The organism is Bacillus cereus group sp. BfR-BA-01524, assembly GCF_022662595.1.
In the GTDB taxonomy this organism is placed as follows: domain Bacteria; phylum Bacillota; class Bacilli; order Bacillales; family Bacillaceae_G; genus Bacillus_A; species Bacillus_A thuringiensis_S.
The window spans coordinates 1-45,523 of sequence record NZ_JAKUDW010000043.1; the positions used below are offsets into that span (position 1 = coordinate 1).

A 45,523-nucleotide genomic window follows, 5' to 3' on the forward strand; every position below is an offset into this window, starting at 1 on the left:
TCTTTATCACCATCCGGTTTTGGTTTTTCTGGTTCTTTATCACCATCTGGTTTTGGTTTTTCCGGCTCTTTATCACCATCCGGTTTTGGTTTTTCTAGTTCCTTATCACCACCTGGTGTTTTCCCCGTATCCACCAAACTATCCGGTAAATTTTTACTCGGCTCCACCACAGGCCCCCCCATATTAGTTGGCAGTTCCGGCTTTTGTGGCGCTGGTGCATCTGATAATTTGATTTGTGGATCTTTCTTTTCTACCGACACATCATCTGGCTTATACGTCACTGGTGTAATCGGTGATTTATTATTTCCGATTAAATCTGCTAAATTAATGTTTGGTTTTTCTCCAGGTTTGTCATCTTTTTTTGCAGGATCAGCAACTAAATTTGGGAACATAGACTGTAAATTACTTCCTGTAATACGGTCATCTTTTTTCTCTTCTGTATTACTTGCTAGTTTTACCGTTTCTCTTCCTGCTGTACTAAAGCCTTTGTCATAAACAAGATATCCTGACGTTCCAAATAAAGCCACCGACATTACTGATATAGCAACTTTTTTTCCTAGATTGTTGTTGTTTTCTTCCATGTTTCTTCCCCTTTTCACATCTTTATTGAATCCAGCCGTTTGTTTTCATCTCTGTTAGTTTTTCTTGTGCTGCTCTTACTTCAGTTTCATTTTCATTTGCTTGTACCGTTTTTCTTAAGAAACGACTCGCTTCTTCATATTTTTTTTGTTTAATTTTAAACATCCCGAATGCAAAATTCACATGCGGATCTTCATCATTTTGTGAATATGCTTCCGTGAAAAATTTCTCGGCTTCATTTCCTTGTCCCACTTTGTCGTATAAAATCCCTATATTCACAAGCGTATTTGTGTCACGAGTCCCGTTGTTAACAACTCTATTGTAAGCCTCTAACGCTTGTTGATACGATGCATTACTTTTTCCGCCATCTCGTGTTTCATAAAATTGACCAGCTTCATAATATACAATTCCTAATTGATTTAGTAACTCTATATTTTTCATATCTTTTTGGATTGCAGCTTGTAATACTTGCGATGCTTGTTGATAATTCACTTCTTTTTTTGCACTATCAATTAAATTTGTTTTATTCCAAAGTACATATAAATTCGAAAGTTCAATTGCATATATAGCATTCTTTGAATCTTGCATAATGGCTTCTTTAAAGAAAGATTCTGCTTTATCTAATTGCACAGTTGCAGTTGCTAGTTGTCCTTTTAAATATGAAACAATTGCCTTATCTTCATTTGTTTTCGTACTCATTTTGACAATAACATCTTCTGCTTTTTCAAATTCTTTCATTTTCATATGACTTACAGCTAAATCTCGCATCGCATCTTTTTTATATGGTTCAATTCCTTTTGCATTATTCGCTAATGCTTGTTCGAAATTCGGAACTGCTTCTTGATATTTTCCTATACGGAAATTCGCTGAAGCTAATAGATATGCCGCTTCATTATTTTCTTTATCTATTTCTCTATCTTTTATTAATTTTGTAAGGTAGTCGATTGCAATTTTATTTTTCCCTTCAGCAATGTAAATCGTTGCTAGCTGAAGATGAGCTTCATCTTTTCCTTTCACTGCGATCGCATGACCAACAGCTTCTTCTGCTTTTATATATTTTTTATCATGATAGGCTTGGCGTGCTTGTCCCATAAATTTTTGGTATTTAGCATTTGTTGTATAAAAGTAAAATAGTGTTGAACCACCTATAACAACTACTACAATTGAGCCAATAATCAAAACCCGTTTTTTATTCTTGTTCCACCATATTGAGAAGGCGGACGGTTCTTTTTGTTCATGCGTTAATGTAAGAGGTTGATTCGATGCTTTTGCATTTAAAATTTCATCATCTATATCATATTCAACTTGTTTTTTTGTTTGTTTACGACTCTGTAAAATGCTATTTGGAACTGTGATTGTAGCTGCTATTTCTGGTATTGTTGGCTCTTTTTCTTCTTTTATCTCTTTAATAATGCTTTCAATTTCCTTTTTTAACGCATGATCAATGTTTGGAAATTGTACGATTCGTGAATAGACGAAACAAGCATATTCTTTATTATTTTCTCGCTCCAATTCAGTAGCTAGTTCCACATAACTTTGCAGCACCTTTTTTTGATTTATTTCAGATTCTTGATTCTCTAGTAGTTGAATAATATATGCGAGTTCTTGTTTTAGAGCTGTTGATGGATTGAGTGAATTAAAAATTGTTTTATATTCATATAATGCCGCTTGTTTAAATCCTCTCTCTTCTAATAATCTTGCAATTTCCAAACATTTCGATACAAAAAGAGAGTGTTCTTCTTCTGACTGCCTTTTCGCATCAATTTTTACTATTTCTCTTGCACTATGAAATACATCGTACCATTGTGCAAAGCTTGGACATTCTGCGAAAGTGTTACTATTCCATGCTTGATTAAATAACTGTGCGATTTCCCCATTCCATTGATTATGCAATTCTTGCTGAAGTAACGTATATCTTTCACATTCCGTCTGCATTTCTTCCGTTTTAAAGTAACTGGCATCCGTCCATTTGTTATTTCGAATTTCCTCACTACACCAACTTAATACTTCACCTAATAAAATGGCGCCAGCAAAACGGTCGGCTTCTTTTTGCCATATCCCGTTTTCCAAATACACTGGTGCATAACCCGCTGAACCTGCTGGCAATAATGAAGGTCTTTTACTTTTTGGTCCATACATTTGCTCAACATCAACAAGTTCAATATAATGTTGGCCTTCAATTGGATTTTCACTTAAAAAAGGTATGAGTACATTACTGGATGATAGATCATTATGAGCAACCTCATTTTCCTCCATCATTTTAAGTGTTGTAAGAAATGCTTCTGCAATAAAGAAACATTGTTCTTTTGATAACACTCGTTGTTCTTGTAAAATATCAGCCCAAGTTGGCCCTTCAATCCAAGGCATTACAATACTATTAGCAAGATCTTCTGATTTTTCGATAGCAGATATATGTTCTTCTGTAGTAACGATATAGCGTGAGCATACTTTAAGACCAGCTAAGGAGGAAAGTGGCTTTAAAAATGCTAGTTGATGTTTTTCATCACGATAGCGCTCTTTAAAAACTTTTAACGCAATTCGTTCCACACCATTTTCATGTTGTAATTGATAAACTGTTCCTTGTCTTCCCTCTTGCCCATATGGCATTTCAATCCCAATAACTGCTGGATGTTTCTCAAAACGATAAACATCTTTATTAAAAATAATTTTTTCTCCTACTTCTGGTCGGAATCCCATTTTATCCCCTTACTCTCATATGACAATTTTTAAAGAAAAGACCAGGAACAATAGCTCCTGGTCTTTTGCAATTGTTCTATTATTAATATGCGTTATCTGTGTTACGGAATTTATCAGAAATACGTTTTAATTCTGATGAAATACCTTCTAAAATTGGAATGTATTGTTGCATCGCTTGTTTAGATTGAGCAAATTCGCCTCGGAACTTCGCTTGTGTTGCCCCAGCCCATTGTCCTTCTAAACTATTAATGTCGCCTTCAAGTCTATTAATTTGGTTTTGAGCTTCCCCAGCTGCATTTGTAAAGTTACTAGCAATTCGCTCAAGTTCTTCTGGTGTAATTTTAATTTCTGCCATTGTATATATTTCCCCTTTCAATTCTTAAATGATACAACAATTAGATTATAAACTATATTCGAACAATTTTAAAAGGGGTAAATTACAAAAAAATTCTATTTTCTTGTAATTTAACCCTTTTTTAATATTATTTAACCTTTAATTCTGACCATTTCACAATAATTTTATTTGTCATTTTGTAAAGTAAATGTGGTGGTGTATATGCACATTTTATTTTCATTGGCTTTCTACGTATACAATATCCATCCCCACTTGATAATTCTCGATCCATCTCAGTATGTGGAAGCTTTATATTAAAGAAATAGACATCACTATTTTGAGTCGTACCTAATAAATAACCAAAACTTCTCTTTCTAATTTCTGTAAACCATTTTTCATGAGAATAGCTATTTACACTAGACGTTGTAGCGGCCACAACAAAATGAATCCCTTTATTTTTACAATTTTGAACTATTTGTTCCATTTTATTTTTCGAATCAAAGTCGTTAGATAATATCGCTAACATTTGATCAATATCATCAATTGCAATAATTATTTTCTTATATGGCATTTCCACTTCTTCTTTTGAATCTAAAGATGGCATAACTACTTTTCTATTATTTATTACTTCTAGCAGATCATCTAACATTTCTTTTAATTGTATACCATCTGTAAACCTCTTCTCTACATGAGGCAAATCTCCAAGAGCTAAAATACCTGTAGGTCTTTCACCAAAATCTACTAAGTATAATTCGACTTCATCCGGAGAATATTGATAAGCAGTAGAGAACAGAAGTGTTTGTAATAATGATGTTTTCCCACCTTCTATTCTTCCACCGATAAATATATGATTCATTTCGTCCAATGAAAAACTTTGTAAACGAATATCGTCTGTTTCAACTCCTGCAGAAATTTGAGCTGGTTTTAATCGCTCAACTAAATCTTCTACAAATATTTCTTTAGGAACCATTGGAATCTCTCTTGCTTTTTCACCATTCCATTCACTGCTCATTGTTTGAATAATCGTTTTTAACTGCTGTGAATATTCTAATTCACTTTCACCAATAAACGGCAATGCTGCTTGGAACAATTCAGGCGGTTGTCCTTTCATTAACCCACGACCAGCAGGAACTTCGATTAATGGGAAATTAGGTCTACCAACTAAACTATGATATTCAGTTCTATCTTGCAATTCCAATGTAATTGCCATCGGTATATTATTACGAACACGATCAAACATATCAATAGTTTGATTAAGCGAGAAATAGAAGTACACGCCGTATGTGCTTGATTCTCGTAATAACATTTCTAATATTTCATTCTCTTTTTCGAATTCATTTTTAAATCTTATATAACCATCTACCATTACAACAATAGCAGGAACTTTCTTTCCGACCATTCGATTATACATAGAAAATGACTTTGCACCGATGTTAGAAAAACTCTCTTTTCTTTCTGTAATTTCTTTCTTCAAAAAACCAAATAAACGTTTCATTTTTTCATATTCGTCCTCTTGTACAATCCCGCCTACATGAGGTAAATCTCTAAAATCTAAAAACATACGTCCAAAATCAATAATATAAAAATTCACTTCAGCTGGTGTATGAGATACTGCTAGGGACATAATGATCGTTTGTAACATCGTTGTTTTTCCTGTTCCTGGCATACCATATATATTTAAATGGCCTTCTTGTAAATCGAGCTTTAAAGGATACTGCGCTTGATTTCCGACATCATCAATTAATCCAACCGTAATTTGTAAATTTTCTTTCTCCTTATTCCATACATCAGCAGTCCAATTTTCCATTTCATAAAACTCTTTTAATAATAATTTTTCTGGTAAAGGTGCCAACCACGGCCCTGGCAATGCTTTAATATTTTCTTTCTCCGATACGTTCTGTATATAGTGAATAAACGCTTGTAATTGCTTTGGACTATTTGTCATTGGTTTTGGGCGCTTTTTCACTTTTATTCTTTCACCCGAAAGCTTAACTTCTGTAAAATCAACAACAGCAAGAACTTTCTCTTCATCTGGATTATAAGGTGCTCCACTCCATGCAGATTGGAACAATTCCAATATTTCATTACTTCCAACCTGTAAATAACCTCTTCCCGGTACATTAATTTTAGAGGCATCTGGAATTTTTAACATTTCACGACTATCGGCGTCATCTTGTACACGTAAACAAATTCGAAAACGTGAGTTACTCCAAATCTTATCATTTACAACCCCTGAAGGTTTTTGTGTAGCTAATAATAAGTGAACTCCTAATGTCCTTCCTATTGCAGCAACACTAATTAGTTCGTCCATAAATTCTGGTTGTTCCTTTTTCATTTGAGCAAACTCATCAATGACAATAAATAAATGTGGCAAAGGTTCTTTTTCACGCCAGCTTGTTTCATAATATTCATCTAAATGTTGAACATTTCCAGCCTGAATAAACAATTTTTGTCTTCTCTCTAATTCCGCCTTTAATGATATTCTTGCACGCTCAATTAAGTTCGGATCTTCTAAGTTTGTAATAGATGCGATAATATGTGGTAATCCTGCAAACGTGTTTGACATTCCGCCACCCTTATAATCGATAAGCATAAATGCCATCTCATGAGGATGATAGGTAGCCGCTAACGCTGCTATAATAGACTGGATCACTTCACTTTTCCCTGAACCTGTTGTACCAGCCATTAAACCATGCGGACCATGTCCTTTCTTCTCAATTTTATCGTGAATATTTAGAAACACAGGTTTACTTCCTTCTCTTACACCTATTGGAACCGGCAATGAATTTGGATATCGATTTTTATTCCATCTCTCTAGCACCTGTAACTCTTCCATTTTTTTCACTTGGAACAAATCTAAAAAAGTTAATACTTTCGGTATGTTAGCCGCTGTAGAACTTTTCATTCGAATAGGAGCAATACTTCGCGCACCTGATTCGCATCGTTCAAATGAAAGTCGGTCTACTTTAAAACTAGCACGCGTTGTCCCGCTATTTTCAGCTGAGCTTGAAAATGTTTCTACTAACTCACCATTTTCTCCGTTTAAGCTAATAACAAGATCACATTCCATCGGCAATCGTTCTCTCTGTTCTGCAAATATAAATGTAGATGCTCCGACACTTTCCCCTTCTCTAAGTAACATTGGAAGTATAGGATCATCTTCTAAAAATTCTCTCGCGGATAAGAAAAAAACATACATTGGGATTAAAGGTATTTTCGCATCTACCTGTGCAGAGGAATTATAAATTCTACGCATATTAAGTGGTGTGAACAACGCTTCAGCTAATTTCTGCGCTTCTTGTTGATTCTCAGATAAAAAACGCATGCTTCTCTGCTCATCCCACACATGAGGAATCCACCTCATCCAATCCCATTCTTTCTTCTCCTTCTCATGATAGAAGGCTGCTATTTTCACTTCATTTGGAGCGTGATGTGTCATAATTTGCGTCGTTACAATTCGAGTGAAGTTCAATCGATCTTCTTTATTGCCAACCACACCAATTACATCATTTTTTTTCAATGATATTGAAATATGCCCATTAGGGATTGTATTAAAATCTCTTTTCACATTTTGTGCTTCTGTGATTAATGGATTTTCCTCATAACCTTGCTGTTCAGGCACTTTCAATTCAACATAAAATGGTCTCTCACCTGTTCCAATACGGATATCTAAAAAGTCTGGGCTTTCAGGTGTTCGCTCCCATAAATTACTTTCTCGATTTTCAATTCTTTGTACACTCTTTAGTGGACTTGGATTTTGTGTTATTAAATATTTCGCTTGTTCAACCTTTAACGTATCTAACTCCACTCGATGCTTTTGAATTTGCTCCAAATATCTTTGTTGTAACTGCTCCACCATTTGCCTATGTTCTTTCTTTTTACGGAAATGCCCCATCGTTGTAATTGCATACGATCCTAACATTGGGATACTCGAAACCATCATAAGTGGCATATAACTTGCATTCATCTTCATAAATTTCATCATCACAAAATACAATATCAATGTTAAAATTGTCATCATCGCTGGTAATAACATTGTTTCAATAGAAAATTTAGGTTCTTCTGGTATATTTGGCGGATCATGAATAATAACATCCCCTGTTGGTATATCTACTTTCACACGCGGAGAGCGCTGAAAATATGGTGATTTTTGCACAAAGCATTTCTCCTTCCCCATTCAAAACTATTACTCAATGATTTTCCATACATAATCTTCTTCACTAGAAGATATACCTTGTTTAACAGGTTCATTATTAACTTCTTCTGCCGGTAACATTTCAAAAGAAGGGATAATCGCCCCTTTTTTATTTAGCATTACATATTGTCCATCCCAAACATCATTATCTCTCAAAGTCTCGTCATTTCGAATAGAATGCCACTCTTCTTTATCCTTTGTCACTCTAATTTCGTAAATTTCACTTAATGTTTCATCTATTTTTTCGTGATGTAAAATTGCTTCAATAATTTGTATTACTTTCACATCATTTGGGATCGCAATATCTATTTCTTCATTTGATTGTTTTATGTACGTCACAATAATCTCTTCCACGTATATTCACCTTTCCGTTGTATTCTTACCAAGAAATATCTAAAAACGAAATATCATCGCTCGTCGGTGAGCACTGTGCCCTCTCGATTTTTTGTAAGACTTCCTCAAAGTTATACTGCATAAGCGACATAAGTCCATCTGAATGAATTACAATTCTAGTTACTTCTTCTCTAGATAACTTCTTTGAAAAAATATCCAATTCACCACCAATAATACCATGATGTGTAGACCATCTTTTCCCTACACTTCTCTCAAAATTCAATTCATTTAAGCACTTTTTCTGATTTTGGAACAATTGTACAAAAGAATCGCCATGTGTAACTATTGTTACATCTACTTCGTCTTGATTTGGAATGAGCTCTATTTTCCCAGCAATGAACATAGCTTCACTACCTTTTCTCCTCTTTTCTTCCAATACATCGAGAAGTAACCATGGTGTTTCTTCTGGCAATTGAAATACCCTCACTTCCTCTGCTGCTTCTTCTTTCCACTTTTCCAACTCTTCATTTAATAGAATAGAAATATTCTTTTCCTGCAATGTTTCAAATAAATTTAATAATTTCATACCAAGAAATTTCGCAGCGATTTCACCATGAAAAGACATTCCTACACCATCACATAATGCAAAGGTAATACTAGTCCCATTATCTTGAAATATAAGAAAATCTTGTCCACTCTCATTTAAGTCTTGCGTTTCTTTAGCTCTTACGTAACTATATCGATATGTAAAATTTTCACCTTTCTTCTCTTGTAATACTGTTTCTTTTTCTTGCGACAGGATATACTTCACTATTTTTCTCCCTCCTATCGAACCGGCGTTGCAGCAGACATTTGAAATCCAAGTGATACTAAATCTGCATTTGTACCTGGAAACATCATCACTGCACCATCCCCAATATGAAAACCATACTCAGTCATCATCTCACGATAACTTTGAGGGATAGGAGAGGAAAGTCGTTGCAACTTTGCACCATATTCATCCGTAATTTCTGTATGTGGCATAATCCCTTCCCACTTCTTTATACTAGTAATTTGTTCTTGCATAATTTCATCCGAAATAAAGATATTTTCAATTAGTACATTTCCATCAGGTACAGACATATTCATAATTCTTCGCACAATTAATTCTGGATCTTCGCCAGTTGAAGCACCGTCTGTCATATGACAAACAACAGGAGCTGGCCCGTCTTGTAAATTCGGTAATTCCTTTTGCAATAACTTCTCCACTACAGAGAAAGCCTTTGCTGTATCAGTTAAGCGATGCGTTTGAATTTTTTCTAGTGGACGTAGTCTTGCTACTTCATCTATTGTTTTCACCCCACCCAAAAGATCAAAAACTTGATCGCTATAAGCTAAAATAGATAACTTATATCTTGGAAGCAATCGACTACCTTTTGTCGAACGAAATACCATTTGGCGAATCGCTAAAGAAAGAGCATCTGTTACAATGTCAATTCTCCTTTTTTCTTCTCCCTCTACATCCATCATTTGATTCATTGATGCGCTTACATCAAGAAGATAGATTATATAAGCTGGTGTTTGTTGTGTTGCTTGAGTTTGATATAACATGTTTCATACCCTTCCATACATTATTATATGAACTTTTTTTATATTCACATTTCATTATAACTTATGAATTTTCTTTTTCTCAATTTATTATAAAATGTTCTCGATATAATTTACATATTTTCACACAAAAAGACATTTTTCTTCTCTTTAACTTATGTTTAAATATACAAAACCCTTCTATATTCATAGAAGGGTTTTAATATTATGGTATAAGACGAGTACAATCTCTCGGAAAAGCACTCGCCTCTCGTACATTTGTTAATTCTAATAGTTTATATACAATCCTTTCTAACCCAATTCCGAAACCTCCATGCGGGGGACAACCGTATCGGAATGTATTTAAATAAGATTGAAATTTCTCTGGGTGTAATCCTTTTTCTTTAAACGAAGCGAGTAACATTTCATAATCATGAATTCGCTGTGCCCCTGACGTTATTTCTAACCCTTTATATAATAAGTCGAATGAATCAGTAATAGCTGGATTCTCTTTATTTTGCATCGTATACATCGGTCTCGCTTCTTTCGGATAATGTGTAATGAAAACAAATTCACTATTATATGTTTCCTTTACATATTTCCCTAGTAACTTTTCACCTTCTGTATCTAAATCCCCTACAGGAGATTCTTTACGATACTTACTTTTCAAAATTTCTTGTGCTTCTAACAATGTAATTTTAGGTATTTCAGTAATAACAGGTACTTCTATTTGTAATAGTTGTAGTTCTATTTCACATTTTTTCGCTACTTGTTGAAATATATATCGTAAAACATCCGTTTCTAGTTGCATCACTTCATAAAAATCATGAATAAATCCAAGTTCTACGTCTAACGAGATATATTCATTCAAATGACGGGAAGAGTTATGATGTTCCGCTCTATATACAGGTGCAATTTCAAAAACTCGTTCTAGTCCACCCGCTACCATCATTTGTTTGTAGAACTGTGGTGATTGTGCTAAATAAGCTTCTTTTTGGAAGTATGGAAGCTTAAAAACATTTGCTCCTCCTTCTGCCCCTTGTGAAACAATTTTCGGAGTAAATATACGTGTGAAATCGTTCTCTATTAGAAATTCACTAAAGCTCTGAACGAGTGTAGATTTCACTTTAAAAATCGCTGCAGTTCGCTCATGCCTTAATGATATTACCCGCTCATTAAGTAGTTGATCTAAGCCAACTTGTAACTTCTTTTTATTTATTTCAAATGGAAGTGGCTCTGCACCGTTTATTACTTTCACTTCATGAGCAAGTACTTCAACACCCAATTCCGTTTTCGACGTCTCGACTATCTCACCGATTACATGGACAACACTTTCTACATCAACTTTATATCCGGCCAATTCATTTTCTAATACACATTGAATTACTCCTGTTCTGTCCCGTAATAATAAAAAACTAACATTTCCAAGGTGCCGAATTTTTTTTACCCATCCTTGAAGTAATACAACCTTTCCACTTTGCTTTGTACATTCTTTTGTGAGTGAACGCTTCATTATTGAATCCATTATTTTTCCCTCCAGTAATTTTATATTTATTTACGTTATTGTTGTCACCGTCATCATCCACGGTCACTCACCCCCTTTCAAAGAATACAAAAATCCGCCCCTATAAATAGGGACGGATTTTTTTCCGCGGTACCACCCAAATTGTCATACTGACCATCTTAGCCCTGATAACGGTAGGTACCGTTTGCTTTTACTAATAATCACGTTCAAAGCAACGCTCACAGGTGTCTTTCCATCATGCGGTATCGCAACCTTCCCAGCAACCGGCTGCTCTCTGTAGACCTTTGCACCATGTACTTTTCCTGATCATCACTTTTTATATTTACAGAGTATTTTAACTTTTCACCCTATAAAATGCAAGCACTTTTAAATATATTTTGATTTTTCACATCCAGTTTTGTACAATCTCCTCTAAAGCCATTCCACGTGAACCTTTCAGTAAAACAACATCTTTTTTCGTTATAACTTTCAATACTTCCTCTGCTATTTTGGCTTTATTATCAAATGACTTTATTTTTCCTGTATGATAGTTCTTTCTTGCTTCTTCCGCTACAATTTTGGCTAACTCTCCATACGTAAATACATATTGAATGCTCTCCTCATTTAACATTTCACCAATTTCTCTATGATATGTTTCAGCTTTCTTGCCTAACTCCAACATATCCCCAATCACTATAATTTTTTTCTTATAGGCATTTAATTTCTGCAACGTTTCAATTGCAGCCTTCATGGAGGAAGGACTGGCATTCCATGCATCGTTAATAATTGTAAAACCTGTTTTAGCGGTTAAAAACTGAAAGCGCATTTGTGTAATGTTTATTTGCTGCAATGCTTCTTGTATTTTTTCTATAGGGACTTTGTAAAATTGACCTACAGCGATTCCGACAATCGTATTAAAAATATTATGTTTTCCATGTAAGGGAACATCGTACTGTATTTTTGAATGATTTAATTTAAAATGAACACCATATTCATCTAATTGTACGTTCGTTGGAAACAAATCATTTGTATACTTTCCACCAAACGACTTACTTTCTATACCTAGCATATTAATATTTTGAGAAAGTAATGGCTCATCACCATTATATAAGAACAGTCCACCGTCATTTAATCCGTCTACAATTTCAAATTTAGCCTTCGCAATCTCTTCTCTTGATCCAAGCGTTTCTAAGTGTGACTGTCCAATCATTGTAATGATCGCTACATCTGGCTGTGCTATTTGTGCTAAGTTTCGAATTTGTCCCGTTTCGCTCATTCCCATTTCAAGTATTAAAAACTCTGTATCCTGTTTCATTTCTAAAATCGTTAGTGGTAAACCAATTTGACTATTTAAATTCCCCTTCGTTTTATGCACACGATAAGTTGTACTTAATATCGTGCTTATTATATCTTTTACCATTGTCTTTCCATTACTACCAGTAATTCCGATAACTTTCACATTACTTGTCTTTCGGTAATATCGCGCTATTTTTTGCAGTGCAAGTAATGTGTCATCTACAAAAATAATCGGTATTCCTTTTGGAGGATCACCGTAAGACTTTTTCCATAAAGAAGCAGCCGCACCTTTTTCCATCGCTTCTTTTACATAATCGTGTCCATCTTTCACCCTAATAATCGGAACAAACAAATTCCCTTTCGTAATTTTTTTAGAGTCAATACAGACGCCTTGCATCTCTATATAATGAAATGATTCTTGTAATCCTTCACCATTTACTATCTCTTCCAATTTATTTAATTGTATTTGAATCAAATCGTCACCCTTTTCCATTTTATTACATAAAAGTTGTATTTTTCACGCATATTAATAAAAAATTTTATAGCGAGGTGTGTATATGCAAAAAGCAATTAGTTTCTTTCTCCTATTGTTTTGCCTAATTGTAGTAAACGAAACATACGCCTATTCACCAAAATCTTTACCAATCTCCCAAAACTCTGATCAATGGCAAGTGAATATTGATAAACCGAAAAAAACAAACAAGAATATGCTTCAAGCTAAAAAAAATGAATTTCAAACATATCATTTTTCAGTAAAGAATGTCGGGAATAGTGAAGTATATAATGTAAACGTCGAAGTATTCCGCAACGAACCAAATAAGAAAACGAAATATGAACTCTTTTCCCTAAAGGAAAGTCGTTTAGCAAGTGGAAAAACTGGATTTGAACACGCTAATTTACCTGTTGCTACAAAAGCGGATGAGGTTGATGTGATTATTACATGGCAAGAACACCCATTCCGATCGATGCGAAATGGTCAAAAAGTTGAATCTAGAAAATTTAAAGAGCATTTTGTTTTTAAAGAAGCTAAAAAGTAAATGGGATCCGGATATATTCACACTAACATTGATATAGCTTTATTTACTAGTACCAGTTCGTAAGCAAATTAAAAAGTCGTGGCTTAATGCCACGACTTTTTATATTAATTCGTATTAATGCCTCTCGCTGCCCAAATGCGATCGATATCAGCAGCATGTTGTCCGCCATATAAAAGAGCATCCGCTTGCTTAATCGCTTTCGCTCCATCACTGAATTTAGAGTTTGGTGTTAATGACCAGTGTGATTGTAAAATGATTTTCGTTGCTACATCACGGCCAAAAGCTTGTGCCATTTCGTATTGACCTTGAGCCCAAATTTCACCATCATCATGCACTTCATTCGTTATATCTTTCGGATATACTTTATTCGTATCTAATCGGCGTAAGCATGTTGGATCTGAACTAGAATAAGCTGTCGCATCCCATTCTCCAACACATGCTTTACCATATCCAGTAGTCGATACTGCATCTTCATATGTAGCACCTAAGAAGTCGCCAAATCCTTCTCCCATCGCTCCACCTTCTGCTGAACTACCAAAGCCAGGAACTTGGTTATCTTGAATCGAATGCCCATACTCATGTGCGATAATACCAGCATCTTCTGCATCATCAACACCGCCAGTACCGAAAGTTAAAGCTTTTGTTGATGGAGAATAGAATGAGTTATCATCAGTTGTACCATTAACATTCACTTTTATCGAACGGTTATTAATATTTTTAAAACCTAACCCTTGAATATAACGCTGTAATGTATCGATATGATAATACGACATCACATCTTCAAAGCTATCATTTGCACGTGTATAGTTAAATTGTAAGTTTGTAGATTTTGTTTTTGCTTTTGAAGAAATCGTTACATACTCTCCAATTAAAAATCCTGTTCCATCTAAGCCTTTTAACGTAACAGTCTTCAATTGGTTCGTTAGAGCTGTTGAATCTGCATCATTATTATCTTTTAAGCCTACTTTACTACCGCTAGATACGACTGGGTTAGGTAAAAATACTTTTCCTGACCCTTCAGCTTTTCGGTTTATATCAACCTTTTTAATTAACTTTCCATTTTCTGCATCAATAAATGTTTCCCATGCACCAAATGGATTATTAGAATGGACTACAACTTTATATACTGGACGAGCAATTCCTTCTTCAACAATATATCCGAACTCTTTATCTGTAGGAGCCCATAAATTTTGCTCACTTGCTTCTCCAACATACGCCATTGATTTTTGTATTGCATCTTTTTCACTAATTTTTGTCGTTACTTCCTTCACACCTGTAACAGGCTGATAATCAGAAACAGCGAGTACTCCCTTTCCCTCTCCGTTAAGCGTAACTGTTATTTGTTTTGAAAATACAGGTGCACCATTAACAACTTGTTGGAACCTAACATATGAAGCTACTGACGTTTCTGTTGTAGAAATATATTGCAAGTCTGAAAGGTCTGTTTTCAATCCATACTGCGCAGCATTTTCTTTTAAATATTCAGTTGCTTTTTTCTGTGGCGAATAAGCTTCTAACTTTACTTGCTGTTGTTTTTCCAATGCCGAAACCGTAGAAATCGTCCCCATTACTAACGGTACAGTCATTGCCATTGCCACCATTTTTTTATTAAACATAGAACCACTCCCCCTAATAAAGTAGCTCAACCTTATCCCATTACCACTAGGCAATCATTCCCCACAAAATGGGGGGATAAAAATTGAATCTACGAGTAATTCTCTATAAACACTTCTATTACCTTTTTATTTAGGGTAAGTGAAATTTTCTCAATATTTATGTGTAAAGTGAACACAATACTTTAGAAATATATTTCTAAAGCAATTCCTTAACTCTTAAACTTTTTAAATGACTTTGTAAAAAATAGGCTACTTTTTACCTAACGGTAGGTTGAAAAAAATATTAATGAATGATACGATTTATATAACCTTTTTTTAGGAGGCTTTATTATGAGCAAAAGTGAAGAAACACTCTCTTCAATTATGGAAGCAAGCTATCGACTGTTTGCCGGACATGGTATTACCAAAACGACTTATTCAATGATTGCTGAAGAAGTCGGAATTGCTAAACCGTCCATTTATTATTACTTTAAATCTAAAGATGCATTAATCGAATGTATTTTCACAGAATTATGTGCTGCGATGCAGTTTTCTTCCTTCTTTCATACAGAAGAGTTTACGAAAGAAAATTTTATTGAGAAATGCATTGAAATTGGATTCAAAATAATTGATGAACAGCAGAACGATCCTTATTTTAATCGTGTGTTGCAAGAATATGTATTACTATCTTCAAGAAATGATATGTACAAAGATCGATTACTAACTGTGCAAACAGAATATTTACAAGGATTTGAATCCCTCCTTACAAAAGCAAATGAGCTTCAATTGATTGAAAATAAAAATCTAGTTTCAAAAGCTCATATGTTAGCATTAGTGCTTGATAATGTCGGGAATTTTATGATGTTACATGTGGATATAGATTATAGACAAATATGGATGGAAGCTGTAAACAGTATTTTTGAAAGAAGGGATTGAATTGAATACTAAAAAACGAATTATCGGCTTAGACTTTGCTAGAGCTTTGGCGATGTTTGGTATGCTGCTTGTTAATTTTATGGTGATAACAGGTGCAGAAGGAAATGGTCCCCCATTTTTAATAACTTTCATGTCACTTTTTGAAGGTAGAGCTTCTGCCTTGTTTGTTATACTTGCTGGAATTGGCATATCTTTAATGACTAGATCATCTGTTGCTAGCAATGAAAAAATAAAAATTTCTAATAGCCGAAAAATCATCTGGAAACGGGCACTATTCTTATTTATTTTAGGATTATTTTTATACGTAATGGAGTGGACTGGGGATATATTACACTACTACGGTGTTTACCTTTTCGTTGCTGCATTACTCATTACAGTCCGAAAAAAAGCATTACTCTTGTTATCTATTATTATCCTACTCTTGGCACAATCTCTTCAGCTTACTTTCAATACTTTCGAAGGTTGGGGAGGTCCTACTCTATTTATAAACTATGTAGACTTCTGGACAGTAAACGGTTTTCTTCGCAATTTATTCTTTAATGGTTATCACCCTTTTTTCCCTTGGTTTTCATTCTTCTTAATCGGTATGATAATTGGCAGATTAGATCTTCATAATAAAAAGATTAGAGATAGGTTGCTCTTGCTCGGTATTACATTCACCATACTGATAGAACTTTTATCAAAAGGGCTCACGCATTACTTCATTCCACACATTGGCAAAGAAGCTGCTACATTTTTGTTTAATACAGGACCCATTTTACCAAATATATTATATATTTTATCTGCTACAGGATCCGCTATTGCTATATTAATACTTTGCCTCTATATCACTGAAAAATATGAAAATAATTGGTTTGTTACTTCCATTATACAAACAGGTCAATTAACATTAACTCATTATGTAAGTCATGTATTTATCGGGATTGGGACATTAATTCTATTCAATAGAATGGAACATCAAACACTACTTTTCGTTTTATTATTTGTTACTGTATTTTTCATTTTCAGTATTTTGTTTAGCGTATTATGGAGAAAGAAATTTTCTAGAGGACCTATTGAATGGATTATGAGGAAATTAGCTAGTTAATTTACCTCCATACGAAAAAGGAAGTTGGAATCATTCCAACTTCCTTTTTTCTTTAATTAGCTGCACTTAATTTAATTCTAAGCTTTGTTTCACCTAAAGAAAGTTCATCGTCTTCGTTCGTTAAGTGACCAAATGTAAATTGTTTAACAAGTAAGTTTTCTTCCAATAAATCTTTATGGTTCGTTAACGTTCGTTGTAGTTCTTCTTCTGTATCGAGAATCACATCGACTCGTAAATTAACTGGTAAATTCAACTGTTTACGATATTCTTGAACCGCACGAATGAATTCACGCGCTACTCCTTCTTGTAACAATTCTTCCGTTACATTCGTATCTAACATAACCGTATATTGTCCGTTAGTCGTATTAGAGAATCCTGATTTTGCAACTTTTTCAACTAACACATCTTCAGCAGTTACAACTACTTCTTCTCCTGGTGTTGCTTCGTAAACTGCTCTTTCTGTTGATACAAAGTTTTGTACTTCTTCTTGTGATAATTGTTTTAGCCAACCATTCACTGCATTCACATTTTTACCGAATTTCGGCCCTGCTGTTTTAAAATTGAGCTTCAATTGATATGATGTGTATTTTGTTTCATCGAGTTCAACATGGAACGCTTTTACATTTAACTCATCCATAACGATATCACGATAAGATTCCCAATCCATATCATTCTCGTTATGCTCAAGTAATACCAGTTCTGCTAGCGGCTGTTTTACTTTTAAAGAATGCTGATTACGGTTACTTCTTCCAAGTTCAACAACTTGTAAAACAGCATCCATTTCCGCTTCTAATTTCGGCTGAAGTAGTGATTCATTTACAACTGGATAATCAGCTAAATGAACGCTACTTCCTTCTAAATTAAGATGAATGTCTTCCGCGACAAACGGTGTGAATGGTGCAATTAATTTACTAATTGTTACAAGTACTTCATGAAGTGTCTCATACGCAGCAGCTTTTTCAGCGTTCATACCAGATTCCCAGAAACGATTACGTGAGCGTCTTACATACCAGTTACTCACTTCATCTACAAGTGCTGCAATTTCACGAGCTGCATTCGTAAATTGATAATCATCAAGTGCTGTTCTCACTTTTTTCGTTGTACTATGCAATCTTGATAATACCCATTCATCCAATTTCGTACGCTTTACATCATACGTTTCTTTCGGGTTATATTCATCTAAATTTGCATATAAAACGTAGAAGCTATACACATTGACTAATGTATCTACAAATTTAGATTTCGCTTCCAGTACGGTTCTTTCAGAAAAACGCTTCGCATTCCACGGAGCACTATCAACAAGTAAAGCCCATCTTAGCGCATCTGCACCAAACTTATCTACTAAATCAACTGGATCTAGTGCATTCCCTTTACTTTTAGACATTTTCTGCCCTTCTTCATCTAAAACATGCCCTAGTGATAACACTCGTTTATACGGTATTTTTCCTGTATACAGTGCTGAGACTGCTAATAAACTATAAAACCAGCCGCGTGTTTGATCAATTCCTTCTGCAATAACATCAGCTGGAAACTGCTCTTCAAATAACTCTTTATTTTCAAATGGGTAATGATATTGTGCAAATGGCATGGAACCACTATCAAACCAAACATCAATTACTTCTGGTGTACGATTCATTGTGCCTCCGCATTTTTCGCAGCAGACTTGAACTTCATCTACATAAGGCTTATGCAATTCTAAATCTTCCGGTGTTTCTTTCGTACTATGCTTTCTTAATTCGGCAATGCTTTTCGGCGCAAACTGATGATCACAACTTTCACATTCCCATACGTTTAATGGCGTTCCCCAATATCTATTTCGGCTAATATTCCAGTCCACCATATTTTCTAAAAACTTACCAAAGCGTCCATGTTTCATATGATCCGGATACCAAGTAACTGAATCATTATTTTGTAAAAATGTATCTTTAATTGCAGTTGTTCGGATTAACCAACTTTCTCCTGCATAATAAAGAAGTGGTGAATCACAACGCCAGCAATGTGGATAGCTATGTTCATATTTTTCTTTATGATATAGTAAACCTTCTTTCGCTAAATAACGAACAATGTCAACGTCACAATCTTTTACAAATTTACCTTTCAAAAATGGTACCGCTTCTGTATACTCACCTTTTTCATCTACAACGTGCAAGAATGACAATCCTTCACTTTGAACAACTCTATAATCGTCCTCTCCATATGCTGGAGCAATATGAACAAGTCCTGTACCACTATCTGCCGTTACAAACTCTGCTGCGATAACGCGGTAACCATTTGTAACTTCTTTCATCGGAAATGGCGCTGTATAAGATGTGTTTAATAATTCTTCGCCTTTATGAACAGATAATACTTCATAGTTTTCTTTTAATACTTCTTGTACACGTTCTTTCGCAACAATGTATACATGACCTTCTTGTTTTGCTTTAACATATTCCATATTTGGATGTACAGCAAGCGCTACGTTTGCTGGAAGTGTCCAAGGCGTTGTTGTCCAGCCTAAGAAATACTCATTTTCACTATCTTTCACTTTAAACTTCACAGTTGCACTTAAATCTTTTACTGTTTTATACCCTTGTGCAACCTCATGTGAGCTCAATGAAGTTTGGCAGCTTGGGCAGTATGGTGAAACTCTATGCCCTTTATATAACAATCCTTTTTCATGGATCGTCCCCAAAATATGCCATACACTTTCAATATATGGATTCTCTAAAGTTACATATGGATCATCCATATCTACCCAATAACCAATACTTTCAGTGAATTCACGCCACTGCTTTTCATATGTGAAAACACTCTCTTTACACTTTTGAATAAATGGTTCAATGCCATATTCTTCGATCTCATGTTTACCAGAAATACCAAGTTGCTTCTCAACACCTAGTTCTACAGGTAAACCGTGTGTATCCCATCCTGCTTTTCTTACTACTTTATAACCAGCCATCGTTTTATATCTTGCTACTAAATCTTTAATTGCCCGACCAAGTGCATGGCCGACGTGTGGTAAACCGTTCGCCGTTGGTGGTCCTTCATAAAACACAAACGATTGTGCGCCTTCTCGATTCTGAATTGATTGTTCAAAAATGCTTTGTTCGTTCCACTGCTTACGAATACGTGTTTCTCTCCCTACAGCTGACTCTTTTACATCTACTTTCTTCATCTACAATCACTCCTTTGAATGTTTTAAAAGCACACAAAAAACCCGTCCCTATGAAGTAGGGACGGGTTTACCCGCGTTACCACCCTAATTCTATTAGCTTTTTCACTAATAGCGCTTAGCAACGTACTATCATACGTGTTCTTTGTAACGGTAGACATCCGTCCGGGCTTACTCACTTTCAGCCTCGGCTCCTCGGAGATGATTTTCAAATAACGTCTGCCCACCGGCTTTCAGCAATATACCGGCTCTCTGGAGAACAGTTCACTATTTTACTCTTTCTCGTCTTCAGATTTGTATACTTTATTAAAAGTTATTTTATGCCATTTGACAACTAATTGTCAACTAATTCAAAATATATTCTTATCCTTATCCCCTATTCTTATACAATTACTTTTCAAATTCTCGCAATGCTGCTAAATTTTCATCATCCTCAATAAGTTCAGCAAAGAATCCCGATTCATCCTCACGAAGGACAATTTCAAGCTCTTCCTTCGCCTCTTCATTTCTATTTAACTGCGCTAAATAACAAGCACGATCATATCTTGCTAACAAATCACTTGCATCCATTGTTAATACTTCATTTGCTATTTTTTCTGCCTTTAGTGTTTGGCCGGCACCATGATATGAAGACGCTAAAGAAAGAAGAATTACTGTTTCATTTCGATGATGTATAGAAGCATTTTCTAATACTTGAATTGCCTCTTCAAACCTTTCTTGACTTTGGTACATTTCTCCTAAAGCAAGAAATGCTCTACTTACGAACGGTGTTTGCTCCGTTAATTGTAAGGTAATCTTTTCTGCTTTTCTTTCTTCCCCTGCTTTAAAGAATACTTGTGCTTGCAGAAGAAGAGTATCATAATCATCTGGTAGTTCTCGAACCATTTGCTTCGTTAATTCCAAAGCATCTCTTAACATATCTTCTTCCTCGCACTCAACGAAAAGATTTACAAGTTGCTTCGCTACTTCATAATCCCATTTATTTTCTAGTGACGTGTGCAGAATCTCTATCGCTTCTTTATTCATCTCTACATTCTCATAAAATAGCGCAAATCGCTGTGCTGCCATACTATTTTTCGGATTTAACTTTAAAGAGATTTCATATAAATCAATTATCATAGTAACCATTGAAATTTCTTTCGCACGATTTTTCATACGATAAAAAGCTCTCGTAATGATAGATCGTTTCGGCTGTTCATGCAGCTGGCGTTCAATCCATATTTCCGTAACCGCAGCTGCAGCATACATGAATGCTGTACTTCTTTCTGCTTTTTTCACCTTTAACGTATGAAGAAAATCTCGTATGTTAGACAATTTTTTATGTTGCTCTACTGCTTTTACATAAACATCAAATATACGTTCATTATCAAAATCTTTTTGTATTACTTTCATTGCAACTTCAATTGCTTTTACATTTCTTTTTTTCACTAATACTTTTGCATAATGATATAGAACTTCTATATGCTCACCATCTAATTGTAGTGCGTATTCAATCTGTGCTTGTTCTTTATCTATTTCATTCATCGCTCCGTACACATATGCAATCGCATCTAAACGCCATATTTCAGGTACTTCTTCCTCTAATTGTTCTAGTTCAGTTAGCAATTCTTCCTGAAGATTCATATCTACTGAAAGCTGTGCCAAATATTCCATATTAATATGCAACGGCTCTTCCTTCATCGCCTGAACCATATGACTTTGTTCTTTAGAACGGTTTTCTTCTTTTTCGTATATTTCCGCAAGCTGTAAATGTACACCTACGAAATTCCCATCAAGCTCTAAACATGTTTCATACGCTTGTTTTGCTTCCGTCAATTGCCCTAATGCCATAAGTGTTTCACCAATTCGGTAATACGGTAATGCCGTTTCCTTTTGTTCTATCGCCTTATTATATCTTTTCATCGCTTGGCCGTACTGTCCAATAGATTCATATAAAATACCTGCATAACAACCGTACTCACTTACTTCATTTCTTTCTTTGTGTAAAGTTCTTAAAAACGCTATACCTCGTTGTACAAATTCCGTTCCTTTAATTCGATTCACATATTCATCTAACGCACTTGCTACATTATAATCGCTTTTCTTTATACCATTTTCTAACTTAGATAGCGCTACTTTAAACCCTTCTTCATTTCCACCAAGTTCAAGTTCAGCATCCCATAAAACCATTCCTGCATTCATGAGGAAATCTTGGCTCTTTTCAATTTGCTTCTCAAGACCAAGAATGTATTCTTTTGCTTCCTTGTATTGTTCTCTTGCCATATACACTTGTGTAAGTCCGAAGTGAGAATAAACATCCTCATCGTTTTCTTCTAAAGCACGCTTATACAATACTTCTGCTTCTTCCAAGCTATCATTTTGAAAATGATAGTCACCTAATTTTACGTAAAGAGGTGCTTTATCATCACAATTCTCAATACCGTTTAATAAAATTTCTTTCGTACCTTCCTCATCCTTCAAATCAGATTCGTATATTTCCGAAAGTTTCGTATAAATGTAAGGTGCATTACTATCCAAATAAATCGCTACTTTAAGCCCTTTTATTGCTAAATATAATTTTCCTAGTTGATGTGCACATCTCGCTCGTTCATACCATACATGTGCTTCATATTTATACTCTTTTAACAAGTCATTAAAGATTTCATATGCTTCTTCATATCTTTCTAAATCTATTAATATTAAACCGTGATTCGTTAAAGTGAACCTTTCAGGACTGCGCTCTAACGCAACTTGTGAATATTGCAATGCTTTTTCAGATTGATCAATATACATATAGGATAAAGCGAGAAAACTCCAAGCAATAGGCTGATCTGCGTCTAATTGTAACGATGAACGAAAGCTTGAAATCGCTTCTATATAAATTTCCTGCTCAAAAGCATATCTTCCGTTTATTAAATGATATAAAGCACGATTATTTTTCTTCTCAACGCTTGTCAGCATTTGCTCCGCTTTCTCTACTTCCTGAAGACGAATAAAACACTGTGCACCATGCAATTTAACAAAGTCCGAGTTCGGAAACTTTTCCATTAACTTATCGATACAATATAAAATAAATTCTTTATCTACTTCAACATCTAAGTGCTTTATCGTATATAACCACGTATTTGGATTATCGCTCGTTTCTTTTAAAAATTGTACTAAGTTACTAATTCCCTCTTTATCCTGTTCATCTAAATGATCCGTAAGAGAAAAAATAGATTTAAAATAACGATTTTCTTCCTCACTTAGAAACGCTAGTTGCGCCTTCTTTTCTTTCGGAACAAACGTGATTGCTAAACAGCCTGTATAACGATATTTTTCTTGTAATTTACTATATTCTACAAGAACTGGTTCTATAAAGTTTGGATCTTGAACATAGAAAGCTTGCAATGTATCATCATATCCAGATAGAACTTGTACGTGTGAAGCATGCTCAATATCTATACTTAATAAAACAGGAATTCCTTCATCAATCAGTCTCTTATAATTCTCTTCATTCCCTTTAAAATAACGATATTCATAACCTAATTCTTCTAAATAAGAAACAGTATCTGAAAACTTCGATCCTGTCATATCAAAAATAAACTCTGCTATTTCATCTTGTGTACGTGTCTCTCCCCATATACGCAACATCATCTCTAAACTTGTCGGAACACAATAATTATCCTTTTGTACAATAGGAACTATCGGCAAGTGAACCTTTTTTCCATCCGGATTTTTTTCTAAATTATGATATAAAGATTCTTTTAAACTCTTTTCTTCTTTTAATAGCTTTTGTAAATCTGCAAATTTATTCATTTTGTACAGCGCTTCTGCACGTAAATGTACAAAGTAAGTGTTATAAGCATGATATGGCAGCTGAGTATTTATGTTATCTATTACCGCTAACATCTCTTCATATTGCTCTAAATCTAATAAATACTTTACCTTCTCAAAATGAAAATATGGTACTTGTGGGAACTTTACAATCGCATCATTAATTAACTGTATCGCACGTTTTTGTTCTCCTTTATTTGCATACAATTGTGATAATAAATAGGTAGATAACTCTTCACAATCTTCATGCTGCATGCCAGCAATAAATTGTTCTTCCGCTTTCTCCCATTCGCCTGTATGCATATAAACGTAGCCCCATTTATCAAACACTACGCGCGTACTGTACTCCTCTGCTTTTTGCATATACATTAGCGCTTCTTCGTTTCTTTTCATTTCTAAAAGACATCGTACTAACGTAAAATATGTTTTCGCTAAAAAATCGGCATCTATTTCTTCTTTATTGCTCTCTTCTAAAGTTTCTTTTAACAGCTGCTCTGCTTCAAGAATTTTCCGCTCATCAATTAACTCATCACAATATAAAGAGAGCGTTCTCATATTTGGGAATTTTTTATAAGCGTAGCGAATGAGGAATGAACTGTATTGGTGCATAAGCCCTTCATCAGTAAGACGAATTAATATGTCAAACTCCTTATGCGAAGGAATATTAGCAAGCCACTTCTTCACATAGGATAAAGTATTCGTTTCTTTTATATATGCAATTTCATTATTTATTTTCTGTAATCCGTCTACAAATCTCTTATCTTTCAAACACGCTTCTAACTGCTTAAAATCTAGCATGCATTCACCTCGAATTTATATTTAAACTGCTACTTGCTTAGATTTTACACACCATATAGTATGTATTCAACTAAAATCTCTTATAATAGATGGTATTAATTAATATTATTCAAATTTATAACAAAATATAGTAAAAATGATTATTTTTCTCCGTATTTTGTTTAATTATATGGAATAACGTAACATGCGGTTTTTATCTTGTAGAAGCTGAAATCAGTACATAAAATTATATTGGCGATAATTCAAATATATCAGCGATTATATGTCGAATATCGACTTATCGACATTAAACGACAATTCTGATATATCATATCTTTTAACATACTATATCACCAAATGTAATTTTCATATTCGGAGCATACACTAAAGAAGAATACACATGAAATATTTTATAAAATCGTAGTTCAGCTTCATATTGAGTTAGCGCATTATCATATGTTAATCCTCTGTCTATTAAACGTTCTATAAATTGCTGCTTATCACCTGGATTCCCTGCAATCCCCTCTTCTTTTAATGAATGATACAAACTTTGTTTATCATTATGGTGCATATTAGAATCTAAAAAGTTCACTTTATCACTTACTCTACACTCAATATTTTTCACACCTAATTCACTTAAATACATCGGTATTTTCATACCAATATTTCCATCTTTTCCACTCCTCTGCGTGTCACTTTCAAATAAATTCTGCAAAATGCCTAGCTGGATAATTTCCGATTGGTTCTCTCCATCCAACGTGTATGAAGACATATTTGATATCCAATGTGGTTCAAAACAGATTATTTTCCCGCCACTTTTAACTGAATGAATCATTTTTTGTAGCATCGTTTTTGGTGAACTCATATGTAATAAGAAGGCATGACAAATTGCTATATCGTATGTATCGTTCAATTCAATTTCTATAGCATCTCCCTCCAGAAATTCTGACTCGTACGGAAGTAAACGAAACAACTCTCTCGCTTCAGCTAATAATGTTTCTCCACTATCAATGCCTGTATACTTTGATCCTTCTGGAAGTAAAGGCATTAATAATAAGCCTAAATAACCATACCCACAACCGTAATCAACAATATGTACGGGCTTAGTAATCTTCCAAACCATATTTACTAAAAAGCGGACATAATCGTCGTTGTAATATAAATCTCTTGTGTTTTTTAAATACGTTAGTTTACTGTTCCAATCGTACGTTTCCAAGTTCAACGCCTCCTTTTTATATATGACATTACAATTCTCCATTTAATACGGACATTCCTACACCTGAAACAACTCTATAAAAGTTTAGATTTAATAAAATAAAACTTCTACTTTCACATTTTCTATGAAAATAAATAGGCATACATATCTACTACGATACGTATACCTATTTGTTTTACATCTCCTCAGGAGCATCCACCCCAAGTAGACGTAATCCTTCTTTTAATACAACTGTCACAGCATACACTAATGCCAGTCTACTGTCTTTCTCTCCGTTCTCTTCTAATATACGAACATTACCGTAATATTTATTGAACGATTGTGCTACATCTAATACATATTTCGAAATAATCGATGGCTCATTTTTATTGAAAGCTGCTTCAATTACTTGTGGGAATTTGTTTAGTAATTTTACGACACTCCAGCTATGGTCGTCTTTTAAAGCAAACGTACATGTTTCAAATTCTACACTTTCTTTTCTTAAAATAGAGCAAGCACGTGCATGTGTGTACTGTACGTACGGGCCTGTTTCTCCTTCAAATTTCAGCATGTTTTCTAATGAGAATTCAATATTGTGCATACGCTCATTTTTTAAATCGTGGAAAATAACCGCCCCTACACCGACTTGCTTTGCTACTACTTCTTTTTGTTTTAAGTTTGGATTTTTCTCTTCAATATTTTGTTTTGCAAGTTCGATTGCTTCCTCAAGTACTTCTTCAAGTAAAATAACTCTTCCTTTACGTGTCGACATTTTCTTACCGTCTTTTAATATGAAGCCAAACGGTACGTGTTCCATACCATCAACCCAAGTGTAGCCAAGTTTTTTTAATACAGTGAAAAATTGATTGAAATGTAAGCTTTGTTCTGGACCAACAACATATAGCGTTTTATCAAATCCATAAGTGTTTTGACGATATAAAGCAGCCGTTAAGTCACGCGTTGCATAAATCGTCGCACCATCTGACTTTCTAATTAAGCATGGCGGCATACCTTCTTCTTCTAAATTAACGACTAATGCGCCTTCTGATTCTTCCAGTAAGTCGTGCTCTTCTAAAATCCCAATAAAGTCTTCCATTTTATCATTATAGAAAGCTTCGCCTTGAAAATTAGTAAATTCCACACCGAGAAGTTCATAAATACGAGAAAATTCTTTAAGGGACTCATGACGGAACCAATTCCAAAGCTCTACCGCTTCTTCATCACCTTCTTCTAATTTCTTAAACCAAGCACGTCCTTCTTCTTCTAATTCATCATTCTCTTTTACTTCTACATGAAACTGAACATATAACTTAAATAGCTCACGTATTGGATCCTCTTTCACTACTTCTTCATTTCCCCATTTTCTATATGCGGTAATTAACTTTCCAAACTGTGTTCCCCAATCACCAATATAATTGATTCCTACAACTTCATAGCCACATTTTTCAGCGATATGCTTAAATGAATTACCAATCATTGTAGAACGTAAATGCCCCATCGAAAAAGGTTTCGCGATATTAGGAGAGGAATAATCAATTACTACTGTTTTTTCACAGCCAAAGTGGTTTTGACCGAACTCTTCTTTCTCCGCTAAAACTGTTTTTAATACTGCATCACTTACAGTTTCACGATTGAAAAATACATTTACATACGGACCAACGGCTTCTACTTTCGTAAAAAACGGATCATTTAATTTCTCAGCAACTTCCTTTGCGATAAGAGCTGGTGCTTTTTTATATTGCTTCGCTAATGAAAAACATGGAAACGCTGCATCTCCAAATTCATCTTGTTTCGGTGTTTCGATTAAATCTAAAATTTGATTTTGCGTTAATTCATTTACAAAAATATTCGATAAACTTTTCGCAAACTGTGTTTTATATTCCATACTACAACCTCCTTATTTTTTAAACACAAAAAACTCGTCTCTAAAAAAGAGACGAGTTTGAACCCGTGGTACCACCCTTGTTGTTCGTTACGAACCACTTTCCCGTTTATAACGAGGACAGGGGGCCTCGGCTTTCTCTACTATTCGTTCAAGAAGCATCTCCGAAGTGCGCTTCATCTTTTTCTTCCGTACTAGGCTCACACCATCCCTAGCTCGCTTTCCTTCTAAAAAAGATTACTCTCTTCATCACAGACAGTATATTTAATTAATTATTGCTTATTATACATCTTTTCAAACAATTAGCAAGGGCCAATTACACCAAAGTGAAACTTAGCACTTTTTCTTTTGTATACATGAAAATTGTGTTTTTCAAATCTAGAACTACGGAAATGATCTTTTAATACGACACGCTTTCTCGCCACTCGCTTCGCCTCCGCAATTGTTTCGTCAGTAATATCATGATACAAAGCGAAATGTTTTAACCCTTTAATTCCGTCAGATTCTATGACAGTTTCTTCAAACATCGGATCAAGGTAAACGACATCGTAACTATTGTCTTTACATTGCGCTAAAAATGAAAAATGCTCCGTTTGCTTTACATTAATTCGTTGCATTGCCTCATCAATTTCAGAAACGGATGAAGACCATGTTTTCAAACCATTCCTCATGATATAAGCCATATATTCGTTGCCTTCAAGTCCTGTTACTGTTCCACTTTCACCAACAACATAACTAGCTACAATACTATCTGATGCCATGCCGAGCGTACAATCTAACACTGTCATTCCGCTCTCTAATTTAGCAGCTTGTACAAACGGATCGTGCTCTCCACGCATTAACCTTTTTACACGAAACATCGCTGAGTTCGGATGAAAGAAAAATGATTCTTCCGTACCTTTCGGATAAATAGCTAATCGGTTCTTTCCTACGACAAGTACATCTTGTTCATACTGCTCATGTAATTTATGCACTGGTATATCATTACGTGAAATGAAAGAACGATTTAATTCTTCCGCTACCCTTTTTGCATATGCTGTCATTTCTTTATTTGTTCTTCCTGCTGTTGTTACTATCATTCTTTCACCTCTATATAAAGAAAAGAGGGAGATTTACTCTCCCCCTTCTTTTAGCAATTCTTTTCGAAAGCTTGCTCTAAGTTCGTAATAATTTCGTCCATAGTTGCACCTTCAATTTCATGACGGTGAATGAAGTGAACAACTTCTTTTCCTTTTAATAATGCCATAGATGGTGAAGATGGAGGAATTTCTCCGAAGTATTCACGCATTTTTGCAGTAGCATCTTTATCTTGACCTGCAAATACAGTTACAAGATGATCAGGTTGTTTTTCAGCACGAACAACCGCTTGACCTGCTGATGGACGTGCTAAACCAGCTGCACAACCACAAACAGAGTTTACAACTACTAAAGTTGTACCTGATGTATTTTCCATAAATTCTGTTACAGCTTCTTCTGTAGTTAACTCTTCAAACCCAGAACGCACTAACTCTTGGCGCATTGGGATTACCATTTGGCGCATGTATTCTTCATAAGCATTTGACATCTTGTAATCTCTCCTTCAACTTTCATTCCAAATTCATCATATCACGCTCTATTAATAGGTGCAAAAGAAAGATAACGATGATTTCATTTTTTTGTAGGGATTTCACAAACCCCACCGCGGCAATGTCCCACTGGAACAAGTTTTCTATTGTTAGCGATATAATCGTATACTTTACTCCCAAAACCAAGTACGATAGATAGCTTTATAAAAGGAACGGCAAACCAATAAGATGGAACGGCCTTTGCTAGTACATCTATGCTCTGAATGCCGTCATACCACTTATTATTTTTAAAAATATACAGTCTTTGTTCCATGTTACTTTGTAGTTCTTGAGAAAGCTCATACTTCTCAACTACATCTTCATCTCGAAATGAAACAAATTTCATCTTACCTTTTTTATCTAATTTTTTCGTACGTTCTGCAACCGTCGTACACATCGGACACCAACTATCATAGAAAACAATCATACATTATTCCCCTTTACGAGACTCCGTCATTTGTTTCCATACAGAACCTTTCGCTTCTTCTCCACCTTCAATACGCTCTAATGCTAGACGCGCTTGCATCGCTACTTCAAACTCTGGATCATCTTGCGCTGCTTTTAATGCTGGAATCGCACTTTCATCTCCAAGCTCAAATAAGAACATCGCTGCACGCCAGCGTACTAATTTACTTGAATCTTTCAGAGATTTAATCATAACGAACATCGCTGCTGGATCACCTACGTCTGATAAGCAATCGCCTGCTGTACGGCGAACACTTACTGAACGATCTAATAACGCTTTATATAATAATGGCAATACTCCATCACCTTTTACCATACCTAAATACGCTGTTGCTAAACGGCGGATCGAAACTTTTTCATCATCTAACGCCATCTTCAACACTGGAATATCTTCTTCAGTAGGATCCATTTGTTCTAATGCAGCAAAACGTTTTTTCCAGTCAGCATCTTTCATCATCTCTTCTGTTACTTTATATGGTTCACGCTTTTGAACCGTTACTTCAACAGCACCTGCTTGATTTAATAATTCTTTAACCGTTTCATTTACACGTTCTTCTGAATAAGCAGCAACAATCTCTTCTACCACTTCTTTCCCAATTTCTTCAAAATTACCGTAACGTGTACTTTGTTCTATCCATTTACGCTCTTTTACAACGTTTGGTGCAGACATCTGTGCTTTCATAATTGATTCTTTAAAACGATCTGGTAAACCAACACGTTCTTCCGTCATTCCATCTGTTAGCTTCACTTGCATCGGAATAGTAAAGAACATTTGAATAAACACTTTCACTTCTCCAAAATGAGACAGTTGTTGTTCTTCACTTTCTTCCACTACTTCTTCGCCAAAAACAGCACGAACTTGTTGTAATAAAACTTTCCAGTCATACTTTGCATTTCGCTCGACTGCTAAAAAGTCAGCTACATGATACACACCTTTAATACCTTCAATTTTCAAAATTTCTTGCACTTGCATTGGTGCTTGTTCTTTATTTTCATTTGTATAATTATTACGCGCTCCTGATGGTAATACTTCATTCAAAATAACTTTCATTGTATTTGGACTTGGCGTCGGTTCAATTGCTTTAATCTTCACGTAAAAAACTCTCCTTTATTGCGTGTTCTTAGCTGTATTGTAACATGTTATCACTCTATACTCCTACTCGGATGCTTAATTTTACTACTTTCTTCCCATTACCATACTATTTCATTCTTTTTACATTTCAAATTAGGAATGAGGTTTTAAAAGCTTTCGTTTCCGATGCTTTTTATTTTTTATCCATTTCTTGAGGTACCGCCAGTATTAAAAAAAACACACGCTAAGCAAAAAAATATAATAAGCTGTCCATATAGACAGCTTATTTACATATTTTTCGTTCTCGGAAGTTGATCTTGTAGCGCTCTTTCTCGTAATTCACTATGTTTTCCAAAGAAAATATTGAAAGACAAGGCGATGAATACATTTGCAAAATGACAAAACTGTAAGAATACACGAGTATTTGTAAGAAAGTTCGATGTTTTCCTTTTTCTTTTTTTATTATAGTGAAAAAGAAGAACGAAATATTCTCTTATGTAGGAAAGGAAGATAATAATGATTGATTTATTAAATAAATGGATGTTAGAAAGTACAGGAAATTTCAATATCGTTGTAGGACTTACAGCACTTCTATTTTTGGGTTCAGTAATTACACTTATTATTATTTACAAAAAATTGGTAAACCAGATGAAAGAACAACTCCTATTTATTTTAAAATTATTTCTTGTATGTTTACTACTCAAATTCTAATGAATTGCATATTTATTTCTTTAGTTGGTAAAGATATTGAGAATTTCCGTCAAATCTTTATATTATTTGAAGCCTTTGTATTCTTCGTTGGAGCTATTTATTCGTTTAAATTATATAGACAAGAATTTAAATAATTCACTTGCAAGAAACAATAAAAAGGGGGATTCCTTACTCTCAGAAAGGATCCCCTTTTTTATTTTCTATCACTCGATTCTTCTTTTTATACATTCCTATCCTGGCATGGGTTTTACGGTTCTCGATTGTTACTGGATTAGCCGAAAAACGTAATAAAATTTTGTATACTCTTTACTTGTTTTCCAAAAAAAAGCTGGCGGTACTCCTTCTTTAAGTTTATTAAAATACTTTCCACAATTTTTTCCGTAGCTATTACTTAAAATCACCTTTTATTACGATGCCCCCTCCCGCCTTCTCTCCAAAAAGGTAATACTCTCAATCACAACTTCAGTTCTATATATTCTCTTGCCTTGTTCATCATCGTAATTACTCGTCTGAATACGCCCTGTAATCCCAACAAGTGATCCCTTCTTACAATATTCAGTTACATTCTCAGCCGATTTTCGCCAAACGACACAATTAATAAAATCGACTTGTTGTTCACCTAAACTATTTCGAAATCCTCTATTCACCGCAATACATATTCTTGCATAAGCAACACCTTGTTTTGTGTAGTATAATTCTGGCTCCTTTGTCAATCTACCGATTAATACAACTCGATTCATCATAAGTTATACCACCTCACATATTTTTCTTCATTGTAAGGAGAAGTATTTGAATAGTAAAAAGCACAAAATGATATATCCGTAAGTAAAAAGTATTATTTTAGACCTTACAAAACAAAAAAAGAAACCATACATAGTTCAAACATGTATAGTTTCAAAATTTATTACACTTCAGTACAAGATATGTAATATCCTCCGCGAGCCATCTTTATTTCAGCACGGTACATTACATTTTCTAAGTAAAAAGTAATCGGTTTAACTTTACTCTCAAATTTTAGTCTTTCATTGCATTCAGTTGCATATCCTTCAATCGCTGAAGTAATAACTTTTGATGATGGATACGTTAAAGCTTCATCTAGTTCTATGAAAAAACTTTTAGAAAATAGTTTTTTCATAATCCCCTTCTTCTCTTTCATCATATTCCATCTCCTTCACTTCAAGTTGCTATCATCCATATTATACCATACATTCAATATATCTTTGAAAATAAAAAAATCCTGCATTTTTCATGCAGGATTTTTTTATTAGTCATTTTTCGTAAAGTACGAAACGAAACGAAGAATTTCTAAGTATAACCATACTAATGTAAGCATTAGTCCCATCGCAGTATACCACTCCATATATTTCGGAGCTTGACTACGTACACCATTTTCGATTAAATCGAAATCTAGTAATAAGTTTAATGCAGCAACTACAATAACAACTGCACTAATAATAATACCGATTGTACCACCTTGGTGAATGTATGGAACAGTTACACCAAACATATTTAGTAGAAATACGACTAAATACATAACCATAATTCCAAGTGTTGCTGCCATCACGCCTGTACGGAATTTATCCGTTACTTTTACTACGCGTGTTGCATATAACACTAACATTGCAAATAGAATTGAGATTGTTAGTAATACAGCATTTAAAACGATAGAATCGCCAAATTTCATTGTATAAACTGCTGAAATACTTCCTAACACAACCCCTTCTACCGCTGCATAGATTGGTGCACCAAAAGGTGAAATACGCGGAAAGAACATAGACGCAAATGCGATGATTGCCGCAACGATTAAAGCACCAATTAATACTGGCATCTTCATCGCCCCCTGCATCATCTGTATGTATGAATAGACAGACGTTGCAAGTAGCAAGATAAGCATAATGAACGTTTTGCCTACTGTTCCGCCAATCGTCATCGCAGAAGCGCTTGCTCCCTCTTTACGGAATGCCTCTTTTTTCAACATTGGATTAGATGTTCTCATTTTTTCCCTCCTAAAATAGGTTCTACCAATAGTGTAAAGTTTTTCTCTTTACTTTTCAATATATGCAGCTTGTTTTTATTTTAATCCTTCAACGATGTCTGATAGTTCACTCCATCTTTCCATCTTTTTTTCTAGCTCTTCTTCTGTTTTCTGCTGTGCTTCAGATAATTCTTGTGCCTTTGTGAAGTCAGATCCAACTTTCGCAAGTTCTTCTCCAATTGACTCAATTTTTTCTTCAAGTTCGGCAATTGTATCTTCAATCGTTTCCCATTCACGCTGCTCATTGTATGAAAGTTTACGTTTACGTTGTTGTTTTGGAGCTTCTTCTACTACTTTTTTCTCTTTTTGAACTTCCGCTTTCTCCATAAGTTCTCTCGTTTTTTCCATTTCTAAATAATCTGTATAACTACCTAGGAACTCACGCACTTCGCCTCCGCCAGTAAAGATGAACAGTTCATCTACTACTTTATCTAAGAAGTAACGGTCATGCGATACAGTTAAAACGACACCTGGGAAATCTTCTAAATAATCTTCTAGTACTGTTAATGTTTGTGTATCTAGATCATTCGTAGGTTCATCAAGTAAAAGTACGTTTGGTTCTCCCATTAAAATACGTAATAAATATAAACGTCTTCTTTCACCACCAGATAGTTTACCAAGCGGTGTACCATGTGAATGAGTCGGGAATAAGAAACGTTCTAACATTTGAGATGCACCAATTACTTTTCCATCTGTTGTATGAATAACTTCCGCAATCTCTTTAATGTATTCAATCATACGCTGATTTAAATTCATCTCTTCATTTTCTTGCGTATAATAAGCAACTTTTACAGTTTGTCCTACTTCAACTTCACCACTATCAGGAGATAACTTACCTGCAAGCATATTTAATAGGGAAGATTTCCCGCTTCCATTCGCTCCAATAATTCCAATACGATCACCCGGTTTCACAATATGATTAAAATTATGTAATACCGTCTTATCGCCAAATTTTTTCGTTACATCTTTTAACTCAAGTACTTTCTTTCCTAGACGGCTTCCACTTAGTGCAATATCAACTGACTGTTTTGCAGCTGGTCCTTCTTGTTCCTTTAGCTCATCAAAACGCTGAATACGCGCCTTTTGTTTCGTAGAACGGGCTTTTGCACCACGACGAATCCAAGCAAGTTCACGACGATATAAATTTTGGCGTTTCGATTCTTGTGCCAATTCTTGCTCTTCACGAAGTGCTTTCGCTTCTAAAAATGTACTATAGTTTCCTTCGTAGCTATATAGTTTACCATTATCTAATTCAAAAATACGGTTCGTCACACGATCTAAGAAATAACGATCATGGGTTACAAGTAATACCGCACCTGTATATCTTGCTAAATATTCTTCTAACCATTCCACTGTCTCATGGTCAAGATGGTTCGTAGGCTCGTCTAAAATTAATAAATCAGGTGTTTCAATAAAACATTGTGCCATTGCGATACGTTTTTTCTGTCCACCAGATAAATTCCCAACAATTGCAGTGAAATCTGTAATTCCTAATTTCGTTAAAAGAGATTTCGCACTTGCATTTGCTTCCCATGCACTCATTGCATCCATACGTTGCTGCACTGCAAATAATTGTTCCTGTACTTTTTCATTACTTGGATCTTTTTCGATATGTAATAGTGCTTTTTCATAATCACGAAGAAGACGAATTAAAGGTGTATCACCATGGAACACTTGCTCTAATACTGTTAGTTTTTCATCAAACTCTGGTTGCTGTGATAAATAACTAATTGTATACCCACGTGAATGCGTCATATCACCTGTATCAGGGGTTTCTAATCCTGCAATTATTTTTAATAATGTCGATTTACCCGTTCCGTTTACACCGATAATTCCAACACGTTGTCCTTCTGTAATACTACATGATAATCCATTAAATAACGGCTTTTCTCCATATGATTTTGATAAGTTCTCCACAGTTAACATTTTCATATTTGTGCATTCCACTCTTTCATAAATTGTTCAATAAACTGTTCCATATAACGATGACGAATTTCAGCCTCTTGTTTTGCTGCATTCGTATTCATTAAATCTTTTAATTTCAAAAGTTTTTCATAAAAATGATTTAAAGATGGATCGTTATTTTTTCTATATTCATCTTTCGTCATCACTTCACGCGGAGGAATAGTTGGATCATACATTAATCTCCCTTTCGCTCCACCATACGCAAATGTGCGAGCTATTCCAATTGCTCCAAGGGCGTCTAAACGATCCGCATCTTGAACAAGCTTCCCTTCAAGTGAATCCACTTTACCGCCATGACCACCTTTATAAGACATATTGGCGATAATATGAAGAACATGTTTACTTTCCTCTTCTTCTACATGTAACTCTTCTAACCAATCAGAAACTTTTTTCATTCCTTCTTCTTCACTTTCATTTAACTTCTCATCTGCCACATCGTGAAGTAATGCTGCCATTTCAATTATAAAACGATTTCCCCCTTCTTGCTCGGATAAAGAAATCGCCAGTTTATGTACGCGTTCAATATGATACCAATCATGCCCACTCGCATCTTTTTCTAAAATATGTTTTACAAAAGTAATTGTTTTTTGAATCTTTTCTTGTTTTGTCATTTTATCTTCACCCAGTTACTTATTGTAACACGCCCGCATTTTTTCATCACATATTTTCTTGTCCGCCCATACACTGAGTGGTAAGCATCATCATGAAGGAGGAATAAATATGTTCTATAATAATCAACCGCCTTATCCAAGGCAACCATTTTACCCTCAACAACAAGAACAAAGATACACAGAACAATACGAAGAACAAGAGTTACAACAGCAAGAACAACAATATGACGAAAACCCATATGCAACAACGCAAAATCAAGAAACTGAATTTCCACAAAATCCATATGAAACACGTCCAAATTATGAATATCCTCAAAATCCATATGCGGTACCACAAAACCAAGAACAACCATATCAACAAAATCCATATGCAGCACCACAAAACCCATACACAACTCAACCGCAATACCAACAACAAATGTATCAACCAAACTACGACGCACGTGTCTCACCACCTAAACCACCAACAATAGATCCAACGCAGCCACAAATTTTACCCCCTGGACCAACATTAGACATTACACAACCACAAATCTTACCACCTGGACCAATTACTGAACCAACACAACAACAAATTCAACAAGTTGTCGGTACACAGTTTTTACCTTTCAAGAAACCCGTACTAGATTTCGTAAAACCATGGGTAGATTACGGTTTAAATGAAGCAAAACATACATCACACGAACACGCATTAACAGAAGTTGCTGCGATTATGTTTTTAGTTGGTAAAGGCTTCAATCCGACGATTGCTCATTATATCGTAGAATCTTGGGAGAAGAATGAACAGTTTTAGGGTTGTTTATTTTATGTTCAGAAAAACTATAAAAGCATCGCAAATGCCTGTTATACAAGCATTTGCGACGCTTTTTATTTGTTATATTATATTCTATTTCAAAAGGGTATTTCATATTTTTTCACATGTTTTTATATTATTTGTGAGCAAATAATAACCTTTTAATTAAACTGTATTAGATCCCCTTGATAAATAAACATTCCCCTTCCATTTGTTGAACTTGTGTTCTAAAAATATACTTTCATATTATATAGTTTCATTTCGTTTCATAGGTCTTATTAAATACGTCTTTATTTGATAAGGTTTTTCTACGATATCACTACTTATTATTAATTCGTGGCTGTTTTTATTCTTGATATTAAGACTGTTTTTATGAGCATTTCGTATAAGTATGATGTAACTGATTAAAGCTATTTTCAAAGACGACATATCGGCGATACTTTATGTCTATTTCTTATAGGTGTTAGCAAGTTCGTTTGCAAACTTGTTAGCACTTTTTTATATTTCTTCTATAAATAAATGCCCCTTAATATAATCTAAATTTTATATATTTACTTTTCTTCTATTTATCTTATAATCTTAATTGGGAGAGGGAGGAAAAAAATGGTTCAAATCAAAGTGACACCTGAAATGCTAGAAGAAGTTGCACATCGTGCAAGTAATACCCGAATCGCATTAGAATCTATACATAATAATTTATGTAATGAAATTGATCATTTGTGTTTTCAATGGATTGGTGCCTCTAATCAACGGTTCATTCAAATGTTCAATGATGCGAGACCAAAAGCTTTTACATCTATCAATTCAATTATACAAGTGGAAGAGGATTTGAAAAGAATTGCTGAAAAATTCCGTAATGCGGATGATCAAGATGTTACAATGGAAGAAGGTGCAATGTGTGGCAGACCTTCTTCAGAGGAAAAAGGATTTGATGGTAAAAAATTAGCCAGAGATTTAGCTGGTGAAATAAGTGGCGAATATGATGTGCGTCGTGCTTGGGATGGTGTTGATCCATCAACTGGAGAAAAACTTTCCACTTGGGAAAGAATTTTCGCTGGAGGAATGGCTGTAGCTGGTCTTACACCAGTTGGAAAAATTGCCAAAGTTGGAAAAGGGGTAAAAATGACTGCAAATGCAGTTGAAGCTGCTAATACTGTTAAAAAAGCTGAAAAGCTAAGAAATGCTACACAATACTCCACTCGTATTGAAGATAAAGTAATAGCGGTTGAAAAACAAAACCTACCTGGAACTCTTGGTGCAACATTTAAAGATGGTAATTATAGAACAGTAAAAACAACAGAAGATATCAATTTTTACCGAGCATATGGTGGACAAGCTAAACCAAACGGAACATTTGTTACTACAGTTCCTGCGCCGAACAAAATTCAAGCAAAAATAGATTTAGCGTTATTACCTGAATGGAAAAACACTCGACAATATGAAGCGGTAATACAAGCCCCGGAAGGTACAATATTACAAATAGGACGAGCTGAAAAACAAACAACTAGGTCTGGCACAATATTTAAAGGTGATGAAGACCAAGTATTATTACCATTCGGATATCCATCAGAATGGATCAAAGAAGTTAGAGAAATTCCAGGTAAATAGGAGGAAAATATATATATGTCTAAAAATGCAAATGTACTATTAAGTCAAATCAAGATAGTAATTGAAATTACAAAAAATAAACAAAAAGAAAAAGAAGATCCATTCTATGAAGATTTACTAAAACGATTAAATCGTTTAGCTAATTATCTGCAAAGTAACGATTATACTAATGACGGATTAGAATCTCGTCGAATTAAAGGCGCAGTAAGAGCCTATACTGATACCGGTCTCGTAAAAAGCTTTGACGACCCTCTACTTATTGAATTAGATAAATTAGAGACTATGCTAAATGAAAATTAACGATTCCTTTCAAAGTATATTAATTGTAAATAAATAAAAATAGACCACCTATTACAGGCGGTCTATTAGAATCTTGGGAAAAGAATGAGCAGTTTTAAGGGTGTTTATTTTTAAAACATCAAAAATGCCAAATCCCTTATATCACAAAGGATTTGGCATTTTTAAGTATCTAGAACACTCGCTAAGTTTAAGGAGAACTTAACAGACATGCTTCCGGCATAATGCCATGTCCACACCCAAGAATCAGTTACATAAAATAACGTATCTAACATAGGAAGTCTATTGGTCTTTTCTCCTTATAGTAACACTCTCTTCTACTAAGACCTTTTCTTTCTAGGGCCTACAATTAATTTAATCGCTGTTCTTTCTTCATTATTGATAGAAATCTCTTGAAACGCTGGAACAAAAGCTAAGTCAATACCACTTGGAGCGACGAACCCTCTTGCAATCGCAATTGCTTTAATCGCTTGATTTATAGCTCCAGCCCCAATCGCTTGAATTTCCACATTACCACTTGTTCTTAGTACACCCGCTATTGCACCCGCGACTGAATTTGGGCTTGATTTTGAAGATACCTTTAATATATTTTCCATGTAAGTTGCTCCCTCTATTATTTAATCTCTCTTTCGTTACAATTTTAAATATTTTAGCGTATCTTTAATTACTATTCACACCAAAAACAAACGATGCTTCATATGTACATTTATTCTATATTTTCTGACTTCTTCCTGCCCAGCTACACAAATAAAATAAAAAAATAAACTAAATAATCTAATATACATACGATTAAATATCATAACTTCACCAAACGATAACATCCATTCAGCAAAAGATAATATTACTGTTTGTCAGACGAAATTAATATAGTAAAGTGAAACTTTAATGAGTGGGGGTTTTGTTCATCCCCCACCTAACTTCTTTGCTTTCGCTAAACTTTGAGATGAGGGTCTTACTGCCCGGAAAATAGCGGGATAAACGTTTCCTCGTTACTTCAATCCATTTAGAAATCCCATTCATTTTTCTATCAAATTATGAACCTTATCATCTTCAAAAAGTGTTACAGGTAATACCCCAATACTATATTTCATCATTTGAGCACTTTATATTTCAAATCTATTTCCTTTTATAGTACAAGCATACACGCCAATTGTGATTCATTTTCATAAACTATTATGTGTTTTACATTTATTAAGAATAGGAGGTAATATATTGGGTTCATACTATCATTCTTCAAACTCGTATAAAAAATGCTCATGCAAATCTTCTTCCAGTTCAAATAAAAAATGTTCATGTGACCATTCACATAAACGAAGCTGTCCTGCATACGGAACTTTTTGGCAAACTGAATTTATAACTGTTCCTTTTGGCAACCCTTTTCCATTTAATCACGTTGGACCTTTAGCAGGAGGCGTTTCCTTACTAAACCCTACTACTATACAATTTAGACAAGCTGGTGATTATAGAGTTTCGTTCATTTCCAGTATTAATACTACTTTAAATCCTGTATTTCCACATATCCCAGTCATAACTATATTTTTAAATAACAATCCACTTGCTAATAGTCAAGGTGACTTCGCTATTCAAATGAATACTTCATCAAATAACGAATGTCTTCAACTCGTTGGCGAAACGATTGTTACAGTGCCAGCTAATTCAACTCTTCAACTTAGAAATAATAGTGGCTTTAATCGTCAAAGTATTGTAACTTGTGACAATGGTATAAATTCAGTCGAATTAACAGTTACAAAACTAAGTTAATATTATTTCTTCACATTCAGATGCTATTTCAGCATCTTTTTTTATTGAATAACAGTTTTCTTCGACTTTTAGTATCTCTCATCACGCAAAAAAAGTGCAGAATTCTTTCTAACACAAGATTTCTGCACTTTTATATTATGCTTATTTATTCTTCCTTATTTCTCTACATAAACCGACTTAACAATCGTACGATTATATGGTTTTCCTTCTTTATTCATCCCTTTTATATCCATCGTAACGTTATATACTCCCGGTTGTTTTATATCTTTCAAAGCACCTGTAAATGTATTCGTATTAACATTTTGTAATTCATTAAATTCAGAGACTAAGTTACCATCTTTATTAACGACTCTTACGGTTATGGAAAGATTCCCTTTCATTTCAGGTGCCACTGGTGATTTTTTCAGTTTATACTCAGGTTTATTTACTTTAACTTTTGTAGGCATTTGAAGAACAAATGGCGCGTCATTCTTGTAATCGCTTACAACTAAATATGCATCTTTCGACTGCTTCGCCATCATTTTGATTTTCCATTCGCCTACTTCCAATTTATCAAACTTAAATGTTCTAATTGTCGCCCCATTAAAGAAAGATTCGCCTTCACCAGTAGTTATAGCGCTATCTTTGTTTGCATAGATTTTTCCTTTTGGAGATACCATTTGTACTTCTACATCAGAAGAAGCTGTTAGTACAGAAACTATTCCTTCAGCCTTTTTATCAACAGAAATACTTTGCTCTATCCACTGATTTTGTGGTAATTCGCCTCCTAAAATATTTTGATTTGAAGTTGTATTTAATTGTTCTAGATTTTCATTTGAACTAGTGCTGGATGCTACTAAAGCTGGTAACCCCACATTTGTCGTACGTAAATATGGTTCAATTCGTGCAAAAACAGCTGATCCTTTTCTTATATTGTCATGATCAAATCTTGAATCTGTAAATAAATGTGTACCGTACGATAGCTTCGCACTCCATTCATTTACTAGTCCATCATTTGAACCGTACGATGATAAATATAACCCGCCCATAGATAATGCAGAAAATGTTGGCCCCCAGCTAGTCCCAGTAGCCGTATAGTAACGGTTTAATTTAGCTGCTGGGTTGTTATCTATTGTTGAACGAAACTTTGCCATTTCACCTATTTGTAACGAATACGTACCATCATCTTTTTGACCTAATATAGAAGCAAGCCACCCTGCCCACCAACTATATGATAAATCTGCTAAATTTGAGCCGTGATGCGGTGTAGCAAGTGTAATAACATTTCCAACAAATCGATTCGCACCATATTCAACTAATGCGGCTTGTGTATCAATACCACCTTTACTATGTGCTACAATATTAACTTTTTTACCGAAATGATTATATATTTCTTCAAGTTTTTGTGCTAACAATTTTCCGTTATCCCACTGACTAGCCGAACCTTTCCCAGCAGCATCATACAATTGTATAAACACTGTTTGATAGCCTGCTTTTAAAGCATAATCATACATATCATTTATATCATGATATACTGTCTTTCCATACCAACTATCCGCATTACCATTTCTTCCTTGTACAAAGAGAATTGGCGGTTTATTCTCATCATAATTAGCAGGTTTTTGGCCTAAAAACCATTCTCCAGGTGTGAATACTTCTGTATCAGGAAACCCCTTTCCAAGCTCTTTTACAACTTCTGCCTGTACATTTGTGCTAATCGTTGGAGCCATGATAAAAAATACAATTAGTAAGGCCACACATCTTCTCATCAGTCGCATATTACTCCCCCTATTTTTTTGAAAGAAGGTGTTCTTTATAATATTTTATATTTTCCCTTCCTTAATAATAGCTAATCTTTTATTTTAAAAAGATGTTAGCCCTATTTTTAGAAGGTTACTAGTTGTATACCCTCTTCCTTAACTCTCGTTATTCTCTTTGTTTCTACCTCTTCCTTTTGATAGAATACGACAAAAAAGTTTCTCAATAATCGTTCACTTCGCTACACACAGATATTTTTTAATCATTATTGTTTATATAAAGCATACAAATCTTGAAAAAATTTTAGTAAAAAAACATTTTATTACTAGTTAGTTATTTAAAAATATAATAAAGATATGTATTTTCTTTTCATTAAATACAAACTAATTTTAAAGGAGCTTATATTATAAGACTTTCCTACGATTAAAATTTAAACTGAAATTTCCGAATAGATAGTTATATTTCCAGAAACATATATTATGATAATTTCCGTGCACTTGAATTAACTTTTTAGAAGTACTAACCTATCGGTGAGCAGAAGAAAATTCTGTAAAAAGAAAGGAGAATACTTTATGATGACCAAATTACAAAAGGAGTTTTTTAAACGCTTAAAAATTCCTGCAAAAGAAATAACATTTGATGATTTAGATGAAATCTTATTAAAAATGGGAATGATTCTCCCCTATGAAAATCTTGATATTATGGCTGGTACTATTAAAAATATCTCAAAAGATAACTTAATAGAAAAGTTACTTATTCAAAAACGAGGTGGACTTTGTTATGAATTAAACTCCTTATTGTATTATTTTTTAATTGATTGTGGGTTTCAAGTATACAAAGTAGCCGGTACTGTTTATGATCTGTACGATAATAAATGGAAACCCGATGATGGTCATGTCATTATCATATTAAGTCATGAGGATAAAGATTATGTTGTGGATGCAGGTTTTGCATCTCATCTCCCTTTACATCCACTCCCTTTTAACGGAGATGTCATCTCCTCTCAAACAGGAGAATATCGAATTCGTAAGCGAAATACTCGAAAAGGTACGCATATTTTAGAAATGAGAAAAGGAGCTAACGGAGAATCTACAAGTTTCTTACAATCTGAACCTTCAAATGCATGGAAAATAGGCTATGCTTTCACTTTAGATCCAATAGATGAGAAAAAAGTGAATAACATTCAAAAAGTGATTGTAGAACATAAAGAATCTCCTTTTAATAAAGGAGCTATCACTTGTAAATTAACTACTTATGGTCACATATCATTAACAAATAAAAATTATACAGAAACCTTTAAAGGCACCAAAAATAAACGACCAATAGAATCTAAAGATTATGCTCGCATTCTTCGTGACTCTTTTGGAATAACGCAAGAGAAATATGTAGGAAAAACACTAGAAAGAGGCTAGTTGACTACAAGTATTTCATAATAAAGCAGATTCTATATTTAGAATCTGCTTTATTTTATATTTTGTTATAAATTAATTTAATTTTGTTGTTACCCTTTAATTTTCAATTATATACTCATCATCATATTTATCGTATTGTAGCCCTTCCCCTATCTTTGACTCCGTAACTTGATCTCTTAAAAACGGTGCAGCATCCATTTTGCTAGTTGCAATTTCAATTCCATATTTTTTCGTTAAATGAGCTAACTCTATTAAAAACCACTCTCTTCGCAATGTAACTGGAATATCCAATGTTTTTCTTTTCATATATAATAGCACCTCTTTTATTTTCATAACTTAAAAACATCACTGGATGCACTTATTAAAACTACCTTTCACCGCTAACATCCAATGAAACATTATAGTATATGCATGTCCATTTCAAACGTGCTATCACAAATATGATATTTAAGTTTACATAATTACATTATGTAATAGTAGAAAAGAAAGGCATGTCCCTTCCTCTTCTACTATAGAGATTTAAATTAAGAACATCTTGGTACACCTAAAGCTAAAAATAAACCTGCTACTCCCGCAGTAATCGGTACTTTTAACGTAATAACATCGTCTACCTTCGTTACTAAAAAGTAAGCATTACCTTCTTGTAATATACAAGTTACCAACAATTGAAATTCCATTCAAATCTCCTCCTTTCAATCGATATACTATAATTTATGAAATCTCTTTCAAAAAGTAATAGGAAATATATCTATTTTTCCTTATATACAAAATAAATGTTTATAGGTCTAGTAAAAATATTAATTTTCTAAATTTATATAATACGTGTAATATCCAATAAGTTCCTATATAATCAATAAAGAAAATCTTACAAATGGAGGTATGAAAATGGATGTTTTGAGTAATATTGGTGCAGCTTTATTTTTTATTGCTTTTATTCTTTTAATCTTATGTATCATTTCATTCTTTAAGAAAAATGGAAAAGCAAAACAATATGGTCGTCCTACCGTTATTCTTTTTATGATTTCAATTATATTAATAGTGACCGGTACAACAACATCTGAACATCCAGTCATCGAATTTTTTGCTATTTTAAGTTTCATTCTATTTATATTCTTCCTTGTACTTGCAATATTATCTGTTATTAAGAAGACAGGTGTAGCGAAAAAACAATTTATTATTACAGCCGTATTATTTGTCATTTTTGTTGCGCTATTAGGTATTTCAGCTCCTTCTTCTGAAAAAACGACAGCAACTAGTACAAAAGTTGCCTCTAACAATGAAGAACAAAAAAATAGCGAACAGAAAAAAGAACTAGAAAAGAAAGAGGCGGATGAAAAAACTCAAAAGCAAGAAGATGAGAAGCGTCTAGCCGAGGAACAAGCTCGTAAACAAGAAGATGAGAAACGTCTAGCCGAGGAACAAGCTCGTAAGCAAGAAGATGAAAAACGTCAGGCCGATGAACAAGCTCGTAAACAACAAGAAGAACAAAAACG

Annotated in this window: 35 protein-coding genes, 3 pseudogenes and 3 other annotated features; of the genes and pseudogenes, 10 read left to right on the forward strand and 28 right to left on the reverse strand. The window is 34.3% G+C overall.

Going from position 1 to position 45,523, the window contains the following annotated elements:
- The 9 genes and pseudogenes from MR170_RS16600 to MR170_RS16640 all read right to left on the reverse strand — a co-directional run.
- Nucleotides 1-581, reverse strand: a pseudogene (locus MR170_RS16600) (hypothetical protein); the annotation flags it as partial.
- A 22-nt stretch (nucleotides 582-603) separates the two neighbouring features.
- The gene (locus MR170_RS16605; RefSeq protein WP_242308693.1) at nucleotides 604-3,276 is read right to left on the reverse strand and encodes a tetratricopeptide repeat protein; all 2,673 of its coding nucleotides are present in this window, start codon (nucleotides 3,274-3,276) and stop codon (nucleotides 604-606) included.
- Nucleotides 3,277-3,358: 82 nt separating this feature from the next.
- Nucleotides 3,359-3,631, reverse strand: coding sequence for a WXG100 family type VII secretion target (locus MR170_RS16610; protein WP_053564631.1), 273 nt, complete (start codon nucleotides 3,629-3,631; stop codon nucleotides 3,359-3,361).
- A gap of 127 nt (nucleotides 3,632-3,758) precedes the next feature.
- Entirely contained in the window at nucleotides 3,759-7,766 is a 4,008-nt protein-coding gene (gene essC / locus MR170_RS16615; protein ID WP_242308696.1) for a type VII secretion protein EssC, read from the reverse strand.
- A 30-nt stretch (nucleotides 7,767-7,796) separates the two neighbouring features.
- Nucleotides 7,797-8,159 carry a ubiquitin family protein gene (locus tag MR170_RS16620; RefSeq protein WP_000391135.1) on the reverse strand — a complete coding sequence of 121 codons (363 nt, stop codon included), beginning with the start codon at nucleotides 8,157-8,159 and terminating at the stop codon, nucleotides 7,797-7,799.
- A 25-nt stretch (nucleotides 8,160-8,184) separates the two neighbouring features.
- Nucleotides 8,185-8,952 (reverse strand): hypothetical protein, encoded by a 768-nt coding sequence (locus MR170_RS16625; protein WP_053564633.1) that lies wholly within the window; start codon nucleotides 8,950-8,952, stop codon nucleotides 8,185-8,187.
- A gap of 11 nt (nucleotides 8,953-8,963) precedes the next feature.
- Nucleotides 8,964-9,728, reverse strand: a complete 765-nt coding sequence (locus MR170_RS16630; RefSeq protein ID WP_000966848.1) for a vWA domain-containing protein — start codon at nucleotides 9,726-9,728, stop codon at nucleotides 8,964-8,966.
- 202 nt (nucleotides 9,729-9,930) lie between these two features.
- Nucleotides 9,931-11,229, reverse strand: coding sequence for an aspartate--tRNA(Asn) ligase (aspS, locus tag MR170_RS16635; protein ID WP_242308697.1), 1,299 nt, complete (start codon nucleotides 11,227-11,229; stop codon nucleotides 9,931-9,933).
- Between the two features lie 105 nt (nucleotides 11,230-11,334).
- Nucleotides 11,335-11,548 (reverse strand) — a binding site (T-box leader).
- A gap of 66 nt (nucleotides 11,549-11,614) precedes the next feature.
- Nucleotides 11,615-12,997 (reverse strand): UDP-N-acetylmuramoyl-tripeptide--D-alanyl-D-alanine ligase, encoded by a 1,383-nt coding sequence (locus tag MR170_RS16640; RefSeq protein WP_242308699.1) that lies wholly within the window; start codon nucleotides 12,995-12,997, stop codon nucleotides 11,615-11,617.
- Between the two features lie 64 nt (nucleotides 12,998-13,061).
- Between MR170_RS16640 and MR170_RS16645 the strand changes: the two genes are divergently transcribed.
- The gene (locus MR170_RS16645) at nucleotides 13,062-13,541 is read left to right on the forward strand and encodes a hypothetical protein (protein WP_242308701.1); all 480 of its coding nucleotides are present in this window, start codon (nucleotides 13,062-13,064) and stop codon (nucleotides 13,539-13,541) included.
- A gap of 104 nt (nucleotides 13,542-13,645) precedes the next feature.
- Here MR170_RS16645 and MR170_RS16650 read toward each other — a convergent pair whose 3' ends face one another.
- Entirely contained in the window at nucleotides 13,646-15,157 is a 1,512-nt protein-coding gene (locus tag MR170_RS16650) for a M36 family metallopeptidase (protein ID WP_242308703.1), read from the reverse strand.
- A 330-nt stretch (nucleotides 15,158-15,487) separates the two neighbouring features.
- Between MR170_RS16650 and MR170_RS16655 the strand changes: the two genes are divergently transcribed.
- Together MR170_RS16655 and MR170_RS16660 are read left to right on the forward strand one after the other, a co-directional pair.
- Nucleotides 15,488-16,072 carry a TetR/AcrR family transcriptional regulator gene (locus MR170_RS16655; RefSeq protein WP_000045218.1) on the forward strand — a complete coding sequence of 195 codons (585 nt, stop codon included), beginning with the start codon at nucleotides 15,488-15,490 and terminating at the stop codon, nucleotides 16,070-16,072.
- Between the two features lies 1 nt (nucleotide 16,073).
- Complete coding sequence (locus MR170_RS16660) at nucleotides 16,074-17,159, forward strand: DUF418 domain-containing protein (RefSeq protein WP_242308705.1); 1,086 nt, start codon at nucleotides 16,074-16,076, stop codon at nucleotides 17,157-17,159.
- 52 nt (nucleotides 17,160-17,211) lie between these two features.
- Here the strand turns inward: MR170_RS16660 and ileS are convergent, their stop codons facing one another.
- The 9 genes and pseudogenes from ileS to MR170_RS32720 all read right to left on the reverse strand — a co-directional run.
- Nucleotides 17,212-20,313, reverse strand: coding sequence for an isoleucine--tRNA ligase (ileS, locus tag MR170_RS16665; protein WP_242308706.1), 3,102 nt, complete (start codon nucleotides 20,311-20,313; stop codon nucleotides 17,212-17,214).
- A 54-nt stretch (nucleotides 20,314-20,367) separates the two neighbouring features.
- Nucleotides 20,368-20,608 (reverse strand) — a binding site (T-box leader).
- Nucleotides 20,609-20,700: 92 nt separating this feature from the next.
- Nucleotides 20,701-24,903 (reverse strand): C39 family peptidase, encoded by a 4,203-nt coding sequence (locus tag MR170_RS16670; RefSeq protein WP_242308707.1) that lies wholly within the window; start codon nucleotides 24,901-24,903, stop codon nucleotides 20,701-20,703.
- Nucleotides 24,904-25,219: 316 nt separating this feature from the next.
- A complete protein-coding gene (locus MR170_RS16675; RefSeq protein WP_242308708.1) occupies nucleotides 25,220-26,098 on the reverse strand; it encodes a class I SAM-dependent methyltransferase in 879 nt (292 codons plus the stop codon).
- Nucleotides 26,099-26,273: 175 nt separating this feature from the next.
- Nucleotides 26,274-27,962: an arginine--tRNA ligase gene (argS, locus tag MR170_RS16680; protein WP_242308710.1), complete on the reverse strand. Its 1,689-nt coding sequence runs from the start codon at nucleotides 27,960-27,962 to the stop codon at nucleotides 26,274-26,276.
- Between the two features lie 44 nt (nucleotides 27,963-28,006).
- Nucleotides 28,007-28,221 (reverse strand) — a binding site (T-box leader).
- Between the two features lie 40 nt (nucleotides 28,222-28,261).
- On the reverse strand, nucleotides 28,262-29,038 hold the full coding sequence (locus MR170_RS16685) for a class I SAM-dependent methyltransferase (RefSeq protein ID WP_098629192.1): 777 nt from the start codon (nucleotides 29,036-29,038) through the stop codon (nucleotides 28,262-28,264).
- Between the two features lie 50 nt (nucleotides 29,039-29,088).
- On the reverse strand, nucleotides 29,089-29,523 hold the full coding sequence (locus tag MR170_RS16690; protein WP_000063706.1) for a BrxA/BrxB family bacilliredoxin: 435 nt from the start codon (nucleotides 29,521-29,523) through the stop codon (nucleotides 29,089-29,091).
- Between the two features lie 83 nt (nucleotides 29,524-29,606).
- Nucleotides 29,607-29,990, reverse strand: a complete 384-nt coding sequence (locus tag MR170_RS16695) for a thiol-disulfide oxidoreductase DCC family protein (RefSeq protein ID WP_016081816.1) — start codon at nucleotides 29,988-29,990, stop codon at nucleotides 29,607-29,609.
- A 3-nt stretch (nucleotides 29,991-29,993) separates the two neighbouring features.
- Nucleotides 29,994-31,121: a virulence factor gene (locus MR170_RS16700; protein WP_242308713.1), complete on the reverse strand. Its 1,128-nt coding sequence runs from the start codon at nucleotides 31,119-31,121 to the stop codon at nucleotides 29,994-29,996.
- A 281-nt stretch (nucleotides 31,122-31,402) separates the two neighbouring features.
- Nucleotides 31,403-31,477, reverse strand: a pseudogene (locus tag MR170_RS32720) (transposase); the annotation flags it as partial.
- Between the two features lie 139 nt (nucleotides 31,478-31,616).
- Between MR170_RS32720 and MR170_RS16705 the strand changes: the two are divergent.
- Nucleotides 31,617-31,945: pseudogene (locus MR170_RS16705) on the forward strand (6-aminohexanoate hydrolase).
- Between the two features lie 273 nt (nucleotides 31,946-32,218).
- On the opposite strand, the gene MR170_RS16710 reads toward MR170_RS16705, so the two are convergent.
- From MR170_RS16710 to MR170_RS16730, 5 genes are all read right to left on the reverse strand, one after another.
- The gene (locus MR170_RS16710) at nucleotides 32,219-32,554 is read right to left on the reverse strand and encodes a single-stranded DNA-binding protein (RefSeq protein WP_000982013.1); all 336 of its coding nucleotides are present in this window, start codon (nucleotides 32,552-32,554) and stop codon (nucleotides 32,219-32,221) included.
- Between the two features lie 161 nt (nucleotides 32,555-32,715).
- Complete coding sequence (locus tag MR170_RS16715) at nucleotides 32,716-32,970, reverse strand: DUF4318 domain-containing protein (RefSeq protein WP_000975140.1); 255 nt, start codon at nucleotides 32,968-32,970, stop codon at nucleotides 32,716-32,718.
- Nucleotides 32,971-33,075: 105 nt separating this feature from the next.
- Nucleotides 33,076-33,807: a Bax inhibitor-1/YccA family protein gene (locus MR170_RS16720; RefSeq protein ID WP_088046777.1), complete on the reverse strand. Its 732-nt coding sequence runs from the start codon at nucleotides 33,805-33,807 to the stop codon at nucleotides 33,076-33,078.
- A gap of 75 nt (nucleotides 33,808-33,882) precedes the next feature.
- Nucleotides 33,883-35,778 carry an ABC-F family ATP-binding cassette domain-containing protein gene (locus MR170_RS16725; protein ID WP_016081822.1) on the reverse strand — a complete coding sequence of 632 codons (1,896 nt, stop codon included), beginning with the start codon at nucleotides 35,776-35,778 and terminating at the stop codon, nucleotides 33,883-33,885.
- Nucleotides 35,775-36,422 carry an HD domain-containing protein gene (locus tag MR170_RS16730; protein WP_212956555.1) on the reverse strand — a complete coding sequence of 216 codons (648 nt, stop codon included), beginning with the start codon at nucleotides 36,420-36,422 and terminating at the stop codon, nucleotides 35,775-35,777. The genes MR170_RS16725 and MR170_RS16730 overlap by 4 nt, the downstream gene beginning before the upstream one ends.
- 109 nt (nucleotides 36,423-36,531) lie before the next feature.
- Here MR170_RS16730 and MR170_RS16735 point away from each other — a divergent pair, with 109 nt between their 5' ends.
- The 3 genes from MR170_RS16735 to MR170_RS16745 all read left to right on the forward strand — a co-directional run bounded on the left by MR170_RS16735 (nucleotide 36,532) and on the right by MR170_RS16745 (nucleotide 39,123).
- A complete protein-coding gene (locus MR170_RS16735) occupies nucleotides 36,532-37,215 on the forward strand; it encodes a hypothetical protein (RefSeq protein WP_242308715.1) in 684 nt (227 codons plus the stop codon).
- 603 nt (nucleotides 37,216-37,818) lie between these two features.
- Nucleotides 37,819-38,823: a WXG100 family type VII secretion target gene (locus MR170_RS16740; RefSeq protein ID WP_242308717.1), complete on the forward strand. Its 1,005-nt coding sequence runs from the start codon at nucleotides 37,819-37,821 to the stop codon at nucleotides 38,821-38,823.
- 15 nt (nucleotides 38,824-38,838) lie between these two features.
- Nucleotides 38,839-39,123: a hypothetical protein gene (locus tag MR170_RS16745; protein WP_023521790.1), complete on the forward strand. Its 285-nt coding sequence runs from the start codon at nucleotides 38,839-38,841 to the stop codon at nucleotides 39,121-39,123.
- A gap of 317 nt (nucleotides 39,124-39,440) precedes the next feature.
- Here the strand turns inward: MR170_RS16745 and MR170_RS16750 are convergent, their stop codons facing one another.
- Nucleotides 39,441-39,716, reverse strand: coding sequence for a stage V sporulation protein S (locus MR170_RS16750; protein ID WP_000427801.1), 276 nt, complete (start codon nucleotides 39,714-39,716; stop codon nucleotides 39,441-39,443).
- A 616-nt stretch (nucleotides 39,717-40,332) separates the two neighbouring features.
- Here MR170_RS16750 and MR170_RS16755 point away from each other — a divergent pair.
- Nucleotides 40,333-40,881, forward strand: a complete 549-nt coding sequence (locus MR170_RS16755; RefSeq protein WP_000536156.1) for a hypothetical protein — start codon at nucleotides 40,333-40,335, stop codon at nucleotides 40,879-40,881.
- A 155-nt stretch (nucleotides 40,882-41,036) separates the two neighbouring features.
- On the opposite strand, the gene MR170_RS16760 is transcribed toward MR170_RS16755, so the two are convergent.
- Nucleotides 41,037-42,638, reverse strand: coding sequence for an esterase/lipase family protein (locus tag MR170_RS16760; RefSeq protein WP_242308718.1), 1,602 nt, complete (start codon nucleotides 42,636-42,638; stop codon nucleotides 41,037-41,039).
- Nucleotides 42,639-43,190: 552 nt separating this feature from the next.
- Between MR170_RS16760 and MR170_RS16765 the strand changes: the two genes are divergently transcribed.
- Complete coding sequence (locus MR170_RS16765) at nucleotides 43,191-44,030, forward strand: arylamine N-acetyltransferase family protein (protein WP_242308720.1); 840 nt, start codon at nucleotides 43,191-43,193, stop codon at nucleotides 44,028-44,030.
- Between the two features lie 96 nt (nucleotides 44,031-44,126).
- Here the strand turns inward: MR170_RS16765 and MR170_RS16770 are convergent, their stop codons facing one another.
- Nucleotides 44,127-44,336, reverse strand: coding sequence for a hypothetical protein (locus MR170_RS16770; RefSeq protein ID WP_000824206.1), 210 nt, complete (start codon nucleotides 44,334-44,336; stop codon nucleotides 44,127-44,129).
- 218 nt (nucleotides 44,337-44,554) lie between these two features.
- A complete protein-coding gene (exsG, locus tag MR170_RS16775; protein WP_000395679.1) occupies nucleotides 44,555-44,707 on the reverse strand; it encodes an exosporium protein ExsG in 153 nt (50 codons plus the stop codon).
- Between the two features lie 208 nt (nucleotides 44,708-44,915).
- On the opposite strand from exsG, the gene MR170_RS16780 reads away from it, so the two are divergent.
- The coding region (locus MR170_RS16780) for a cell envelope integrity TolA family protein (protein WP_242308721.1) at nucleotides 44,916-45,523 on the forward strand (608 nt) is incomplete at its 3' end.

Bases quoted from the DNA above. Each gene is read 5' to 3' on its own strand.
- MR170_RS16655 (WP_000045218.1), top strand. From the start codon at position 15,488: ATGAGCAAAAGTGAAGAAACACTCTCTTCAATTATGGAAGCAAGCTAT.
- MR170_RS16630 (WP_000966848.1), bottom strand. From the start codon at position 9,728: ATGTTATATCAAACTCAAGCAACACAACAAACACCAGCTTATATAATC.
- MR170_RS16670 (WP_242308707.1), bottom strand. From the start codon at position 24,903: ATGCTAGATTTTAAGCAGTTAGAAGCGTGTTTGAAAGATAAGAGATTT.
- MR170_RS16760 (WP_242308718.1), bottom strand. From the start codon at position 42,638: ATGCGACTGATGAGAAGATGTGTGGCCTTACTAATTGTATTTTTTATC.
- aspS (WP_242308697.1), bottom strand. From the start codon at position 11,229: ATGGATTCAATAATGAAGCGTTCACTCACAAAAGAATGTACAAAGCAA.
- MR170_RS16750 (WP_000427801.1), bottom strand. From the start codon at position 39,716: ATGGAAAATATATTAAAGGTATCTTCAAAATCAAGCCCAAATTCAGTC.
- MR170_RS16725 (WP_016081822.1), bottom strand. From the start codon at position 35,778: ATGAAAATGTTAACTGTGGAGAACTTATCAAAATCATATGGAGAAAAG.
- argS (WP_242308710.1), bottom strand. From the start codon at position 27,962: ATGGAATATAAAACACAGTTTGCGAAAAGTTTATCGAATATTTTTGTA.
- MR170_RS16735 (WP_242308715.1), top strand. From the start codon at position 36,532: ATGTTCTATAATAATCAACCGCCTTATCCAAGGCAACCATTTTACCCT.
- MR170_RS16765 (WP_242308720.1), top strand. From the start codon at position 43,191: ATGATGACCAAATTACAAAAGGAGTTTTTTAAACGCTTAAAAATTCCT.
- MR170_RS16610 (WP_053564631.1), bottom strand. From the start codon at position 3,631: ATGGCAGAAATTAAAATTACACCAGAAGAACTTGAGCGAATTGCTAGT.
- MR170_RS16710 (WP_000982013.1), bottom strand. From the start codon at position 32,554: ATGATGAATCGAGTTGTATTAATCGGTAGATTGACAAAGGAGCCAGAA.
- MR170_RS16740 (WP_242308717.1), top strand. From the start codon at position 37,819: ATGGTTCAAATCAAAGTGACACCTGAAATGCTAGAAGAAGTTGCACAT.
- MR170_RS16685 (WP_098629192.1), bottom strand. From the start codon at position 29,038: ATGATAGTAACAACAGCAGGAAGAACAAATAAAGAAATGACAGCATAT.
- MR170_RS16770 (WP_000824206.1), bottom strand. From the start codon at position 44,336: ATGAAAAGAAAAACATTGGATATTCCAGTTACATTGCGAAGAGAGTGG.
- MR170_RS16645 (WP_242308701.1), top strand. From the start codon at position 13,062: ATGCAAAAAGCAATTAGTTTCTTTCTCCTATTGTTTTGCCTAATTGTA.
- ileS (WP_242308706.1), bottom strand. From the start codon at position 20,313: ATGAAGAAAGTAGATGTAAAAGAGTCAGCTGTAGGGAGAGAAACACGT.
- MR170_RS16650 (WP_242308703.1), bottom strand. From the start codon at position 15,157: ATGTTTAATAAAAAAATGGTGGCAATGGCAATGACTGTACCGTTAGTA.
- MR170_RS16640 (WP_242308699.1), bottom strand. From the start codon at position 12,997: ATGGAAAAGGGTGACGATTTGATTCAAATACAATTAAATAAATTGGAA.
- MR170_RS16745 (WP_023521790.1), top strand. From the start codon at position 38,839: ATGTCTAAAAATGCAAATGTACTATTAAGTCAAATCAAGATAGTAATT.
- MR170_RS16695 (WP_016081816.1), bottom strand. From the start codon at position 29,990: ATGATTGTTTTCTATGATAGTTGGTGTCCGATGTGTACGACGGTTGCA.
- MR170_RS16605 (WP_242308693.1), bottom strand. From the start codon at position 3,276: ATGGGATTCCGACCAGAAGTAGGAGAAAAAATTATTTTTAATAAAGAT.
- MR170_RS16690 (WP_000063706.1), bottom strand. From the start codon at position 29,523: ATGTCAAATGCTTATGAAGAATACATGCGCCAAATGGTAATCCCAATG.
- MR170_RS16730 (WP_212956555.1), bottom strand. From the start codon at position 36,422: ATGACAAAACAAGAAAAGATTCAAAAAACAATTACTTTTGTAAAACAT.
- exsG (WP_000395679.1), bottom strand. From the start codon at position 44,707: ATGGAATTTCAATTGTTGGTAACTTGTATATTACAAGAAGGTAATGCT.
- MR170_RS16715 (WP_000975140.1), bottom strand. From the start codon at position 32,970: ATGATGAAAGAGAAGAAGGGGATTATGAAAAAACTATTTTCTAAAAGT.
- MR170_RS16720 (WP_088046777.1), bottom strand. From the start codon at position 33,807: ATGAGAACATCTAATCCAATGTTGAAAAAAGAGGCATTCCGTAAAGAG.